Consider the following 57,671-nt stretch of genomic DNA (forward strand, 5'->3'; position numbering starts at 1 on the left):
ATCCTTTCTTAATTATATTTTCTTTCACTCTTTCCAAGGGGCTGTTTTATAATAACCCCTTTGTGAAATACTTTTTCATCAATCTTCGGCCCGGTTACGCCTGCCGGAAATGAAGTTTAAATTTATTTCATAAGTTAAGAATAAATTATTTCGTATAAGTTTTGTGTAAGTATTTTCTTATCCAAATAATTTTTGGATAAGAATACGTCTGGCGTGTCCAATGCAGAGCGTTTTTATCTCATAGAAGGATGTTTCCTATGGGATAAAAAAGGACCGTTACTAATTCTTATAGTATTAAACTTACGGAATAGTAACCTGTATTCCAGGTGTAAGTTATAATTATAAGAATTAGCAACGGTCCTATATCATATGATACATCTTTTCTTATTCGTCTACCAATCGATATCCAACCCCGATTTCTGTTATGATATATTCCGGCTGTGATGGGTCTTCGCCAAGTTTTCTCCTTAAATTGCCCATGCATACCCGCAGTGATTTCGTATCACTTGTTAACATACCCCCCAGATGTTTTCTGCAATGTATTTATGCGTAAGAACTTTCCCCCGATTCCGGGCTAATAAAACCAATACCTTATATTCATTTGGAGTTAATCGTATTTCCTTTTCATTAATCCAGACCCTGTGTTTATCCGTATCAATGGTTAAGTCTTTTATTTTATAACTTGGATTTATCTCTATGTCAGGAATATTCTCATAGTTTTTATGCCTTAAAATAACCCTGATACGTGCCAGCAATTCAGGTACGCTAAAAGGTTTGGTAAGATAATCATCCGCCCCGGCGTCAAGTGCTTCAATTTTCTCTCTGTCATGCCCTCTGGCAGAAATAATAATAATGGGCATCAGAGATACCGTCCGTAATTTTTTTATAACATCAACTCCGTCCATATCCGGTAGACCAAGGTCTAATATTAAGATATCCGGATTCTGAGATACCGCTAACATCAGAGCGCTGGAACCATCCGAAGCATCCATACACTTATATCCCTGCATTTCAATGGATACTCTAAGAAAACTTCTTATTGACTTTTCATCATCTACAATTAAAATAAGCGGTTCCATAGGTTTACTCCTTTTCCGTTAAGATATAAAAACTCACAATGGTACCATGCGGTTCATAATTTCTGATTGATATATTTCCATTATGAGCTTCGATTATTGATTTACAAAGCGGCAGCCCTAATCCCATCCCTTTTCGGTTTCCGGTATTTTTCGAATTATGATAATATCGGTCAAATACGTGGGATAATTCATCTTTCAAAAAGCCTGGCCCGTTATCTTTCACTTCAAATACAACCCGATCTGATTCACGATACAGGGAGACAATAATATCGCTTCCCTCAGGAGAATAGTTTATTGCATTATTTAAAAGATTTACTAAAACCTGCCTTATTAATATTCCGTCCACTTTTATCAATAGGATTTCATCCGGTATCTTTACGAAAATATTATAGTTAAGAGCATGTTTTTTCACATGTGTAACCGCATCCGTAATAATCTCTTCGGCCGCCTCCTCCTCAAAATTGAGCTTTACTCTGCCCTCATCAAACCGTGTAGTCTGTAATATATTTTCCACTAACTCATTTAACCAGTCCGCATCTTCATAAATGCTCTGTAAGAAGTTTTTCCTGATTTCATCACTGATCTTTTCATAATTATCCCGCGCCGTACTGGCTAACCCCATAATGCCTGCTAAGGGGGTACGAAAATCATGAGAAATGGAGCGTAACATATCAGCACGCAAACGCTCCTTTTGCATCTCAATTTGTACTTTATGCTGCTCCTCGGATATTTTCTGACGTTCCAATACAACAGCTATTTGTGGAATAATGACGTCTATAAATGTACTTTGATCATGATTCAGGACGGACTCATTTCCCAGTGAAATACCTATAACTCCCAAAATTCCGCTTTGACTTAATATGGGTTTATAAAATGCTTTAGCCTCAGAAAAAAGTGTGGTCCCAAAACCGCTAGGGATTCCTGACTGTAATGTCTCTAAACTGGCTGATTGGTCAATAAGTCCAAGAAAGCTTTCCTTACCACAGGTACTTTTATAAAGCAGCTCTCCGTTAGAATTGTTGAATTGTACAAGTATATCTGCATTCAGTAATTTTGACATCTCTTCGGCAGAGGTATCCGCTAATTCTTCTTTGCTTTTCACATCAAGTAATTTTTTTTCTATATAATACAGGGAGGCTATATACTTTTCCCGTACTTCAACAAGCTGCCTCTCCTTTTTTACCCGAATGGTCAGCATACTGGTAATAAATCCAACTATAAACATTACCATAAATGTAATGATATAATCCGGATCATGTACTTTTAAGTTAAAATACGGCTGTGTAAAGAAAAAGTTATAAAGCAGCACCGCACAGCTTGAAGAGATTAAGCTATAGATGTAACCCTCTGCTAAATAGGTAAAGATAAGTATACCTAACAGATAGATCATCACTATATTTGATTCAAACATTTTTATCTGAAAAAAAATCATTGCTATTCCGGTACATATCATCATGATAAATACCATAATTACAAGTTTTATTAATGTATTTTGCTTCTTCCCTTTATCATTTAGTGTTAAATCCAATATTTTTTCATTTGCCGTATCCATCGAAAAATTTCTCATTTATATCAACTCCGCCTATTATTAAAACAGACAATTCGTAAAATTAGTTCCAATAATAATTATCATTATTTATCACTATCAATTTTAATCATCCGGTAACCAATACCGATATGGGTCTGTATATATTTGGACTCAGTTTTGTCTTTCTCTATTTTTTTACGTAACGATGCCATATAAACTCTAAGGGAAGATAAGTCACTTTCTAATGCATTGGTCCATACTTTATCAAGAATATAATGATGCGTTAAAACCTTACCTACATTCTTAGCCAAAAGACACAGAAGATTATATTCCATAGGCATCAGATGAATTTCCCGCTCACCCAGTTTTACGGTGGCTGAGGTATAGTCAATTGTTAAGTCTCCGTTATGAAAGACGGATTCTTCTACGGTACCCCTTGCTTCCAGATATTGAATTCTCCTTAAGGTAGAACGCAGCCTTGCAAGAAGCTCCTCCACACTGAAAGGTTTTGTAAGATAGTCATCTGCTCCGGCATCCAAGGCCTGTATTTTATCTTTATCATCACTGCGTGCGCTTATTACAATAATGGGAATTACGGACCAGGAACGCAGTTTTTTAATTACCTCTACACCATCCATATCCGGAAGTCCCAAATCCAATAAAATAATATCCGGCTTTCCTGACGTAACCGCAAATAAAGCTTTCCCCCCAGAGGCTGCCGTGATATATTTATAATTCTGAGTCTCAAGGGTTGTTGTTATGAGATTTCTGATTGGCGGATCATCTTCCACTACTAAAATGTTTGGTTTTCCATTCATCATCGTAATATTACCTCCTCTGCTTTTAGAGTAAATCGAAACATGGTTCCTTTCGGTATATTATCATGTACGCTGATCTCACCCCCGTGTGCATTGATAATGGATTTACATAAGGCAAGCCCTAATCCCATACCGCGCCGGCCGTCAGCAACGGAGTTATTCACCGTATAAAACATATCAAACAGTTTTTCTTTCTGTTCATCCGCTATTCCGCTTCCATTATCCGCCACCTCAACAATGATTTCGCTTTTCCTTTTTTTAGTGGAAATGCAGATTTCAGAACCCTTTTCCGTATATTTAATTGCATTGTCTACTAAATTAATAATAACCTGCATAATTAATTTTGCATCCATTTTTGCAACCAGAAGATCATCTTCTTCCTCAACCCGTATCCGATGTTCAATACTGTTTCTGTTAATATGTTTTAATGCCTCTGATATAACGTCTTCTAACAATTCCGCCTGTAAGTTTAAATTCATGGTACCATTTTCAATCCGGGTAACCGACAATAAATTTTCCACTAAATTAATCAGCCACATGGAATCATCATAAATATCCACATACAGCTTCTGCCTTTGATCACTGCTTATTTTATCCGCATTGCCTATCAGGACCCCTGCATTTCCCGAAATGCTGGTAAGGGGTGTCCGTAAATCATGGGATATGGAACGTAAAAGATTGGCTCTTAACTGTTCCTGCTGCAATTTTATCGCTGCTTCTTTCTGCTCCCTTGCCAATTCTTCTTTTTCCAGAGCCAGGGAGCACTCGTTTAAGATAGCACTCATAATATCTTTTTCAAATGCAGGAATTTCTTTTCTTTTCATGTCAATGCCAACTACTGCAAATACCTTTTCACTGTTACGTACTGCCAGATACAGGCACTTGGCACCCGGTAATGTAGTTGTGGAGAATCCGGCATGTTTGTTGTTCTTAAAAGTCCACTGGGCAACGGCAAGTTCTTCCTTATTCAGGATATTTGTGACATCATCGTGAAATTTATAGATAAAAGGCTCTTTATTATTTTCCGGGTTACCGAGGAAAAAATAAATATTCTTCTCTAACAGCTTCCCTAACTGTTCTCCTGTATGGATAATAATATCTTCCGGTTTATCTGCCTTTTGCAGTCTGCGGCTGGTTTCCAGAAGAATTTCAGTCCGGTAAGACTTTTTTGCAGCCTGTTTTGCATGGTTTTTCACCTTTTGTGTCAAGGAAGAGCTTATAAAAGCAGTTACGAACATAATAACAAACGTTACAATATATTCCGTATTATTTACTGTAAAAGTGAACGTGGGCTCTATAAAACAGAAATTAAATACAAAAACGCTGGCGACACTGTAAATTACGCTGCATATCCTTAGTTTCGTTGCTAAAGCAGTAAATAATACACTTAACAGATAAACCATTATTATATTGGCATCACTGAAACCTAAATAACTGAATAAATATGCTATTACCGTTGCAATGGTCATAATACCCACTGATGCCAGAATATCAATTAGAACATTTTCACTTTTTAACCGATTTCGGGCTGCTTTTGATTTTATTATATATTTTTTATCAAAGGAATCCGGTACTAAAAATATTTCCAACTGCGGGGCAAGCTTTGAAAGCCGTTCTGAAAAACTCTCCTTTACGGAAAACAACATTCTTTTCGTATAGGTTCTTCCTAAAACTACTTTCGATACCCTTGCAACCTTAACATACTCCGCAATCTGTTCTACGATATCACTTCCATACGATGTTACGATTTTAGCCCCTAATTGTTCTGCCAGCCTGGTATTCTTTTTTAAACGGTCGGAATCCTCTTTCGACATTTCCGCAAACCCGGAGGTTTCAACGTAAAAGGCAGTGAACTTACCATGAAATGCATTTGCCATTCTGGCCGCCTGTCTTATTACTTTTTCATTGGAGGGAGAGGGAGACAGACAGATGAGGATATGCTCCATTACAATTCCTTCTGTCTCTTTTACACCGCCACAAGATTTTTCCTGTATCAGATTTACCCGGTCCGCCATTCTCCGAAGTGCAATTTCCCGAAGGGAAACCAGATTTTCAACGGTAAAAAAATGATTAAGTGCTTTTTTAGCCTGTTTATCTTTATATATTTTTCCCAGCTTCAGCCGTTCTAATAGTTCTTCCGGTTCTATATCCACCATTTCCACCTGGTTTGATTTATCAAATACAAAATCCGGTATTCTCTCCCGTACAATAATGCCGGTAATTCCGGCAATTACATCGTTTAAGCTCTCCAAATGCTGAACATTTACCGTTGTATAAACATCAATCCCTGCCTTAAGTAATTCCTGAATATCCTGATATCTCTTTTCATGCCTGCAGCCGGGCGCATTGGTGTGTGCAAGCTCATCCACCAGAATAAGCTGAGGTTTTCGTTTTAGGGCACTGTCCAGATCAAATTCATGCAGAATCATATTAGTATAATTTACGGACAGGTTGGGTAACGTCTCCAACCCTTTTGTTAATTCCATGGTCTCCGGCCTGGTATGAGGTTCCACATATCCTATAACAACATCAAGTCCGGCTTCTTTTGCTACATGAGCAGACTCTAACATGGCATAGGTTTTACCTACGCCAGCCGCGTATCCGAAAAAGATCTTTAACCTGCCTTTTCCCTGCTGCTCTTCACTTTCCTCTATTTGTTTTAATAATAAGTCGGGATTTCGAAAATTATCTTCCACCAGGCCGCCTTCTTTCTAACTGATTTTATCAAAAATTTATCACTTGCTTCGGTTTTGGGTGTCATAAAAATCAAACCTGCCGGTTCGATTTTAACCGGAGTCTATTGTAAAATTCCGTCCAAAGCCAGATTGACTTTTAAAACATTTACTACTCTTTCACCAAATATTCCTGCAAATCTGCCGGTTGTGTATTGATCGATAATCGCTCTGACCTTATCTTCCGTCATATTACGGGTTTGGGCAATCCGTTTAATCTGATATTCAGCCGCAGCCACACTAATATGGGGATCCATTCCACTACCGGAAATTGTAACTAAATCAACCGGTATTTTATCCATAGTCGTATCCGGATCTGACTGCCTGATTTTATCTACCCTTTCCTCAATCAGGGTTTGATACTTTTCACCGGCAGGGCTTATATTGGAAGGTCCTGCATACATTAAAGCATTTCCTTCTGTATCTGTAAATAGATCCGTATTAATATTCATAATTCTTCCCCATAAATAGTTATCCCCGCCGTATTGCTGTCCCAGCAGTTCACTTCCATATTTTACACCATTTACTTCAATCAAACTGCCGTTAGCCTTATCCTTAAAAAATAACTGTGAAATTCCTGTAATCAATAGCGGATAAATGATTCCGCATAATAAAGTCATGATAAAAAGCATGTTAACTGCTCTTAGTAATATTGGTCTTATTGTATTCATATTTCCTCTCTTTCTTACCCAATAAAAGGTAATTGCGAAACAAAATAACTTTATTTATACCATGCAATTCATACAAATTTTTGAGCTGAATCTTGCCCTAAAGGCAACTGAAGCTATGAAATTTGTATGAATAGCTGGTATATTCAGAAAACAACATAGTTTCGCATTACCTACTACCCAACCAGTCCCGTTGCCACAATGATCAGATCAATCAGTTTGACAAACAGGAATGGAGTAATTATTCCGCCCAGGCCATATACGAGTAAATTTTGGGACAAAAGTTTACCTGCCGGTAGTTCCCTATACCTTACTCCTTTTAATGCCAGAGGAATTAATGCAACAATAATAAGTGCATTGTAAATGATTGCTGAGAACACCGCACTTTCCGCACTGTGCAGCCTCATAATATTTAAAGCGGACAATTCCGGATATAATCCTACAAACAAAGCCGGGATAATAGCGAAATATTTGGCCAGGTCATTTGCGACACTAAAGGTGGTAAGGCTTCCTCTGGTCATAAGCAGCTGCTTACCAATCCTTACAATCTCAATTAACTTTGTCGGAGACGAATCCAAATCCACCATATTGCCGGCTTCCTTTGCCGCCTGTGTTCCCGTATTCATTGCAACTGCAACATCTGCCTGGGCCAGTGCCGGGGCATCATTGGTACCGTCCCCTGTCATTGCAACTAAATGGCCTTGTGACTGGAATTCTCGTATCATGGAGAGTTTTCCTTCCGGTGTGGCTTCCGCAAGAAAATCATCCACACCGGCCTCGGCAGCGATTGCCGCAGCCGTTAAAGGATTATCCCCGGTAATCATAATGGTTTTTATACCCATTTTCCTAAGATCTGCGAACTTTTCTTTTACGCCCGACTTAATAATATCTTTTAAATAAATTACTCCCAATACGGTGTGGTCTTTTGTTACCACTAACGGTGTTCCTCCCTGGTTCGCGATTCTTTTAACAACTGCATCACATTCCCCGCTGTACTGATTACCAAATTTCTGCACATATGCTTTCATGGAATCAGCCGCACCTTTACGTATCTCACAGCCTTTTATATCTACACCGCTCATTCTGGTTGCGGCGGTAAAAGGTACGAATACCATATGAAGTTCATTTAAATTACGTTCCCTGATACCAAACTTTTCTTTCGCAAGTACCACAACACTTCTGCCCTCCGGAGTTTCATCGGGTAAAGAGGACAGCTGGGCTGCATCTGCCAATTCTAAAACAGTAAACCCGTCTACCGGGATAAATTCGCTTGCCTGGCGGTTGCCAAGGGTTATAGTACCTGTTTTATCCAACATCAGAATATCCACATCTCCTGCCGCCTCAATTGCCCTGCCGCTCATGGCAAGTACATTAGCCTGATTTAGTCTGCTCATTCCTGCGATACCGATAGAAGATAATAAAGCACCGATCGTAGTAGGCGCAAGACATACTAAAAGTGCGATTAAGGAAGTAACAGAAGTCGGGTTAGGAATATCAGCCTGTTTTGATGAAAATAAGGAATACGAATATAAGGAAACCGTAACCAGGATAAAGATAACCGACAACGCAATTAAAAAAATCTGCAAGGCTATTTCATTGGGAGTCTTTTTTCTGGAGGAACCTTCTACCATAGCTATCATTTTGTCCAGGAAACTTTCACCTGCTTCATTGGTTACTTCAATGATAAGCCAATCGGAGATTACTGTTGTACCTCCCGTTACGGCACTTCTGTCACCGCCTGCTTCCCTGACAACCGGTGCGGATTCCCCTGTTATGGCACTTTCATCCACGGAAGCCGCTCCTAGTATGACTTCTCCGTCCGCAGGAATCTGTTCTCCTGCCCTTACAATAACAAGATCACCTTTCTTCAAAAGAGCCGACGATATAACTTCCTGTTTATCCTTACTATCAACGGACGGAATTTTATGGGCTTCCACATCCTTTTTCGCTGAACGAAGAGAATCCGCCTGGGCTTTTCCCCTGCCTTCCGCAATCGCTTCGGCAAAATTGGCGAAAAGAACAGTAAACCATAAAATAACGGAAATTCCTAAAATATAACCGGTAGGAGCATCTTCTATTCCAAACAAGGAAAGGATAAATAATCCGCTTGTTAATATGGCGGAAACGTAAACTAAAAACATAACCAGATTTTCTAACTGTATTTTAGGTGATAATTTTATAAATGATTCCTTTAAAGCCCGTATGAGTATTTTTTTATCAAACATTGTATTCTCTTTCATATAAATCCTCCATACTGCCGATACCCGTGAATTTGGGCGTCAGCACAAATTTGCTAGCCCAGCATTTTAAGGTGTTCTGCAATCGGTCCCAGGGCTAATGCCGGGAAAAAGCTCAACGCACCGATTAATAAAATAACAAAGATCAACAAAAAAACAAACATGGTATTACTAGTAGAAAGAGTACCGGTTGTTGCTGCTATCTTTTTCTTATGCGCAAGACTTCCCGCTGCTGCCAGCATCGCAATCATTGGTACAAATCTGGCAAACAACATACACAGTCCAAGTGACACATTAACAAATACCGTATTTGCAAAAAATCCTGCAAAAGCAGATCCGTTGTTTCCTCCTCCTGAGGTATAGGCATATAAAATTTCGGAAAACCCATGTGCACCGGTATTATTTAAGCTTGCTGTTATATCCGGTACCACTGCTGCAATACCGCTGCCGATTAAAATTGCAACCGGTGTGGCAAGGCATGCTAAAACTGCCATCTTCATTTCATATGGTTCTATCTTCTTTCCCAGATATTCCGGTGTACGCCCGACCATCAGCCCGGCTATAAATACGGTTAATATAGCAAAGCCAAGCATACCATACAGGCCGCTTCCGACACCGCCGAATATAACTTCACCAAGCTGTATTAAGAGCATTAATGCCATACCGCCAAGGGGTGTGTAGGAATCAAACATGGAATTGACAGAGCCGTTGGAGGCTGCCGTGGTGAAAACCGACCAGGTAACCGATGACGCTATTCCCAGTCTTGCTTCTTTTCCTTCCATGTTACCTCCGGCCTGATTCTTTGTACTTAAATCTACGGAGCCATTTGCCGCTAGCTGTGGTGTTCCGGTTTGTTCATTTACTGCTACACAGGCAAGAGCAATAACCAGCACAATCATCATAGCTGAAAATATGGCAATACCCTGTTTTTTATCCTTTATATTCCGCCCAAAAGTAAATACTAGTGCCGCAGGTATCAATAAAATGGAAAGCATCTGCACCAAATTGGATAAGACAGTGGGGTTTTCATAAGGGAATGCTGAATTGGTTCCAAAAAAACCGCCGCCGTTGGTTCCCAATTGTTTTATTGCTATCTGACTGGCAGCCGGGCCCATTGGAACTATTTCATTCGTTACCACGGTTCCGTCCTTAAGGGTTATAGGTTCCACTAATTTCACCGTATCATATGGTTTAAAATTCTGAACCACCCCTTGCGACACCAAAATAACGGAGACTAAAAGAGACAGGGGAATCAGCACATATAAAATAGTTCTGGTAAAATCCACCCAAAAGTTTCCTATCCTGTCTTTCTGCTTATTGATAAAACCTCTGATTACCGCAAATAATACAGCTATTCCGACGGCAGCCGATACAAAGTTCTGGACCGTAAGCCCTAACATCTGCGTAAAATAGGATAGCTGTGATTCGCCGCTGTAAGCCTGCCAGTTTGTATTGGTTATAAAACTGACTGCCGTATTAAAAGCCAGATGCCAGCCGGTACCTTTTACTCCCTCCGGATTTAGCGGCAGGTAGCCTTGAAATAAAATAATTAAAAATAATACCGCTAAGCTGATAACACTTAAGCTGATTACACTTGCCGCATATCTCTTCCATGTCATTTCTTCCGTATTGTCGATTTTTAAGATACGGTATATGAATTTTTCACATGGAAGAAATATCCTGGATAAAAACACTTTTTCACCATTCATTACCTTTCCGATATAACTTCCCAGCGGAATGGCCAATAAAACTAAAATAATTAAATATAAAAGATATTGAATTATAACATTTACCATTTCATCTAAGCTCCATTCTATTTTCAATATACAGGTTAAACCTTTTGCTATTTTCCTCCTGTTTGCTATAAAATATAACATTGATGATATAAAATAGGTGTTAGAATTCTTTTGGCTCATATTAAAATTACATTAAAACAGCCGATGCACTTTAGGTCATGCAACGGCTGTTTCAGATTCCTATGATATTATAATATTATATCCTTGGCTAACCGGCCAAATCTCTTTAATTGTAGTAGTTTTTCAATTGCTTCAAAGGATTTCCACCAGTTCTCGCTGATAGCAAATGCTTTAGGGTACTCATTACCGTTATACCATTCCCAGGGTATGTCCCAAACGCCTGAAGCAGGTCTGTTTAAAATAATCTGATCAAGTGCATTTTCTACTTCCGGTTTGTTTTCATCATAGAATCTGCTGTTTGGCGATAAAACGAATTCCAGGGGATTCGCCATAAAATTACCGGTTTCGTTCTGTATTTTATTACGGACCAAAGAAAATATCTGCTCACTAAAATCCGGGTGATCAAATTCTTTTGTTAGCCCAGCACTTTCTAAATCATCCAGCAATCTGCAATATCCGCCTATTCCCATATCACCGAAATTCTTTGTTGTAGGCAGTTTGCAGACTAATAATTTCGCATATTCCTTTGCCATTTGATAAAGGTTCGATTGCTTTTCACCATACCGAAGGATAAAACCGGACAGAATTGCCGTAATTCCGATGCTTTGAAAAACATTATCCTGCGGGTTATAATCCCACCACCTGGCATGGGGATAATTATCATTTGACGGAATTATGAAAAACCAGCCGTAGTCCGCTTTGTACTCCGTATTCTCAAGATAGCGGAACAATCCCTGATATACGGGATGTGCGGTATCATAAAAATCAATTTGGCGAAGAATTCTTATAACAAACTGTGCGTTGTATGGAGTAGATGCCGGATTCCAGTTATCAGGCTCTATGGCACCTCCAAAACCACCGTCGCTATTTTGATAGCAGGGCAAAATTGCAAGGACAGCCTCCTTGCTTCCATTCTCAAAGTGATACTGCCACAATGCTAAATCAAGCGGCCTTGCATTTTTGTAAATCCACCGGCGTATTTCCTCTAAGGTTTGTTTACTCAATATTTGCATATCCTTTCCTCCTGAATTAATTTTAAAAAAATGTAGCGTAAATGATGTTCCTATTGTACCTTACATTTTGAAACGGTCATTGTAAAAAACGGACATATTATGTATATATTCCTGCGGGGTCAGACCGCAGACCATTCTAAAATCATGGATGAAATGAGGTTGATCAAAAAACCCGGCTTGTACAGCAACATCCGTTAGATAAACGGAGTCTCTTTGCAGTAAATGCAATGCATAATTGGTTCGTACAATTCGGGAAAACATCTTGGGGCTGGTGCCAACAAAACGCATAAATAACCGCCGGATCTGTTTTTCACTATAATAGTATTCAGAAGATAATTTACCGGTGCTTTTATTTCCATGCTGCTTAACTATATCTTGCATCATTGCCAAAACACTTTTGTTTGTTTGGAAATTCATCAGTTTGGTAATAAAAATCCTGTTCAGGGTTTCAACCAGATCCGTAACCGATTCGGATTTTATAAGCTCATTTTCCAGTGTTGTCGTAAATGTTTTATCCAGCTCATCCAGCTTAAAGGAGGAATCAACTAACTCGAACTGGTCTATTTGGATAAAAGGATATAACCCGCCCGGTTGAAATTCGATCAGCAGCAGAAGCTTCATCTTATTTGCAAAAGCCCCGACATTACATGCTTTGGTGTTAACTCCACGTAATCCGCTGAATATAGTATCAGAACCGACAGATATGGTAAGCGTTGAACTCGCCGTAGGCAGAACCGTATATTCATCCGGCATCGTTTGCGGTGACGGGAAAGAAATTGTATAGTTAGCGATATAAGGTCGCAGCAAAATATGGGGAGATAGATAAAGAAAATTGCTTCCGCGATTCAGGGATATTCCCTGATAGGATTGAATACTTTCTTTCGTGATCATGGCTGCCTCCAAAGATTAATCATTCTCATTACCGTTAAAAATTAACTATAATAAATCTATTTAATTTCCAATCCTAAAAGACGCGCTAAGGCGGCAGCCTGGTAGGTATCCACGATTGCTCCTGCCAGTTCTTTATAGTTATCGGAAAGCAGGATTCCATCTATGGTGCTTTCTCTGAAATCGATTCCCTTTAAGGGAGTCTTAAAGAAATCACAATTATTTAAGATTACCTCCTTTAACTCCATCTCTTTTAATATACATTCGGCCAAACAGGCATTACTGAAATTTGAGGATGCCAGAATCACTTTCTGAAATTTAGAATGTTCAAAATTTGAGTAAGTAAAATTAGAATCTGAAAAATTTACATGTTTGATAACTGAGTTTTGGAATTTACAGCCCATGCCTTTACAGGAGATGAATTCCACCTGATTAAAATAACCGTTTTCAAAAGTACAATTGGAAATGTCACAGTGTTTAAAATACACATTTGTAAATCCCACTTTATTAAAGTTGCAATCTAACAGCTTGCAGTTGTCAAATTCAACAATATTATAATCGATCCCTGATAAATCTTCCCCGGAAAGGTAATCCGATGTAAACAATAACCTTTCTGCTGCCCGCTCTTCGGCCTGTAGTTCAATGATTTGATTCAGCATAGGTCCCGCATCTCTTAATTCAGTTACCAGTGGTACATTAATCTTCATATCTCCATCCCCGTATTTTATTATTTTTAGTATAGTATCATTGTAGCCGTTATCTTTTGGATAATCAATCCTGAAATACAATTGATTAACACCGGAGCCGGAATAAACATAAATGATATAATAAAAAACAGACCATAATTGAAATGCACCCCATTGTTAGACAAAAAATCTAACATTTGGAGGTGCACTTCAATTTATGATCTGTTTATATGGTATTATTTAAACAAATAGTCAAGAATGATGATAGTTATTTCTTTTCCTTAAACATTAAGGTCGTACCGTCCTGGTCCATTGACAATACATCATCCTCTAATTTAAGTGTCATATTTTCGCCTTCCGAACCAATGGTTACTACACCGTCTTTTTCAGACCAAGTACCATCTTGACTCTCGCCTGCAAAATTGACAGTTACAACACCATCTTTTTTGAATTCAAGTGTAAATTCAGTCATTCCGAGCTGTTCCATTTGCTCCGCTGTAACTTCAATACCGGATGGATCTTTTCCGCCAGATAACTCCCAAGTTGTACCCTCGAGCTTGGATGCCGGTTCTTTGCTGCCACAGCCAACTAAAGCAAAGCTAAGTACTAATAATACTGCTAATAATAATGATAATCTCCTTTTCATTTTTTACTCTCCTTTTTTGATTAAATTTTGCCAAATTCGACAAATTAATTATATATGACATTACCATTTATTTCTACCCGGACTATTGCCCTAAGTTTTTATACTAATATTTCCTTTTCTGGTATATTTTGTATAGTTTTTCCGGTCGATTTACCCTTTTTTATCAAAAATGCTCCCAACATAACAGACAGATACTGTTTAAACTGCCTGGCTTATTGGGAGCATAAAGCAAATGTTTTTTATGAAATTATTATATTTTTATTGGGAAAATAGCAGAGAACTTACTATAAACCTTTTGATTTCCGATTATTTTGTATGCTCTGACTTTATAATAATAGGTTCTTCCTTTTGTTAATCCGTAATTGATAAAATGTAAAGAAGTAGTGGATTTAACACGGCTATACGTTTTCGTTTTAGAAGAAGCCCTGTATATTTCATAACCGGAGGCACCGCTTACCTTATTCCAGGTAAAACTGATTCTTCCTGAGCTTACCTTTACCAGTTTCACATCACCAGGTGTGGAAGGTACCGGTTTGGCACCGGCTATTTCGGAAAAGCTGCTATAAACTTTTTTTGTTCCCTTATATCTGTATGCTCTGACTTTATAATAATAGGTTTTTCCGGTAGTAAGGCCAGTGTTGGTAAATGATTTTGCAGTTGTAGCTTTTATGATTTTATAAGCCCCTGTTTTTGAATCAGCCTTGTAAACCTCGTAACCGGAGGCACCGCTTACCGTTCCCCAGGAAATTTTAGTACTATTAAAACCTCCGGATACCGCTTTTAAAGCCGCAGGTACAGAAAGTTTAACAGTAACGGAACATGACGCCTTTTTATTGCCGCCGGCAATTGCTGTAAGTGTTGCCGTTCCTGTCCCTACTGTTTGTATTTTCCCTTTTGAATCGACTTTTACTACGGTCTCGTCACTGCTTGCCCATGTGACAGTTTTGTCATCCGCCGGGTTAGCCGGATTATAAGTTACTGTTAAAGTTTCACTTGTACCTAAATAAAGATTCAGATTTTGCTTGTTCAGGGAAATACTTTTTATATCCGTACCCACTGTAACCTGGATGGAAGCAGATAATGAGCCGCATACAGCAGTAATTGTAGCTTTTCCCCTCTTCTTTGCTGTTATTATCCCCTCGGAATAGGTTGCAACCGATTCATCCGTAGAGGTTATTACCAAATTATCCGTCGTATCCACCGGCTGTACATCAAGAGTTACTGTTTGCTTCTGTCCGGCAGTTAAGGCAACCGATGCTTGTGAAAATGTGATTGACTTTACAGGAGCCAGCACACTTACAGGTATACTATGGGTTAATGTCCCTACGGTCGCTATAATAGTGGTCTTTCCCGGTCTTATCGCTTTAATAATACCATCCTCCACCATAGCAATGGATTCATCTTCGCTTCTCCATACAACAGTTTTATCATCGGTTGTGTCCATAGGATAATACGACACTGCAATTCTTTTCGTTTCACCTTTATTCAATCTCATTTCGTTATAGTCTGAATAAATTTCTTTCAGTGGATTATATACCGTAATTCTGCAATTTGCCGAGGCTGTCCCGGAAATCGCAGTTATCGTAGCAGTTCCGGGTGCCTTCGCATAAATACGCCCATTATCCACGGTAACTACCGAATTATCTGAACTTTTCCACGTTACCATCCGGTTTGTAGAATCTGCCGGTGTAAAATCAAGATGAAGTTTTGTGGATTCCCCTTTATTCATTGCCAGATTTTTTTCATCAATTGTAATTGACGTAGGATTAAGAGCCGTACCTCCCACAATAATATGACAGGTTGCCTGATATTTTCCCATAGCAGCAGATATATCTGCCTCTCCGGAGCTTAAGCCCCTGACTGAACCGTTTGCATCCACCGATACAGTATGGGGATTTGAACTGGTCCATATAATATTACCTGTTATATCAGAAGAAAATGCCGGATAAAAATCAGGCTTTAATGTAACGGTATCTCCGACTCCAATATTTTTAACATCTTCAGAAAATACCATTTCTTCTAACGGCAGGTTGATTATCTGATAATACTCCGGAAAATTCTTTTCAAAGAAAGTTTCCGCGTAAGAATTTTTATATACCAATACACCGGTATAAGGGAATTTGCCGACGCCTATACTTGTAACCTGGCTTGGTATCTTTATAGGTCTTAAATTATCACAGCCTTGAAATGTAAAATTTCCTATACTGGTTACATTCTCCGGAATACTTATACTTATTAAACTGCTGCAGCCGTAAAACGCAAAATCTCCTATGCTTGTTATCCTGTCCTGTATTCTGATTGTGGTCAGACCGGTACATTTTATAAATGTTCTGTTCTCAATTTTAGTAACTTTATAGGGTATTTTTATACTCGTCAGACTGGAACAGTAAGAAAAGGCATATTCCCCAATACTTGTTATTTCATCTGATAAATGAATATTTTTTAAACTAATGCAATTATTAAATGCATACTTACCTATACTTTTAATACTATCCGGCAGCATAACCGATGTTAAATTGCTACAATCCTGAAATACCTCATCTTCCAGTCCGGTTACTCCTTCCGGTATGTTTACGGAGGTCAGACTGCTGCAGCCTGAAAAAGCACTCCTCCCAATCTTTTTTACTGCTTCCGGAAGATTAATCCCCGTAAGCTTACCGCAATCCTTAAATGCACTGTTACCGATATAGGATACCCTGTCAGGCAAATGCATGCTTTTCAGGCTGCTGCAGCCTGAAAATGTACCATCCTCTATACCGGTAACTCCATCCGGTATATTGATATTTGCTAAACCGGCGCAGTTTCTAAATGCATCTTCACCGATATATGTTATTTTATCCGGCAGTTTAATACCTGTTATATTAACTGCATCCATAAAAGCCTCGTCCTCAATACGAATTACGTTATATGTCATATTTCTGTTCGTAACCGTCTGGGGTATGTTCACTTCTCCCGATAGCTTTTCATTGCTTCCCTCCTCGTTGATTACTTCCGCAGTTCCATTCTCTGTCTCCGTCGGTTCACTAAGAACCTTGTAAGTAAGGGTTTGATTATCATAAGCATAGGTAAAGGTACTGCCTACATAGGCCTCTGCCGTTATGCCTTTCAATATGAGCAGAACCCCTGCTATTATTAATATTGCCAATATATTTTTGCCCTTTTTATTCATTCCGCTATTCTCCTTCAGCTCCTTAATTACCAGTTTACATAACATGTTAACATAATAGTATTGTAGCATTATCAGGGCCTATTGCAACCTGTAATAAATGTCAAAAATCGATGTACCTTTTTAACCATGTACCCTATTGACAAAAATTTCTAATAGTGGTATATTTATAACAATATGTTAGAAATATACCACTACTAGGGAGGTAATTAATGATGAAAATTAATAAATTAGGTTTTTTATCGTGTCTGGCACTGCTGGGTATTTTAGGACTATTTGAGGAACACCGCGGTATGATGGGATTCTTTGGATTCGCTTATTATATCCGATATTTCTTTGTAATACCGGATGAGATGTTCCTGCTGAATGTGCGGCAAGCGGCATGCATTGGTTTTTTTACCGGAAGCGCCGTTACCAGTCTTGCAATCATCATTCGAATTCTATTTCCAGCTATTTTAACAAGCAACATGGCTCTGGCGTCATGTTACATTGTATCCATGTTCATCTTTACTTTGGTGCTCACATCACTTGAGATAAAAGAGCAACGGGGGTGAATAACATGGCCTTGATTACAAAAATGCGCGAATATAGAGCAAGACATAACATAACACAGGATGAACTCGCCGCACTTGTTGGAGTGCGTCGGGAAACTATCATTAATCTGGAGAAAGGCCGCTATAATCCATCTCTAAAGCTCGCCATGGATATTGCCCATGTTTTCTCCTGCACAGTAGAAGATTTATTTTCATTCAGTGAGGAGGTAAAATAATGAGACGCTTTATAAGGCTTTGCGGAAAGGTAAAATATCTGGGGCTTTTGGGGCTGCCCGGCCTATTTCTCAAGTACAGATTGTTTGATGTTCTCTGGCTATTCTATAATAGTAAGGTTAATCCACCTCATGTCACATAGTTTCCTTACGAAAAGCACCTCATTTCCCAAAAAATTTATGGAAAATGAGGTGTTTTTCGAATTCTGTTTGTCTTATGAGGTAAATATGTAATTTATCCTTGTGATTTCTCGTCTTACATCATATAGTAGTTATTTTATCTTTATTAAAATTTATTCAGCTGAAGATTTTGATTTGTTATAAACATCAAAGGCAACTGCTCCCAAAAGTACCATACCTTTAATTGCCTGTTGCCAGTCAATACCAACACCCAATATAGACATACCATTGTTAAGAACACCCATAAACAAAGCACCAATGATAGCTCCTACGATTTTACCGATCCCGCCGGAAGCGGAAGCTCCACCGATGAAGCAGGCAGCTATGGCATCAAGTTCAAAGTTAGTTCCCGCCTTTGGTGTAGCTGCATTAAGACGTCCGGCAACAACCAATCCTGCAAGTGCAGCCAGAATCCCCATATTAATAAAAACAAAGAACTTAACATGTTTTATTTTAATACCGGATAATCTTGCAGCTTTTTCATTACCACCAAGAGCATATATGTGACGTCCTAAAATAGTTTTCTGTGTAACGAAAGAATATATGGCAATTAAGCTGGCAATTAATATAAGGACTAACGGAATACCTTTATATGCAGCCAAACTATAGGTGAGAAGATTAATAGAAATAATTACAACTGCTATCTTGGTAACTGTAAAACTAAACGGCAATACTTCGAAATTATACTTTTTCTTGTTTTTCACTCTCTTTAACTCCGTATAGATAAAAAGCAGGGAGAGTGCGATACCAATTCCTATTGCAATTAAGTTTAAATTCCCTAATTTAATGCTTTCCGGCAGGAAACCGTTCGCCATGACCTGAAAAGATTCCGCAAAAGGTGATAATGTCTGTCCCTTTAGGATAACCATTGTCAATCCTCTGAATACAAGCATACCTGCAAGGGTAACAATAAATGCAGGCATTCTTATATAAGCGATCCAGAAGCCCTGCCAAGCGCCAACAAGAGCTCCAATTATAAGGCAAAGAGGTACTGCAATGATAACCGGCATTTTAAAATTCACCATAAATACGGCCGCGATTGCACCTATAAATGCCGCAACGGAACCCACCGACAAATCCACATTACCGGTTAATATAACTAACAGCATACCAACCGCTAAGATTAATACATAACTGTTTTGTAGAATAATATTTGTTATATTTAATGGCATGAAAAGAATTCCGCCTGTCAGAATCTGAAACAGAATCATGATCACAATAAGAGCCAAAACCATGGCATATTCACGTATATTATTTTTAATAATTGTTTTAATATTTGTTAAATTCATTTCTTTACCTCCTTGTTATGACGCATGATACATCTCATAATACTTTCCTGTGAGGCTTCTCCTCTTGTTAATTCTCCTGCGATCTCACCTTCATTAACAACATAAATCCTATCACACATTCCCAGCAATTCAGGCATTTCAGAGGAAATAAAAATGATGGATTTTCCTTCATCAGCCAACTGATTAATGATGGTATAAATTTCGTATTTAGCGCCTACATCAATACCTCTGGTGGGTTCATCCAGGATCAGGATATCTGGATCTGTAAAAATCCATTTACTTAAAACAACTTTTTGCTGATTTCCTCCGCTTAAGTTTCCTGTTCTGTGTAATATACTGGAGGATTTAATGTGGAACTTTTTACGGTAATCCTCAGATACCAATATCTCTTCATGAGGATTTATAACACTTTGTTTACTTATTTTCTTCAAATTAGAAAGTGATACATTATTTTTGATACTATCAATTAATATCAGACCATAATTCTTTCTGTCTTCCGTTACATATGCAATACCACTGTCGATTGCTTTACTGACTGTATCTAAATTTGTATCTTTGCCATTTATTTTTAGGTTTCCGGAAATTTTCTGTCCATAAGATTTTCCAAAAATACTCATAGCCAGCTCGGTGCGTCCTGCACCCATAAGTCCCGCAAAACCAACGATTTCGCCTCGTTTTACATTAAAATTCACCTGATTAATTACAACCCTGTCTGCGTTTTGCGGATGGTATACCGTCCAATCTTTAACATCCAGAACAACTCCGCCTATTTTAGGTTCTCTGTGGGGGTAACGATTTTCCAAATCGCGGCCAACCATACCCTTGATAATAATATCTTCCGTTATTTCGTCCTTACCTTTTGTTAAAGTTTGTATTGACTTACCGTCACGGATCACAGTAATTTCGTCTGCAACTAAATTTACTTCATTTAATTTGTGGGAAATGATAATAGAAGTAACTCCGTGGTCTTTCAATTCCAAAAGTAATTTTAATAAATTTTCACTGTCATCATCATTCAGTGCTGCTGTAGGTTCATCAAGGATTAAAAGCTTAACATCCTTTGCAAGTGCTCTTGTTATTTCCACCAACTGCTGTTTTCCAACCCCGATATTTGCTACCAAGGTATTTGGATTTTCTGTTAACCTTACTTTTTCCAAAAGCCCTTTTGTATTGTGTATGGTTTTATCCCAATCAATAACACCGGCCTTAGCCTGCTCATTGCCCAGAAAAACATTTTCAGCAATAGAAAGGTAAGGTATCAGGGCAAGTTCCTGGTGTATGATTACAATCCCTTTCTTCTCACTATCCTTAATTGATTTAAAATTACAAACAGTACCCTCAAATAATATTTCACCGGAATAAGAGCCATGGGGATAAACCCCGCTTAATACGTTCATCAGGGTAGATTTACCGGCTCCATTTTCTCCTACCAGTGCATGGATTTGTCCTTTTTTAACCCTAAGGTTTACATTATCCAGTGCCTTTAAGCTGGAAAATGTTTTTGTAATTCCCTTCATTTCCAATAAAAAATCAGACATAATTTTGGCTCCTTATAAGAAAATTGTGCAGGTCCTTGCAGAAGTAAAGTATTAATTTCAGCTCTGCTGCAAGAGCCTGCACAGAATGAATAAACCTGTTTACCGAGGCTTTTTCTATGCTTCTTTATTACTGTAATTCTGTTTCTTTATAATAACCGGAGTCGATTAATGCCTCTTTGTAGTTCGTTTTATCAACTGCTACCGGGTCACAAAGATAGGACGGAACAATTTTCTTGCCGTTTTCATAAGTCTCTGTATCGTTTACTTCCGGCTCTGATCCGTTAAATATGGCATCAACCATTTTTACACATTTCTCAGCAAGCACTCTTGTATCTTTAAATATAGTAGAATATTGTTCTCCCGCGATGATGGATTTTACAGACGAATCTCGGCATCCTGTCCGGAAACAATCGGCATCGGCATATCGCCTGAACCATAACCGATACTCTTTAATGAGGATAAAACACCAATGGATATGCCGTCATATGGTGATAAAACTGCATCTACTCTTTCGGATGTATAAAAAGCACTTAAGATATTATCCATTCTGGCCTGTGCGGTTGCTCCATCCCAACGAAGTGTGGAAACTTTATCCATTCCGGTCTGTCCGCTCTTAACAACTAATTTGCCCTGATCGATATAAGGCTGAAGCACTGACATAGCACCGTCATAGAAGAAATATGCATTGTTATCATCAGGTGATCCACCGAATAATTCAATATTAAAAGGTCCTGCCTGATTTGCAAGATCAAGTCCCTTTACGATTGATTCAGCCTGTAAAACTCCAACCTTAAAGTTATCAAAGGTTGCGTAATAAGAAACATTTTCTGTATCCCTTATTAATCTATCATAAGCAATAACTTTAATTCCGGCATCCCCTGCTTTCTTTAATACATCTGTTAATGCCTTTCCGTCAATGGAAGCTACAACAAGGACTTTGGCTCCCTTTGATATCATGTTTTCTATTTGAGCTACCTGATTATCAATGTTGTCTTCCCCATATTGAAGATCAACCTTATAACCTTTTTCCTCCAGCTGTTTCTTCATGTTGTCCCCGTCTTGAATCCAGCGCTGTGATGATTTCGTCGGCATTGCAACACCAACTAATTTGTCATTGCTGCCCTGTGCGCATCCGGTAAGTGAAAAAAGCATTAAACTTGCCAAACCTAGTGCAATCCATTTTTTTAGTTTCATAAATTATCCTCTCCTTTTTATAATATAGTTTTGCTGGTTTCGAAAAATCATAAAAAACAAACAATATAAAAAGAATTATTTACGTTTATGTTCGTTTTATTACGTTTCCGTGATTGAATCATATCATATCTTCAGAACCTTGTCAATATAATTACTAATCAATTAAAAATTTAACACTTTTATTTATACATTCTGCCCAATTGATTTGTTTTTTTTATTTTATGGCGAAACATTTTGTTGTTTGTTTGTTTTCGTTTTATTATTCTTTTATTAATATTGCTTTTCTGATATGAATGGTTTATACTTGGAATAAGTACTAGTTTGTATAACCATAAATATTTTTAAAACAATATAATAGTAAATTAGCAGAAATTATCCCTCTATTATAAGGAAGTGTAATCTATGTTTGCGATTGAGCGAATTCGTATCATTAAAAATTACATTATAAATAATCAGCAGGCCGAAGTCAGTACATTAAGCTCAATGCTTAATGTCTCTGAAGTGACGATTCGCAGGGATCTTGAAAAATTAGAATCTGAAGGCTTTCTTACCAGAACTCACGGGGGTGCAGTTCTGAATAAGATAGAAGAAAATATTATTTCAACAACAGAAGAGTATAACTTAACAGATTATCAGGAAATCGCAGAAATAGCTGTTCAGCTGATTAAAGACGGTGATATCATTATGTTAACCAGCGGTATCATTAATCTGTATATAGCTAAAAAGCTGGGCACAAAGAATAATATTACCATTTTAACAAACGATATTACTATCGCAATGGAGCTTTCCACCAATAAATCCGTTAAAGTTGTCCTATTGGGCGGTGATATGGATTTTCGCTATAATGCCGTATTTGGGACCTTAACCAATAACAATTTAAAGCAGTTTTTCGTAACAAAGCTTTTTATTGAAATTGACGGTATTTCAAGTGATTTGGATTTAACTGTATCCAGTATTGACATGGCATCACTCATTCAGGAGGCAGCAATTAATGCCAGTCAGAAAATACTTTTACTTACGGCAGATGCATTCGAGAAAAATTCTTTTTACCGTGTGGGAAAAGCCAACCAGATAGCTGACCGGTTAATTACAAATTCCCGCATTAAAGATACTTATAAAAATATACTATTTAACAGTAATATACAGTTATTTACATCTATAGATGCGTTTGAAGGAAAAGTATAATCTATACCAAAATTATACATGTAATAGAATTCTGGCGGAGGTCACATTATGAGCACACCGGCATTGCTATTGAAAGATATAGACAAATATATGAGTGAAGATTTTTCACTAAGCAGTATTAATCTGGACTTATTTTACGGAGAAGTTCATGCTTTAATCGGAGAAAACGGTTCAGGAAAATCAATGATAATTAATGTGATAAACGGGATTTTTAAGATGGACAGCGGCCATATTTATCTGGATGGGCAGGAAATCAATGTTAACTCCGTCTATGAAGCAAAGAAAATCGGAATACATTCCGTTCTTCAGGAAATGGCTTTATATCCCAACCTCACCATAGCTGAAAATGTATATGCGGATAAGCTGCCGTACAAGAATAGTTTGTTACATTGGATTGATTTTGACCGGTTATTTTATAATTGCAAGGAATTATTTACTTCACTGAATATCAATTTAAATCCGGATGCTCTGCTTGGTACACTTGGCTTTGCCCAAAAGCATCTGATTGAAATGATTAAGGCATATATTTCTGATGCAAAAATTATAATTTTTGATGAACCGTCTTCAACTTTCTCACCGCTGGAAAAAGAAATTCTGTTTCGTATCATAACAGAGTTGAAATCTAAGAACAAGGCAATCATATACATCACACATTCACTGGATGAAATTAAAAAAATTGCAGACCGTGTTACGGTTACATATAAAGGTAAAGTAGTAGGCACAAGGAATGTGAAAGAAATTTCTACGGATGAAATTATTAAATTAATGGCTATGTCGAAACCCCATAAACGTTATCCGAAACTCGATCTTCCCATTGGCAGGACTGTTCTTTCCGTTAAAAACTTATCCTTCAGTACGGTTTTATCAGATATTAATTTTGAATTAAACAAGTCGGAAATACTGGGTGTCACCGGTCTCGTCGGTTCAGGCCGCTCCCTTCTCGCCAAATGTATCTTTGGTGTCAATCGGCCCACAGCCGGCAGTATTGAAGTAAATGGCAGACCGGTAACCATCAGGGAACCTTTTGATGCTATTAAAGAAGGAATTGCATTATTACCTGAGGACCGCATAAACAGTTCTGTTTTTGGAAGTCTGAATCTTCAGAATAATGTGTCCGTATCTTCTCTTAAAAGGTTTGTACAGCACATGATAATTGATCCCTATATCCTTAGAGATGTATCTGGTTCCTATGTGGAAAAACTAAGCATTAAACCAGGTAACGCAGACGATATGATTAATACCTACAGCGGAGGAAACCAGCAAAAGATGGCTGTAGCAAGATGGATGATGAGCCGCCTGAAGATATATATTATGGACGAACCTACACGGGGTGTAGACATTGCCTCTAAAACAGATATCTATAATTGCATGGTGGATCTGGTAAGAAAAGGCGCCTCAATCGTATTTATCTCCTCCGATATTGATGAAATTATGGGAATGTGCGATCGAATTTTAGTTTTGAATTCCGGCAGGCTTGTATGCGATATACCAAAAACCCAGGCAACAAAAGAGGAAATATTAATGTATGCAGCGAAAGAATAAAAACAGGGCTATTGGATTTTATGTTTCTTGCTATAGTAATACACCAGGATCTTTCATTGAATTCACCTCGAAAGCTTGGCAAAAGTTACACCTGAAACCGGAAGAAACACGCTTTGCGAGTTTCTCCGGTTCGCGTACACGTGGGAATTATTGCATGCAAGCTTGCTAATTCTCACTTTGCTTTCGCGTAAATAAAAGAAACCTCCAAACTAAGTCATTTCATTTTACATCAGTTTGGAGGTTAACCTAAAATTTTCTCATCTGCGTCTCGGTTTTATTTCTTTTTTAAAAAAATCCACCAATTCTTATCAAATCCATCCAAAAATATCTCTTCGCATCCATCCAATTCAAGCATCCATTGTCTTATCATCGGAACCATATTTTCAAATAAGTCAGCCGGATATCCCCAGTCCAGGTCAAGCTGAAACATATAATGGTTTATGGCAATCATTCCATCTTTTTTCAGAACCCTCAATAAGGTTTGCAAGAGACCTAAAAAGGGGCTTTGGCATGTTGCTCCAGTGTTTGTTCCTTAGTCTCTCTTTGCAATATTTCTATCATTTTAGGCAGTGTTTCCATCCAATCGGAATATATCGTATCGATACCCTCTCTATCACATAAAATCGCCTGTATTACATCGTTAGCAGCATGCTGGAAAGCAATAATATCAACATACTCTGTGCCCAGATGCTTTTCAATAAATGCTGCGTCATCTTCTATTACCCTCATATTCAGCTGTAAATCTTTGGTTTTATTGAATAAACTTTGGTTTAAATTTTTATTCATATTAGCAGTAATGTATTGGCTGCCCGGATATGTACGGCTCGTAACCTGGGGAATCATATCCGCGTCACCGGTTGCTACTTCCAGAAGCTTCAAATCATCTCCGTGATAAATAGTTCTTAATACTTCCGCCCATCTGGCTCTAAAATATAATTCGTTCATTACAGTAAAATTTGCTATAGGCTTTTCTAATAAATTCTTGAGCTGACTTGCTGCCTCTTCTTCTGTAATCTGATTGAATTCGTCAAGCTCTTTATTATTTAGATAGAAATGTGCATTTTTAGTAATTAGGGGCAACCATTTTTCATAATTATCTAAGGGTTTCATCTTAAGCCTCCTTGACTCTTTTTCGTTTTAGTTACGAATCATTTACAATTATACCAGAGATTTATTTTACTGTATATATTATTTTCCATATTATAGCAGAGCCTTTTTCTCTTAGGGCAGTTTACCAGTGAAAGAACGAAGCGGACAGGTCCGCATCACTCCCTAAATTTCTAACCTATATAGTATTGCTTTTCATTTAATGAAATGCTTTCCAGAAAGATCCCTCCGTATGAATGATACGGTTTATATCCTTAAATGGTATTTTAAATTCCGGAAAACCAGCGGCATAGGGTGCTATCGCTCCGCTGTCAAAATATATTACCAGACCGTCTTCACTAATATAAAAATATTGGTCTTTACTAATCGGGGCTTTACCGTCATAGAAATAAACCATACCGCCCTTGCTGTTTTCTTCCATTTGCTTAACTACAATTTTATTTAACTTTGAAACATAATCACTGTCACTCTTAAATAAATCCTTTAACTGATAGAACTCTCCTGTTTTTGTATTAATGAAATAAAAAAATCTAAACGGAGTTCCGTTTCAAAAATTATCTCACCCTTTTGGTTAATTACCTGGTTTTTGTTATTATTATAAACAACGGCTAATCCTTCTGAAAAATTTTCCCCACTTTCATAAATTGGCTGTATCACCATTTTACCTGTATTGTTAATATAACCGTACCTAACTTTTCCATCTGTTTGAACTGAGATTGGATATAAATCATTTGCTTTTACTGATTTTGTTGATTTATCTGTTTCTGCCAGCAAAACCCGCATATTAGCAGACTTCATCATATTTAAACTCCCTGCTGTATTTGGTGCATATGCTGCATCAACATTTTTGGCACAGCTGCTATACCCTGCCGCAATTATAATTCCTACCAGTGCAGCCTTTCTTATGTAATTCCTAAGTTGCTTCATTTCTTTTGCCTCCCATGATTTCGGAAAATAATTAGGTGAATTTATCCTGAAATCTTGATAGTAAATCTTCCATTTATTACAAAAAGTCGCTACACAACTTAAGTTTTATATGCTCCTCCTTGTGACAAACTTCCTTTTTGTAAACAGGCATTGCAAATTTACATCTTTTACGGAATTTACTACTGATGGGACAGTAAGCTAGCGCCAGAGTCTGGTAAGGGACTCTCTATTAAGTTTGCCGTATTTATTCCTCCCAGGTAATATTATTCAGTTACATGAATCGTACACCGCACTTTAGTCCCGTCCTCACTGGCATAGACATAAGCGGTTCCCTTTTTTAGCGCTGTGATTTTTCCATTTGAATTAACAGAGACAATATTGGAATTACTGGTGGACCATACCGGCGTATTCGATGAAGAAACCGTTGCGGTAATGGTTTTGCTTGTCCCCTTCTCTAAGGAAAGTTCGGTTGAACTTAAGGATATATCAGGCTTTTTGACGGTAACGTTACAAATTTTAGTAACTCCGTCCACAGTGGCCTTAATAACAGCGGTTCCATTTTTAATTGCAGTGATAGTTCCGGTCTCATCTACGATGGCCACACTTTTCTTATTGGTTTTCCAGACGGGATTTACTTTTGAAGATACGTCAGCAGAAATTTTAACGGTTTCACCGCGATATAATTTGACAGAAGTTTTACTTAATTTTATTGTTGGAGATTTTACTATAAGAATACAGGTTGCAATGCTGCCGTCCGCTTTGGCAGTTATGATTGACTCTCCGGGCTTTATACCGGTTATGGTTCCATTTTCATCGATTGTGGCGATACTTTTCTTACTGCTCTTCCAGGTAACCTCGGAATTATTAGAGGTAGCCGCAGTAAGTTTCAGTGACTCACCCCGTTCAATGGAGCCACTGGTCTTATTAAGGGTTATTTTAGTTTTATTTACGGTAATCATACAGGAAGCTTCCGCATTTTTAATCTTGGCAGTAATAGTGGTTGAACCGGCTTTTTTGGCAGTCACCTCCCCATAGGTATTTACGGAAGCTATTTTTGAATCACTGCTTTTCCAGGTCGGAAGTTTTCCGTTAGAAGTAACCGCAAACAGGTTGATCTTATCCCCAATATCAGCAACTGCTTTATATTGTGAAAGTATGAGAAATGTAATTGAGTCGGATGTCAGGGCTGATACCGTCTGATATGGTAAGGCCAGAGTTAATAATGTAATACATAATAAGATAGATAAGATGCATTTTTTAATATGCGACATGAGAATCCTCCATTCATTGAATGTGAGGAATAAATTACGGCGTAATGCCGCCGGCAAACTTTAATATAGTTTACCATAAATACCGCAAAATGTAAATAAGGTTGGGCTGATCCAACTGATTTTTGTTACTGTTAACAGGTGGTAAAAAATATGCCAACAATTACTTGACAGTAACATCCCCTTGCGTATTTCAATTCAAAAAAGCCGCCACACAACCTAAGGTCATGTAACGGCAATTTCAATTTCTTATTCAAAGTGTGTACAAGTCGTGTACTACCTTTCACACTCTCTGGGGCCCTACTAAAATAAGGCTTAATCCAATGTGTAAGGCATCAAAGCGATATGTCGAGACATATTGCTCAATTATTAATCTAATGTGTAAGGCATTAAAGCGATATGTCTTGCTCTCTTGATTGCTACGGTAAGAGCTCTCTGATGTTTAGCACAGTTTCCTGTAATTCTTCTAGGAAGAATCTTACCTCTTTCAGATACGTATCTCTTTAATTTGTTAACATCTTTATAATCAATACCTGCATGATTTTTGTCTGCGCAGAATACACAAACTTTTTTTCTTCTGCGAGTGGTTCTTCTCTTCATTGGAGAATCGCCTTTATCGTTTCTATCATTTCTGTCGTTTTTATTGAATGGCATAACTGACCTCCTTATCCGATGAATACATTTTTAATGTATACTAATATTATTCTTAATGCTTAATTAAATGGCAATTCCTCGTCCAAACCGTCCGGTATATTCATAAAACCGTCGCCAGCTGCCTGACTTGGTGCAGGTCTGGAGGTTTGTTGATAATTAGAATCACCGCTTGCTGCTTTACTTTCAGCAAATTCCTGTTCTTCCACTACAACATCGGTTGTATAAACTTTTTGTCCGTCCTTATTGGTATAACTACCTGTCTGGATACGGCCGGTTACAGCAATTTTAGTTCCCTGTTTTAAGTATTTTTCTGCAAATTCAGCAGCTTTTCCAAATGTTACACAATTGATAAAATCTGCATCCGGTTCTCCGGGTCTTTTAAATCTACGGTCAACTGCTAAGGAATATCTTGCTATTGCTAAGGAATTCTCTCCTTGAGAGTATCTTACTTCAGGGTCTCGTGTGAGACGGCCCATTAGAATGACTTTATTCATATAAAGGAATACCTCCTTGTATTATGCGTCCCGTCTAATGCATAAGAATCTGATTACGTTTTCCATAATGCGAATACGATCTTCTACTTCGCCTGGACACTTTGAATCAGCATCGAATTGGATGAAATAATAGAAGCCTTCTTTCATTTTCTGAACTTCGTAAGCTAATCTCTTCTTACCCCATTCATCAACGTTAGTAATAGTACCGCCGAATCTTGTAATAAGATCTTTAACGGCTTCTACAGTTGTTGTTCTGGCTTCATCTTCGATTTTTGCATTTACAACTAAGGCTAATTCATATTGATTCATAGTTGTGTGCACCTCCTTCTGGTCTCTGGCCCTTTATCCTGGCGGCCCACTGTGGGTTCGTTGACAGTTTGGAATAGAATATCTATCCATCTGTGTGTAAAGAGCAAGGAAAATTTTGTATAACATATCACGAATATATATTTTACCATAGTTAATAAAGCTTGGCAAGTATTATTTTATTTTATGCTGTAATGATATTTTTTCTCTATTTAGTAATTAAGTATAACCCCATTAACTATCGATTTATTTATTTAGACTAAGCGAAAAAATCGTCCAGCACATCCTGTACCGTCCTGATCCTGTCTTCTTTATAAGCATTGGCTCCGCAGAACAATAAGGCCTCATCAAGATTACCTCTTGCCGCATTAGCTAATGCATCTGTAATGCAGTATGGTGTCTCTGCCGGATTACAGGTTTTAATACAGTTATGGCAGTGCTTGATGGGGATCCGGCCTAATCCTGCCCTTTCCATAAAGGCATTTTTCATTGCTCGTCCGGGCATTCCAACCGGGCTTTTTACTATCATAATATCCTCTTCCTTACAGTTGATATAAGCCTGCTTATATTTGATATCCGCATCACATTCTTCCGTGGTTACAAATTTCGTTGCCACCTGGATACCGTCTGCTCCTATGGAAAAATAATGTTCCATATCCTGTTTATTTTCGATTCCTCCGGCAACGATAACGGGAATCTCCTTGCCGTATTTTGTTTCATAATCTTTGGTTAATGCAATAATAGACTTAATTTCTTCATCATAAGCAGCATCATCTATATGTTCCAGTTCTTCCGGGTGAAATCCAAGATGTCCGCCGGCTTTCGGTCCTTCGATGATAATGGCATCCGGAGCTACATTATTTTTTCTGTCCCACATTTTAAATATAACACTTGCTGCTTTTAAGGAAGAAACGATGGGAACCAGTTTTGTCCTGCTGCCTTTGGCTATCTCCGGTAATTCCGTGGGAAGCCCCGCTCCTGATATGATTAAGTCAATTCCGTTTTTGATCGCTTCTTTTACGTATCTGGCATAATTCTGTGTTGCCACCATGATGTTAACACCTAATATTCCGGATGGTGCTAATTTTCTTGCCCGTTTAATATGTTCTCCAATCATTCTGAGATTGGCTTCCAATGGATTACGGTCAAAGTCAGGTTCCGTAAATCCTATCTGAGCAGTGGATATTACCCCTATGCCTCCTTTTGCGGAAACAGCTCCTGCAAGTGAACTTAAGCTGATTCCAACACCCATTCCTCCCTGGATAATGGGAAGCTTTGCTGTAAGATTACCTATTCTAAGTGCTTTATACATGCTACCTCTTTTCCATGCTTATGCATATATTTACAATTCATCCTTTTAAAAAAATGAATAATTTGTTTCAATAAGTTTATACACAGATTTTCGGTAAATCTTGCAGAGCTTATACCACTTTTTTAATCTTATTCAGCAAATAGCGTAAGCGGACCTATAAATATCCGCTTCGACTTATTGTTTGCCCCAGATTCTTAAATCCTGCCCGGTTGGATTCTGAAAGATTCGCAGCCCAAATTCTGCTGCAATGGAAAGTATATGGTCAAAAAGGTCGGCCTGAAGGTTTTCATAATTCACCCAATCCGTATATCCGGTAAATGCATAGATTTCCAAGGGTAATCCAAACTCTCCGGGAGGCAGCTGTCTCACAATATGAGGCATCTCTTTACGTATTCCGGGATAATTTTCAATATAGTTTAAGATATAAATACGAAAGGTTCCGATATTGGTCAGATGCCTGCCGTTAACGGGTAAATCATCCTTTACTCTATTTTCTTCATTAAATTTCTTAAGTTCTTTTTCTTTTTATTTATATACTCTTTAAGATAATGAATTTGTCTGAACTTCTCAATCATCTCATCAGTGCAGAAACAAATGCTGGTGGTATCAATATAAACCGCCCTCTTAATACGCCTCCCGCCTGATTCCTGCATTCCTCTCCAGTTTTTAAAGGAATCGGAAACCAGGGCATAAGCCGGTATCGTTACGATGGTTTTATCAAAATTCTGCACTTTCACCGTATTCAGTGTAACTTCGAATACTTCGCCGTCAGCACCGTATTTATCCATCTCAATCCAATCACCGATTTGTAGCATATTATTGGAGGTTAACTGGATACCGGCAACAAATCCTAATATGGAATCCTTAAATACCAGGGAAAACACTGCCGTTAATGCACCGATCCCGCTTAGGAGGGCAATAGGGCTTTGTCCCATCAGATTTGCTATAATAATAATTCCTACAATAATATATACAACAATCTTAACCACCTGAATCAGGCCTTTTATCGGCCGAATTCTGGATATAGGATATAGGTTATAAATATCATTCGCAGAATCTAATATGGCATTTAACACAAATAGGGTAATAAGAAAGATATAGGTTAAGGTAAAACGCTTTATAAGTATTTCATATTGATAAAACAGCGGAGCCGCATTGTAAACAACGATAGCCGGAACAATGTAGGAAAGTCTCTTAAAGACCTGCCGTTCCAGCATAATATTATCCCATTTATGATTATTACTTTCAATCAGTTTGGTTATTAGTTTAAGTATGACTCTTTTTATAATAAAATTAATGATTACACATAATAAAATAAGTATTAATATCATAATACAAACGGATAAGTATTGTGCATAAATGGAATTTAAACCGCGGTCCGTAAATATTTCCGTAAAATATCCCATACCTTTCTTTCCTTTCTTATTTTAGCTTTTTCATTTAAACATAAATAACATTTACTCTATATGGAATATGCTTTTTATTACCCGTTCATTCCTATTTCGTTATGATATGTATGAAACTGTATTTTATACCCAGATAATATGCAATAATACAGGTATTGGAATGTTAATCTGTTTTATCCTGATAGTTATCTACCACTTCTTATCAATATCCGGACAATAGTTCTTATCTATCACAGCCCGCAGTTCTATAAAACAGCCGCAGATCCGGCACATACCGTTTAAAAGATTATCACACTCTTTACAGATATTTAATCTTCTTTCATATTCTGCCGCGTTTGCTTTAATATCTTCACTTAAAGTTTCAATATAATCATATAGGTTTTTAAAATATACGTTTTCCGGCATGTCTTTTAATAAACATTTCCTGCAATAATTCATTCCGCCGTATTCCTGTTGATTCATCTAATATCCTTTCCCTCCTTATTAAATTTAAATCTAAGCAATTGCAAAACTATGTCGTTTTCTAATATACCATACAATAATCTTATTTCGCAAATTAACTAGCCCTAAAATAATATAACCCGGTAAGTATCTCCAATTCTATATTAGAATACCTATCAGGTTATAGTTAATTTTTTAATATATAGGTTAATGCAGTACTTCACAAGACCATGAGGTTCTGCAATTATGGTATATCAATCCATCTCTTTTGCTTGTTGCTTAGCAGACACGCTTCTATCAGTTTCATAATATAATGTCCTTCCGCAAATGTGGCATAATTTTGTTTTTCTTCCTGGCAGGTACCGCTTAAAATGGATTCATAAAAAGATTGTATGGCACATTTTAGGGCATCTGCCCACCCCAAAGGATGACCGTTCGGCAGGAGTGCATACCGTTTTGCCGTACCGGTTAAAAACCCGGAGGCTGCATATATTTCTTCGTTGCCGGAATCCCGGTGTCCTACCCATAATTTATCGGGTCTTTCCTGATCCCACTCAAGAGATGCCGTGCTGCCGCTTATGGTTACCGACAAACCGTTCTTTTTTCCGGCTCCTACCTGGGATAGATTAAATAACCCCTGTATCCCGTTTTCAAACTTTACCATAATAAAAGCAGCATCTTCCGAATGGATTGGAATTTCTTCTAATACCTTTCCATATTGGCCTGAATAGGTTCCTCCTGTTTTTTCGGTCCGTTTACGAACCGGATATACTGTTATTAAATTGGCATAAACAGAAATAATCTTCTTATTTAATATGTACTGCATGGTATCAAAACAATGTGATCCGATATCGGAAACAGCCCTGGACTCGCCGCCCATCTTAGGATCCAATCTCCAGTCATAATCCGTTTCATATAAAAGCCAGTCCTGGAGGTACTGCCCATGTACAACAAGCACTTCACCGATACTGTTATTTTTCACACGTTCATGCATTTCCTGAACCATGGCATTATGCCTGTAGTTAAAATTAGCGCCGGCTGCAACACCTTTTTCTTTCGCAAGCCGGACCAGTTCTTCTGATTCATTTGTATTTAAAGTCAAAGGTTTTTCACAATAAACATGTTTACCACTCTTCATAATAGCTTTATTTATTTCAAAATGCAATGCACTTGGTGTACAATTATGAACAATATCTATGGTTTCATTCTTTAACAGTTCTTTATAATCGGAATAATAAGACGGGATATGAAGCTGTTCACTAACCGATTTAACCATTTCTTCGTTACTGTCGGAAACCGCAACAACTTCTGTACCAGGAATTCTACGAATCGCTTCAATATGTTGTTTTCCGATAAATCCTATACCTATTACTCCAATCCGCAAAACCTTTGATCCCATATAGCCATCTCCTTTATAATTTTTAATTAAGATAAAAGCATGTCTAATTGTTTCCGTAATTTAAATTTTTGTTCTATTTTAAAATATTATAATATTTTCTGTAATATTTTCTTTTTTCCGTAAACTTTACATTTTCATTTTACAAAAACTTTCCACCATTGTCAATAGTTTTTCCACGGAGCATTTAATTTAATTATGCAATTTTCACAATTATCAATAGATAATATAAAACTTTTTTTATAAAGTCTCCCTCTTTGCTAAATAAGAGCTATGATAAAATGAAAACTTTCTTACATATAATGAAAACTTACCAAACATTATATTCTTACAAGATCAGATATATCCTTATATCAAATAACATTCCGGAAATATCTCTTTACATTATTTACATTTATAGATATACTATATAAAATGCTATCTATTATTATTTTTTACAGGAGATTGTTATGAAGAGAAGTACAATTACCATAGAAGAAATTGCAGCAAAGGCGAATGTATCCATTGCTACCGTATCCAGAATAATAAACCACAAAGACTCGGTAAAACAGGAAACCAGACAGCGGGTTTTAGCGGTAATGGAAGAACTTAATTTTTTGCCGAAATCTGCATCTCCTTTATGTGATGCTAATAGTAATGTTATACTCATGTGCGTACCGGAGTTTGACAATCCGTTTAACAGTTTGGTTATCAACGGAGTACAAAAATCAGCCCACGACCATGGATTTGATGTTTTACTTTTACAGGCTAAGGCTTTTTATACCGATAGCAGCGATTATATGAATATTTTAAAAAACAACTCCATTGCAGGAATTATCATACTCTCCTCCGTACCCCACCCTACGCTGATTGAAGAATTATCTTTCCGTTGTCCGGTGGTAATGTGCTCAGAATACTGTGAGGAATATAATGTACCTTTTGTCAGTATAGACGATGTGGCTGCGGCAAAAACAGCCGTTAATTACCTCATATCTTCCGGCTGTAAAAAGATAGGTATGATAAACTGTTCCCCGAAACATAAATATGCCAGACATCGGGAACAGGGTTATCGCGAAGCATTAGAAGAAGCCGGCATAACCGTAAATGAATCCTGGATTGCACACATTTCATCCATTAACTACAGTCTGGCATTATCCAATGCCATGCATATTTTAAGTCTTCCCGATCATCCGGATGCTTTTTTTACCGCATCGGATGTATTTGCCGTAAGTGTAATGAATGGTGCCAGAAAACTCGGGCTTTCCGTCCCGGAGGATGTATCCGTGGTTGGTTTTGATAATATTGAATTATCCACTATGACAGAACCTCAGATTACAACCATTGAACAGCCTTCTTACCAGTTGGGATTCCAGGCCTGTGAACTTCTCGTAGAAAAGATTGACAAGCCATTTTTAGAAGATAAACAAATTATATTAGGTACCGAATTAATTGTAAGAGGCTCTACATTACTTAAAAAATAAATTGGAATTCAAAAAACCTGCCGTATTAGAATAATATGCGGCAGGTTAAATTTTATATGCTTTACATCCTTGCTACTGATCCTCATATAAGTCACCACTGTTTTCTTTATTCAGGGTACCTTCTAATTCAATCATCAAGAATTTAGTCAATGCTTTTACTACCGGTCTATGTCTCGTCCCTTTCGGTACAATAATGAACTCACCTTCCTCCACTTTAATAAGTCCTTCCTCGACTTCCAGATGAAAACTACCTTCAATCACGTAAAACAACTCATCTGACTCTTCATGTACATGAAAATCCAAAGTGCGATTCTCTACATTTACAACGCTGAGTACATGGCCGTTCAATCGTCCTACTTTATCATATATATATAGCTTTTCAATAGAATCTACTCTTGATTTCAGATTTACTTTCTCGATCATATTACGAACCCTCCTGGCAGATTATGGATAATTATTTACTATTGCTCATGTACCATCATGATAAGCTTCTCGTTGTCAGTTATTTTAAAACCACAGTGTTCGAAAAGCAGTTGCCCCTTTTGTGTAGCATGTAAGGTAATCCTGTTATGTTGCTGTTTTATCGCTTCATTAACACACATAGATGTAAGCGTTTTCCCAATCCCATTTCTCCGATACAGAGGAGTTACAAACATATTTTGTATGTATGCGTTTTTTCCATTCGGAAGCTTTCTGCCGGGTAACACAGAGTACAGGCAAACTGAGCACGATCCAACAAAAACGTCACCGTCAAATGCTAAAAATGCAAAGAAAGATCCGTTTGCTATACCATCTTCCATATAATCTTTATTACTTTGGTATAATAATTGTCTCACATCGTCCGTCATCGCACCAGAATCTTCTTCCAGTAGATTTATTCGGGTATTGACCAACAGCTCCACATCTGATGCAATTGCTTTTCTATAAGTAATATTCATTGACTTTCACCCCCTTACTTTAACATTCCAGTTGTCACAGTTCATCTTTTTGGGGCTGAACCGCTGCAAATGAAACACGAAAAATATGCATACCACATAATTTCCCACACATATATCTCGTGTTTTCTATGACTTTCGCTTCGCTTCGTTCACAAAAACACCTCACTGGTACCATAGATTGAACTGTAACTCTGGAATCATTATAATATATTTAAACTATTGACGAAATAGATTGAATTTGATAGAATCTATCAATAATGTTGATACCAGGAGGCCGCCATGGAATTGATATATTTTAAAAGCCTTTTATGTTTGTGCGAATTAGGTAATTATTCCCAAACCGCAGATGTATTAGGATATTCCCAATCCAGTATTTCCACACATATTCAAAAGTTAGAACAAATATACGGGGGAAAAATTATCTGCCGCAAAGGTAATTGCTTAGTATTAACCTCTAAAGGAAAAATTATCTATCAATATGCTAAAAAAATATTAGATTTAATGGAAAAGATGGATAACGAATTGCGAATCCATGAAGTAAATGAAATTAACATCGGTACAATAGAATCCATAGCCTTATATTATTTACAAGACATTATTGAAGCATACAAAATCAAATACCCTCAGATCACCTTTCACCTATCGATTGAAGATGAGAACATCTTGTTAACGAAACTGATTCAACAAAAATTGGACTTTATTCTAGTCTTCAATAAAGAATTAGCAATTGATGGAATAAAAGTGTATAAAGTTAAAGAAGAAAACCTGTGCTTTGTATATCATTCAATAGCCAATACCGATTCGAACGTTCTAAATAAACTGGAAGAACAACCACTCCTGCTGACCGGTGAAGAATGTCCTTATCGAAAGGCTTTACTTGCCGACTTTGCAGAACATGGGCAGAAATATCATATCTCTATGTCATTAAGCAATGTAGATACAATAAAGCGTCTAATTTTAAATGATTGGGGCGTAGGTTTTCTTCCGCAATTCACCATCAAAGGAGATAAGAATTTAGGAATTATTAAGTATAAAATGACAAGTCCTTTTTATATACAGCTCATGTGCTACTCAGAATTAGAAGATTACATGGAATTCCAGGATTTTGTCGAAATAACAATGGCATCAATAAATGATATACATAAACACGAAACATAAAAGCAGCAAAAATCTATTAAAAAAGGAGAAACAAAAATGGATAACATATTTCCTGAGCCTATAACAAAACTGCCAGTTGCAGACATGCCTTTTACGAACTACGAAGCTTATATTTCTCAGTCTGAAAACCACCAAATTATTTTTATGAAGTTTAACGAAGATATTGAATTGCCGGAACATTCCCATGAAAGCCAGTGGGGTATCGTTCTTGAAGGCAAAATCGAATTAACCATTAATGGTATAACGAATATTTATACCAAAGGGGACAGATATTTTATTGGAAAGGGTATAAAGCATTCCGGCAAAATTTACTCTGGTTACGCCGATATGACTTTCTTTAACGAAAAGAATAGATATAGCACCAAATGAATATAAGTCCCACCTGCAATTATAGTTTAAATTCACTCCCCTTTATTACTTTTGCGAACATCCCGTTTAAAGAAGCCATAAAAGATTCGTGAACAACCTTTGCAGGGATTGTTCTTCCGTTATAACTCAGATCTTTTGTGGTACAGGCATCATCTATTAATGTAACATTGATTGCATAGTCCTTACATGCCCTCACGGTTGTATCAATGCACATATGACTCATCATACCACAAATGACAACATCCTTTGTTCCAATTTGCTTTAAAATATCGGAAAGATTGGTTTCAAAAAAACTATTCGGTGTATGTTTAACCACAAGGTATTCATTTTCTAAAGGTGTTAGCTTGGGGTGGATTAATACCCCGTTTGTGTTTGGCAAAAAAAATGTCGCACCAGCCCGGTTGTTTATGTGTTGAACATGAATAACCGGATATTTTTGTGTTCGAAATATTTCCAAAATATATTCTACTTTAGCCAGAGTATCTGAGGAATTCCAGAGTACGGATTTTCCACCTTCAAAATAATCATTTTGCACATCAATAATAATTAACGCTTGTTTCATAATTCTCACTTCTTTCTGAATTTTTTAATTTTTTTAACGAATAACACGAAAGATTGCAAATAAGACTATGGAAAACCATAGCCTTAAATCGTTACCACAACGGGCTGCTGCTAAACTCATAAATTAATTTCGAAATGCAATACACTGCAAGGCGGAATTACAAAGTCCAGGCCGTTGTCCGTAATTTCAAATTCTGTAAATTCTTCCGTATGTACATGATCCGGATTCTCAAAAGTATTATAAGCATCCATCTTATTGGTTAATATTTCTGCTTTAACACCGGTTACTTTTCTGTCAACCAGTATACTGTTAATACTATAGGACTGGCTTACGGATAAATTATTAAGAGTAATATGTAATCTTCCGTCCTCATCTACGGAAGCGGATTCATAAAGATTAGGAACCTTTGCTTCTTCCTGGCCTACTTCTTCCGTATCAATATAACTGTCTACCAAAGTTGCATCCTGATGGCATTTATACATGTTAAAAACATGGTAGGTGGGGGTTAACAGCATCTTATCCCCTTCCGTCAGAATTACGGATTGCAGTACATTAATGAGCTGTGCAATATTGGCAATTCTAACACGGTCACTGTGTTTGTTAAAGATATTCAGAGTGATACCTGCCACTAACGCATCCCGCATAGTATTCTGCTGATATAAAAATCCCGGATTAGTTCCCGGTTCCACATTAAACCAGCAGCCCCACTCATCCACCGCTAAAGCGATACGTTTATCCGGATCATATTTATCCATGATTTTACTGTGTCTGGTTACCAGTTCTTCCATATATAAAGCTTTCTTTAACGTGATATACCAGCCTTTTTCATCAAATACGGTTGCCGAACCTTTATCTTCCCAGTTCTTTTCAATGGTATAATAATGCAGGGAAAGAGCATCCATATAAGGAGAAGCCATCCTCATAACCGTATCACACCATTCATAATTATGGTCATTAGGACCACAGGCAATCTTAAAAAGGCGGTTATCACCGTAATTCCTGCAATAAGTCTGATATCTCCGATATTCGTTGGCATAATATTCAGGAGTCATATTACCGCCGCAGCCCCAGTTTTCATTACCTACGCCGAAGAATTTAATTTTCCAGGGTTCTTTTCTTCCGTTTTTTTCCCTCAAGTCCGCCATGGGAGAAACCCCGTCAAAAGTCATATATTCAATCCACTCAGACATTTCCTGAACCGTACCGCTTCCAAGATTGCCGTTTATGTAAGGCTGGCATCCGATCTGATCACATAACTCCAGAAACTCATGGGTACCAAAGCTGTTATCCTCCAATACTCCGCCCCAATGGGTATTAATCATTTTCTTACGGTTTTCTTTAGGCCCAATACCATCCATCCAATGATATTCATCTGCAAAACACCCCCCGGCCATCGAAGCAGCGGCAGCTTCATCTCCTTAAGGGCATTCACTACATCTGTTCGCATTCCATTTTTATTTGGAATCTTAGAGTTTTCTCCAACATACAATCCTTCATAAATACATCTTCCTAAATGTTCGGAAAAATGCCCGTAGATTTCTTTATTAATCCTGGATTTTTTGTTACCTGCATAAATAACTAACTTACTCATACCGTACCTCCAATATTAGTTTTAGACATTTCTAAAATAATTTACACGTTATTGAACTTACCAATATTCTACTATACCGTATGAATTTTGTCAATGGAGTATTGTGTTACGATTAATCATAGATAAAACGAACCGCCTTATCAATCCAGTCGGATGACATATGACTCTCTCCGTATTTTTTATCACCGTATACCAGGTAATTTCCCAATGAAAGACCATGGCTGCCGCTTTTATAGATATGAAGTTCCGTGGGTATCTGATTCTCAATTAATGCAGATGCAAACAGCATGGTGTTTTGCACCGGAACCACCGTATCATCATAGGTATGCCAGATAAAGGTCTCCGGAGTATCTTTTGTAACCTGTTTTTCCAAACTGTTAAATTCCAGCCATTTTTCATTCTCTTTCTCCTCCCCCAGTAAATTTTCAAAAGAACCCCGATGGGCATATTCTCCGCTCGTAATGACAGGATAAGATAGTATTAATTTGTTTGGTTTTAATTTCTCCGGTTCTATATCCAACAGCTTAAGAATATATTCATTATTCCAGAATACACCGGTGGAAGCGGCCAGATGCCCTCCGGCAGAAAAACCGCATACACTGATATTATCAGGGTCAATATGATATTCTTTTGCATGGTCTCTTACATATAAGACCGATAACAAGGCTTCACATAAGGCAACCGGAAAACGGACCGGTGCGACATGGTATTCTAAAACAAATGCACAGATTCCCTCAGAGATATATTTAAGGGCAACCGCTTCATTCTCACGGTATGAGGTAAATTGATAACCCCTCCCGGCAGAACCACCACCGCAGGATGCAGCCTGTCTATGTCTATCTCCTGTGAATTATCGGGTATGTAACAGCTAAGGGTTACCGGCTGTTCCGGTGCATTTTCTAAATTAGTTTTGATTTCCGTGGTAAAATATTTCATTGTAATTCTCCTTTCTCATTATGCCTAAACAGGTAATTGCGAAACTATTTAGTTTTCTGAATATACCATGCAATTAATACGAATTTCATAGCTTCAGTTGCCCTCTGGGACAGATTTGGCTCTAAAATTGTATTAATTGCATGGTATATAAACACAATATTTGAGTTTCGCAATTGCATATAAACCTAAATAGGTAATTACGAAACCAGATCAATTATGGATTAATAAATCATCCCTGGTCTTTCATTGGAAATATTATAGAAAAAGTATAGCACTGTATTATATATTCTTCAATAAATGTCGATGATTTTTAAATAAAATGGTTTAGAATTTATTTTTTGCTAAAATAGTACTATATTTTTTATGAAACATGGGTTAAAATAGAAGCAAGTTTAACTGCCCCGGATTGTTTGGCGGTAACATAATCACTAGTACGGCCTTACATAAGTTTCGAATCAGTGCGGGATATTTGCACTGGGACAAGGCTAATAAAATATTACTTGGAGGTTTTTAACATGTTATTTGGTGCTTTAGAAGCCGGCGGTACTAAAATGGTACTGGCTATCGGCAATGAAAATGGTGAAATTCTTGAGCAGGTATCCATTCCTACAGAAACTCCTTCTATAACAATTCCTAAAATAATTGAATATTATAAAGGCAAAGAAATTGCAGCTCTGGGGATTGGATCCTTTGGTCCCATTGATTTAGATAAAAAATCAAAAACATATGGATATATCACTTCTACCCCCAAATTGGCATGGGCTAATTATGATCTGGTAGGCAATATTAAAAAAGAACTGCCTCTTCCCATAGGATTTGATACGGATGTAAACGGATCCGCACTGGGGGAAGCCACCTGGGGAATAACGAAAGACGTAGAGTCCAGTATTTATATAACCATCGGTACCGGAGTAGGTATCGGCGTATATCTAAACGGCGGATTGTTACACGGAATGCTTCACCCGGAGGCAGGACATGTGCTTTTAAGCAAACATCCTGATGATAAATTCGAAGGTGTATGTCCTTATCATCCCAATTGCCTCGAAGGTTTAGCGTCCGGTCCTTCCATTGAAAAACGCTGGGGTAAAAAAGCAATTGATTTAAAGGACAATCAAAAAGTCTGGGAAATAGAAGCTTATTATATAGCTCAGGCATTAGTTGGTTATATATTAACGCTATCTCCTCACAGAATCGTATTAGGGGGCGGCGTTATGCATCAGGAACAGTTATTTCCTCTTATTCGCAGCAAGGTAACCGAATTATTAAACGGTTATGTAAGGACTTCCCAGATTAATGATATGGAGCACTATATCGTTCCTGCCGCTTTAAATGATAACCAGGGGATTATGGGATGTATCCAGTTAGCTAAAATGGAATTACAAAATAAATAAATTTAAGGGCTGCTGCAAAACCTATTTCTTTGAAGATATTCAAAGAAGCAGATTTTGCGCAGTCCTTTTAAATCAGGCTTTTGTTGGATGAACCATAGATGTAATAAAATAATCAAATATACTTTCTGACCGTATCCCAATTGGGCTCCCATTCCTTTAAGATAATACTTTTGCATCCGATTGCCAAATGCAGTTCATTATCATCCCACCTGTCACCAATACCTGCAATGAAATCATTTTTATCTTTTAATTCTAATACAATTTTCATTCTTTCTTCCTGATTTTCCCCTAAGTAAACTTCACCCTCCGGAAATCCAACTTTCTTAAGCCATTTTCTTGTTATATCAACATAAGAATCAGGTCGTGCTCCAATATAAATAAGCTTGTATTTTGAAGATAATTCTGTCATACATTTAAGACTTCCCCCCGTAGGCAAATCGCTTAAAATATTATCCTCCGAATTAAAATACGGCGTATCAACAAATTGAATGCGGTTCCTCTGGTCACAAATAGTTCCATCAATAAAAACAAGAACAGAATACATTATATCATCTCCTTTAATAAGATTTATATTAAACATATTATACCATATGGTGCGCTAAAATCAAACATTTGTTCTTGCCGTCAGTGAGTTTCGATATTCTCTATTAAGGTGTTTTAAAAGGATTTTTAAAATAAAAACCAATAATTCAAAATATGCGTTTATAATTACGGTGATAAACATATAATACTCTCATTACCTAATGATACCCATTATCATTTTATTATAATGATAAATTTTAAAGTAACTAGGTAGTTGTGAAACTATTTCATCTTTTTTGTTACAATAACCTTGTTTCGTAATTATCTATTTAAGGTATTTACATGGAGGTATACATGTATAGAAGACATAAACATAAAACAACCGCTATCTATCTTATTTTGTTATTCTGTGTTGTTGCCACAGCCATAGGAATATTCATTTACCTTTCCTTCCTACCAAAAGTAAAAAAATCCGTAACCCTGGAAGCAGGAAGCACAATGTATGATGTAACGGAATTTTTAAAAGGTAAAAATAATAGCGCCTCTTATGAAACCGATATTTCTTCCCTGGATCTTGACACACCGGGAGCCTATGATATCAGAATAAGGGTCAACGGTAAACTATATACTTCTAAATTAATTATTGTTGATACCAGGCCGCCTGCTGCTACCGTAACCGATCAGGCAGTTCCTAAAGGCTCTGAAATAAAACCGGATACTTTCCTTACGGGTATTCGTGACGTTACCAGTGTAACGGCCGCTTATAAGACACAACCGGATTTTATTAAGACCGGAGTACAGCCTATAATCCTGGTTCTCACCGATACCAGCCGGAACCGGACTGAACTGCCTGCTACCCTTACCGTACTGGATATGAAAAATAAAGTACAAATGGAAGCCGGCTCACCTGCTCCTGATATAAAGGAATTTTTAAATACGACCGACTATAAGCTTTCCTATGAAACCGATGTGAATAAATTAAATTTAAATAAGCCGGTTATGTATGATATCAAGATTAAGGCAGATAATAATATCGTAACCTGTAACCTTGAAGTAACTGACACAACTCCGCCATCAGCCGTACCCGTAAACCAGGTAATCTGGGCCGGAGAAAGCATTGACGCAAAATCTTTTGTTAAAGATATAAACGATGTTACTGATGTTGCCGTATCTTACAAAGTACCTCCTGACACCACAAAAGAAGGTGTTTTAAGTATTATTATCTTATTAAAAGATACCAGCGGGAACCAAAAAGAACTGACAGCTAAACTAACCGTAAAAAAAGATACAAAGGCTCCCGTTATTGTTGGTGCCATGGATAAGACCGTTTATATCGGTGATAAAGTTTCCTATAAAAATAATGTAACCGTAACGGATAATAAAGATAAGGATATCTCATTAAAAATTGACAGCAGTAAAGTAAACTTACGGAAAGAAGGTTCTTATCCGGTGATTTATACCGCTGCGGATTCAAGCGGTAATAAAACCAAAAAAACCATTACCGTAACAGTAAAAAAATATTTAGTAGATAAAAATATTCTGGATAGTCTGGCACTAAACATTCTTAATAACATTATCGATTCTTCCATGACCAAACGCGAAAAGGCTTATGCTATCTACAAATGGACAAAAGGGCATATTGCTTATACCGGTCATTCCGATAAAAGCGATTGGATAAAAGAAGCTTACAATGGTATTAAAAATGGTGTGGGAGATTGTTTTACCTATTTTGCACTATCCAAAGAATTATTAACCCTCACCGGAATCGACAATCTGGATGTAATCAGGGTCGGAGGCACAACAAGGCATTATTGGAGTATGATTAATACCGGTGACGGCTGGTATCATTATGATTCCTGCCCTAATAAAGACCATAAGGATTCTTTTATGATGACAGATGCTAAGTTGGAACAACTCTCCCGTGAAAGGGGTAATAACTATTACAACTATAATAAAGATCTGTATCCGGCTACACCCGAGGAATAATGTGCATTACAAAAAAAATTGATAAAACAACCGAAAGGAGAATCTTTACGAAAAAATTAGGAGTTATCGGTGGACTCGGTCCCTTTGCTACAGCTTACTTTTTTGACCTAATTTTAAAAATGACAGATGCAAAAGCTGATCAGGAGCACCTGGAAATGGTAATTTATAACTGCCCATCTATTCCGGACAGGACTTCCCATATCCTCGGTAAAAGTAAAAATAACCCGGTAATTCCAATGATTGAGATTGGGAATAAACTAGCAGCCCTGAAAGTGGATTATATAGCCATTCCCTGCATCACCGGTCATTTTTATCATTCTTTACTGTCTCAAAAGATTGGTGTTCCTATCATTAATATGATTCAGGAAACTGCAAAATATTTACACAATAACGGTATAGAAATTGTGGGGTTAGTGGCGACGGAAGGAACCGTTTTCAGCAGAATATTTCAGGAGGAATTGCAGTTTTATGGAATTCGTGTCATTGTACCTAACCGGCAGGGGCAGGAATATGTAAACAGCATAATCTATAAAAATATCAAAGTAGGCATCCCGCCGGAACTGGATAAATTTATAAGCGTATCACAGAATTTAAGAAAGTTTGGCGCCGAGGTTATTATAATCGGTTGTACCGAACTATCCCTTATCAAACGGGACTACCCCATCGGAGCCGGTTATATCGATGCCATGGAAGTTTTGGCGGCTCAATCAATTCTGTTATGTGATACTAAATTAAAAAAGGAATTTAATTGTTTAATCTCGAAATAACACAGCCAGATGCAGTTAAGGAGTTAAAAATGCAGCGTAACGTTTTAGAATATTTAGAGGCCACCGTGAGGCAAAAACCGGAAAAAACTGCATACGCCAATGAAGAGATGGGAATAACCTTTCGTGAAGTATATGATTATGCAAGGGCAATCGGAACCTTTCTTGGTAAAGAAAAAGTCTGTAAGGAACCTGTCCTAGTATTTATGAGAAAACATCCCTCCGTTATCGTTGCTTTTTACGGAATTGTTTATGGCGGTAACTATTATGTGCCTATCGATGAGGAAATGCCGAAAGACCGTATCCGGCTTATCTTTGAAAAATTAAACCCAAAGGCTGTAATTTGCGATGAAACAACCAAAGATATGATTCCTGCCTTGAATTATAAAGGAAAGATCTTCCTTTATGAAACGATTATAAAAACTGTTATTCAGGAAGATATTATAGCTAGGATCAGAGACGCAGCAATTGACACGGATCCAATCTATATCGTATTTACCTCTGGTTCCACCGGTATTCCGAAAGGTGTCGTTGCCTGTCACCGATCAGTGATAGATTATATTGAAAATTTATCGGAAGTACTCCAATTTAACGAAAATACCGTATTCGGAAACCAGACTCCATTATATGTAGATGCCTGTTTAAAAGAGCTGTACCCTACCTTAAAATTTGGGGCAACCACCTATCTGATACCGAAGAGTTTATTCCGGTTTCCGGTTAAACTGGTAGAATTCTTAAATCAATACAAGATAAATACGGTTTGCTGGGTCGTATCCGCTCTTACTATGATATCGGCTTTTGGTGCGCTGGATAAGGTGATTCCAAAATATCTTCATACCATAGCCTTTGGCAGTGAAGTATTTCCCATAAAACAATTTAATCTGTGGAAGCAGGCTCTTCCGGGAGCACGGTTTTTTAATTTATACGGTCCCACGGAAGCTACCGGAATGTCCTGTTATTATTACGTGGACCGGAATTTTGATTTAGAAGAAGTTATGCCTGTTGGACGGCCTTTCCACAATACAGAGATTATATTACTGGATGAACAAAACAAAGTCCCGTCTCCCGGAGGCACCGGCGAAATCTGTATCCGTGGAACCGCACTTACTTTAGGCTATTATGGGGATTTTGACAAAACCAGGGAAGCTTTTATCCAAAATCCGCTCAATACGGTATACCCTGAATTAATCTACCGTACCGGTGATCTGGGGCGATATAACGAACGGGGAGAATTAATTTTTATTTCCCGCAAGGACAATCAGATAAAGCACATGGGACACCGCATAGAACTTGGTGAAATCGAAATGATCGTAAATAACTTGGATGAAGTGAAAGCTGCCTGCTGTTTATTTGATGAGAATAAGAAAAAAATTATCTTATATTACGTTGGGAGCCTTAAGGACAGTGAAATTATTAATAAAATGAAAGAAAAATTACCCAGATATATGCTGCCGAATGTTATCAAATCCCTGGAAGAAATGCCCCTCACACCTAACGGTAAAATAAACCGGCTTCTTTTAAAGGAGTCTTATACAAAAGGAAGATAACCAGCAATGATATGGTATTCATGGAATGAAAATATTGGCTAAAAAAAGAATCCTTTAAAAATTTGGGTTTTACTTACAAGCTTATAATGAATAAATCAGCCTGTGTATAAAACATAAGGCAGAAAAGAGGAATATATGGAACAATTAATTGAAATATTAAAAAGCATTCATCCGGAAATCGATTATGAAACCTGTAACACTTTAATTGACGATAATATCATTGATTCATTTGATATTGTAACCCTGATATCTGAAATTAATGATGAATTTGATGTAGCCATTCCGGCAGATGAGATTATTCCGGAAAATTTTAATTCAGCAAAAGCACTCTATCAATTAATAGAACGTTTATCAGATGAATAGCATTTGGAAAGTTATTCTATTTTCCGAATATACCATATAACTAATACCTGTTTCTAGCTTCAGTTGCCTTAGTGCCTGTAACGAGGGGGTCTCATGCTTTTTACATCCCACAACTTTGTTATATTTTTAATTCTGTTATTTATTATTTATTATCTGATACCGAAAAAATTCCAGTGGATATTACTTCTGACTGCCAGTTATATCTTTTATTTCTTTGCAGGAAATTGGTATCTGACCTATATCTTGTTTACAACTGTTTCCACCTATTTCGTCAGCCTTAAATTAAATCAGCTGTCAGTCAGGCAATCCGGTTATTTAAAAGAAAGGAAAGATTCTCTTACCAGGGAAGAGAAAAAAGAATATAAAGCAGCCGTTAAAACAAAACGTTTTCGTTGGCTCTTATTATGCTTATTTCTTAATTTCGGTATTCTGGGAATATTAAAATATACGGATTTTGCAATATATAATATCAATATGATTTTTAATCAGGAACTGTCTTTTTTTCAGTTCATCCTCCCACTCGGTATCTCCTTTTATACTTTTCAGTCAATGGGCTATATCATAGATGTCTACAGGGAAAAGTATCCGGCTGAAAAAAATATAGGTAAACTTGCTTTATTTATCTCATTTTTCCCCCAATTGATACAAGGACCAATCAGCCGTTTTGATGACCTGAAAGAAACCATGTTTAAAAAACATGAATATAACCAGACAAATATTACTTTTGGTCTTACCAGGATTTTATGGGGATATTTTAAGAAAATGGTAGTAGCTGACCGTATTCTGATTGCAGTAAATACCATCATCGGCGATCCGGACAAATATCAGGGTGCATATGTGTTAATGGGAATGTTTTTTTACGCCATTGAATTATATTCCGATTTTACCGGGGGCATTGATATTACCATTGGAATTGCCGAAGTTCTTGGTATCCGTATCAGAGAGAACTTTATACGGCCATATTTCTCTAAATCCATCGTTGAATACTGGAGGAGATGGCATATTACTTTAGGAACCTGGTTTAAGGAATATATGTTTTATCCTATTTCGGTTTGCAAGCCCATGTTAAACCTGTCGAAAACCTGCCGAAGGGCTTTTGGTGAGAATATAGGCAAACGGATTCCCGTTTATATAGCAACTTTAGTTGTTTGGTTTACCACCGGTTTCTGGCACGGCGGAAGCTGGAATTTTATCGTATGGGGGTTATTAAACGGAATCATTATTCTTATCTCACAGGAATGTGCACCATTATATGATAGATTCCATAGTAAATGCCATATCGGGCATACTTTTTGCTACCGGTTATTTCAGATAACCCGTACTTTCTGGCTGATGAGTTTCTTAAGAACCTTTGACTGCTACCGGGATGTAAGTACCACGGTTAAAATGTACGGCACCATTTTTACCAATTTAAATATTCAGGAAATCCTAAACGGCGGTTTCATGGGACTGGGATTAACAACAGCAGATTATATCGTACTTATCCTTGGGGTAACTACCATACTGGCTGTCAGCTTAATCGGGCGCAGAGGAAGCGTACGTAAAAAACTGTCGGCAAAACCGGTTCTTCTCAGATACGCCGTATATTTTATCCTGTTTCTCTCCATATTGATATTAGGGGCATATGGCATTGGTTACGATGCAAGTCAATTTATATACAGTCAGTTTTAAGATCCGCCATCTTTTAAGTTACCGCCGTCCATGGCAGAATGGGAGGAAAATATGAAGAAAAATTTACGTTTCAATCTCATCGTGATAAGCTTTTTTATAATTTTCCTTATACTATTGCAACGATTATTTATGCCAAAATATGTATCTGAAATACATGAGGGTAATTTAATAGAAGAGTATTATGCCGAAGAAAAAAATCATGATGTTATATTTGTTGGTGATTGCGAAGTTTTCTCCAATATATCCCCTATTACCTTATGGGAGGATTACGGAATCACCAGTTATATCAGAGGCAGCGCCCAGCAGCTTATCTGGCAGTCTTATTACTTATTGGAAGAGACTCTTAAATATGAAAAGCCGAAAGTTGTAGTTTTTAATGTATTAGCCATGAAATATAACGAACCTCAGAATGAAGCTTATAACCGGATGACTTTAGATGGTATGAAATTCTCAATAACAAAATTAAAGGATATTCAGGCTTCCAAAACCAAAGAGGAGAGCTTTTTATCCTATCTGTTTCCCATTTTAAGATACCATACCAGATGGTCGGATCTTACCATGGATGATTTTAGATATCTGTTTCACAGAAAAAAAGTTTCCAGCAATGGTTACCTGATGCGGGTTGATGTTAAACCGGTTACTTTTATTCCTCCCGGAAAGAAACTTTCCAATTATCAATTTGGAGTAAACAGTTATGACTACCTGAACCGGATGACCGATCTTTGCAAAAAGAATGGAATTCAGCTGGTATTAATTAAATCTCCCAGTGTTTACCCGTATTGGTATGAAGAATGGGACCGGCAGATGAAAGATTATGCAACGAAAAATGATTTATTATATATTAATTTCCTCAATTTTATCGATGAAATGGGTATTGATTTTACTACGGATACCTGTGATGGAGGCCTCCATTTAAATCTTTCCGGTGCAGAAAAATTTACTAAATATTTTGGAAGTATCTTAAGCAATACCTATCAGATTGAAGATAAAAGGAAAGATCCTAAACTTAGTGCTGCATGGAAAGAAAAAGCAGACTTCTATTATGCCACTAAAAAAGCACAGCAGGAGGAATTAAAAAAATACGGTTATTTAAAAAGCCTGGGAGCGCAGGCCGTCACAAGGGAAAGTGAATAGTATAAGAAGACAGGAGTAAACTTATGAAAAAAATATTATTTACACTCATCCTAATAACACTTTTGGTTGGATGCAGTAAAAACAACAACAATGGTAATACGATCGAAAATAATACGCAAACTGCAGAAAATACGGCCGGCTACCAATTTGATTACCAAGGCGTAACCATGTCTATGAATGACAACGCCGCTGCTATTGTTGATGCTTTAGGTGAACCTATGGATTATTTTGAAGCCCCAAGCTGTGCATTCCAGGGCTTGGATAAAATATATTACTACAGCGGTTTTGATTTATCTACCTATCCGGGAACAGATGGAGATTACATCTCTGCAATTGAATTTACAGATGACAGCGTATCAACCAAAGAAGGCATCTTTATAGGAAATACCAGGGATGAAGTGATCAAAACCTATGGTAATGATTATACCGAAGAATCCGGTTCCTTAACTTATACGAAAGGAAAAACCAAACTTACTTTTCTAATTGAAAATAACGCAGTTACCTCTATTAATTATGAATTTATTACAGATTAAGATATAAGCATAAGTTAATTTAGTTTTTATTCCTGCTGCTTTTTTGTGATTTGGCGAATGCTTTTTTCCACTTGCTTTCTTGGGAGCATAATTTGATGTCCGCATCCTAAGCATTTTAATCGAAAGTCCATACCTACCCTCAAAACCTCCCATTGGCTGCTTCCGCAGGGATGCTGTTTTTTCAGTTTTAATATATCGCCTATTTGTATATCCATTTTAATCCTCCTTATAAAAATGTCTAATTATTTCAAACTGCCCATTCCATATTCCAAAAATTCTGTATTTTTCCGGCTTATAGTATTCGCAGGTCTCAAAACTTCAATTATTAATATGGGTATAATTTCCTGCTAATTTAATTTATTTACCCCTTGCATTTTGTTTCCACATGATGTAGTATAACGTTATAGATAACGTAGTTTTAATTACTACTTCATGTAACTTTCAACTCTAACTGGCATCTATAAAGTTAAAAGTTTACAAATACTAGTACAAGAAATAACTTATATAGTAGCAAGAAAGGAATGATTTTATGGCTAAAAAAATTATGAAACCCAAAGACCCAGGCAGTGCAATCACACATTTTATCGGCATGCTTATGGCAGCATTTGCAGCACTCCCCTTATTGTTAAAAGCTTCGAAAGCGCCGGATCCGGTACATTTCATCTCTTTAGGTATTTTTGCATTAAGTATGATATTATTATATACTGCAAGCACAGTATACCATACCTTTGATTTATCTGACAAGATTAATAGGCGTTTAAAAAAGTTTGATCATATGATGATTTTTATCTTAATCGCTGGAACCTATACACCTGTATGCTTAATTGTTTTAAATGGACCGGTAGGTTTTGCCTTGTTATCTTTAATATGGGGTATGGCATTATTAGGAATCTGCCTAAAAGCTTTTTGGGTATATTGTCCAAAATGGGTTTCCTCTATTATATATATTGCCATGGGTTGGACCTGCGTTCTGGCTTTCTCCCCTTTATTAAATGCTCTTTCAGACGATGCTTTTAACTGGCTTCTCGCAGGCGGTATTATTTATACCGCAGGGGGTGTTATCTATGCGTTAAAACTTCCGATCTTTAACAACAGACATAAGTATTTCGGCTCTCATGAAATCTTTCATTTATTCTGCCTCGGAGGAAGTGCCTGCCATTTTATATTAATGTACAAATTTGTAGTAAATATGCCAATATGATACACCTTGACTAGTTATACCTCATATGATAGAATCAATAATGGTTACTATTATCGGAGGTGAGAAATGATAACTACTAAATTCAGCCGTCAACGTGAATCCATTAAAGAATACCTGTCCCAAACCAAAGAGCATCCTACTGCAGATACCGTATATATGCATATACGTGAGAAATATCCAAATATCAGTTTAGGAACCGTATATCGTAATCTTAATTTGTTAGTAGATCTGGGTGAAATTATAAAATTATCTCCCGGGAACGGAAGCGACCGATTTGATGGCAATCCTCTGCCCCACTACCATTTTGTATGTACCGAATGCTCCTGTGTTCAAGATCTTGATATTGTACCGGGTGCACTTGATCATATTAACCGGATCGCAGAAGCAGGTTTTAACGGAGAGATACAAGGCCATTCCGTATTCTTTTATGGTAAATGCAGCAACTGCAAATTAAATAATTGATTAACGTTGCAAACTGTTCCTAAATTAAGATTCCTAACCGATTTTATTGGAATCTTAATTTAGGAATTATTTTGCAACTAAAAATATCTAATTCGTGCAATTGAATTAACTTTTTCATTTTTTACCATCATTCATTTAACCTTAAATTCTATTATTCTTAGTATTAATTCTTATTTTTGCTTCTTTCATTATAATTGAACCTTTTTCCCCTGTTCTGTAAAAACTAAGTAGCCAGATAAAATCTATGGACAATAAATTCAATGTTTAACCGGATATTTACAGAAAAATAATTTTAAATATTTTTTTAAAATTAGTATTGACAAAAATACAATCCTATTATATTATAATATCAGTAATCATTATTATTATTATTTTAAATATTGAATAGGAGATTAAAAGTATGAAAAAATTTGTATGTCAAGTTTGTGGTTATGTTTATGAAGGAGATTCTGCACCGGAGGCTTGTCCTATCTGTAAAGCACCGTCATCAAAATTTGAGGAACAATCCGGGGAATTAACCTGGGCTGCTGAACATGTTGTGGGAATAGCACAAGGTGTAAGCGAAGATATATTAAAAGATTTAAGAGATAATTTCAACGGCGAATGCTGTGAAGTTGGTATGTATCTTGCTATGTCAAGAGTTGCTTTTAGAGAAGGTTATCCGGAAATCGGTTTATATTATGAGAAAGCCGCTTATGAAGAAGCAGAACATGCTTCTAAATTTGCAGAATTACTCGGTGAAGTTGTAACAAACAGCACAAAGAAAAACCTCGAATTAAGAGTAGCTGCTGAAAACGGTGCAACCGCAGGCAAATTTGATCTTGCAAAACGTGCGAAAGCAGCAGATCTGGATGCTATCCATGATACCGTTCATGAAATGGCAAAAGACGAAGCTAGACACGGAAAAGCTTTTAAAGGATTATTAGAAAGATATTTCGGTTAAGATAGAATAAATCATAATGACATTCACACAGGTTATTTCTATGGTGCCTGGCTTTATTTCGCTCTAGTTGTTTTATGACACTGCATATGTAAATAAAGTAAATTGATGGTATAAGGAGGATTTTTATATGTTAAAACGCTATACAAATTTATCATTTACTTATGCAGTGATTGGCCTAATATCAGGAGTTTTCTTTCGTGAGTTTACAAAATTAAATCACTTTACAGGAAAAACAAGTTTATCCAGCATGCATACTCATTATTTGACTCTTGGAATGTTTTTCTTTCTAATTTTGTTATTACTTGAGAAAAACTTTGCTTTTTCTTCTCAAAAGCATGTTAATAAAGCACTTATTATATATAATATCGGACTAAATATATCCGGTATCGGCTTTTTGATGAGAGGTCTTACTGAGGTATGGGGAACAGAATTAAATAAAGCACTAGATGCATCTATCTCAGGAATTTCTGGTGTTGGTCATATTCTACTTGGTTTTAGTATGCTTTATTTATTACTGAAAGTTAGAAAGAAAGTTGTATAAAAGCTAGATTGCTGTTTTACTTCAAGCATGAAGGCTTGCATAAATAATTAATTGCAGTACTTATTATAAATGACGGAGGAAACGATACGCTTCTTTTCCCGATTCGCGAGCTGTCTGAATTATACCAGTAAACCCTGTAAATTCTTACTAGCTTTCGAAAAAATATGCAGGTGTTCCCATAAATTATGATAACTTCAATATTAGCACTTGGAACACCTGTTTACATAGATTGTATTTCTTACTTAACGTGCCAATTTCTATTATATATAATCCTCCCCATTATATATAACTTGATCCCTACATACTTTGTAAAGAACCGGCTGCGATCCCCCAAATCGCAGCCGGTTCTTTGACAATACTATGGAAAGTTATCCTATCAGGTTGTGAAAGATATTTACCATAACTATTGAGCTTGCAATGGCTCAATTTTTATTTCTCAAGTATCTCTAAATTCTTTTTGATAAAATCACATCTTTGCTGTACACATTCTACGGAACGTAACGGATCTTTTGGTGTATTAAAGGTATAATCCAATAATTTATCAATGGTTGTAGCCGCTACATGCAGTCTGGTATCAGAAGATGCATAATAAATGTAAACTTCTCCGTTATCTTTTGCAATGGCTCCATTGGTAAAGGCAACGTTCGATACATCACCGACTCTCTCTTCCCCTAACGGTGCAATAAAGAGTCCTGACGGTTCAGCTATTACTTTGGAAGGATCTTTTAAATCCGCAGCAAATACATAAATAACATATCTTAATCCTGCTGCCGTATTTCTTACGCCATGAGCAATATGAATCCAGCCTTTTTCCGTTTTAATCGGTACCGCACCTGCTCCGTTTTTCGCTTCCGTAATGGTATGGTATTTTCTTTCGCTTGTTATGATTTCTTCATCAATCACTGCATTCGTGATATCATCACATAAACCAAAACCAATTCCGCCGCCGGAACCGGTATTGATAAAATCATCCATAGGTCTGGTGTAAAAAGCATATTTGCCGTTAACAAATTCCGGATGGAGAACCACATTTCTTTGTTGCGGAGAATTTAATGTCTTCAGGTTATTTAATCTTTCCCAGTTTTTAAGGTCTTTTGTTCTTACAATACCGGCTTCCGCTTTCGCTGCGGATAAATCATTCACGGAATGATCCTTACTTTCGGAACAGAATACACCATATATAAATCCATCTTCATGTTTGGTAAGACGCATATCATATACATTCGTCTCTTCCGGGCACGTATCCGGTAAAAGAATCGGATAATCCCAGAATTCAAAACCGTCTACCGGACATTCACTTTCTGCTACTGCGAAAAATGACTTTCTGTCATTTCCTTCTACACGTGCCACTAAATAATATTTACCGTTTAATTCAATGGCACCGGAGTTAAATACCGCATTTACTCCCAGTCGTTCCATAAAATACGGATTGGTTTTTTCGTTTAAATCATATTTCCAGAATAACGGAATATGTTCATTGGTTAATACCGGATTTACATATCGGTCGTAAATACCGTTATAAATTGGGCTTATTTCATTTTTCTTATGAATTAATTTGTTATATTTTTCTAATTGAACATAATAATTCGGATGCATCTTTTACCTTACCTTTCAGGGCAATCAGCCAAATATTTTTACCAGTCAACGTTTCTTTTAATTACTTCAAAACACATTCTTCCATTGTGGTAAGGGCATTTCCAAGGTCCCACAATTTCTTTTCTGCTCTCCGGTTCACCATTTTTATTAAGATCATAAAACCACTCTGAACCGCTTCTTTTATCTATCATATAATTCTTTATAAAATCCCAGATCTTAGCGGCTGCATCAATATACTCATTTTTACTGTTATCAATTTGATAACCGTTAATAAAACCAAGAACCGCTTCTGCTTCCACCCACCAGATTTTCGTTGTATCCACTTCTCCTTTAAAGCATTCATTATTAAGGGAAGTTCCGTCAAACCCTTCTTCTAAGATATGTTCTCTTAATGCATTGGTCACTTTTCGCATTTTAGCAGTATATGCTTCGTCCCCCAGGACTTCGCATCCGCGGTCAATCAGCCAGGAAGCTTCAATATCATGTCCGTAGGAATTCAGGTCTGATAAGGTCTTCATATTCTCATCAAAGAAAACTTCTAAAATCTTTCGTTCCGGATTATATAAAACATCTGCAAACTGATCCATCATCCATCTTAAACAGTTGCCCACTTTATCCTGTTTGTCCACACGGTACAGCTCCGTATAAGCTTCAAATACATGGAGCAGGGTATTCATGGTTTTACTTGCCATAAGGCCGTTCTCCGAAAGCTTTTCATTATCAACCGGTTCAAAGGTACGGTCAAAAGCTTCCAGATATCCAATGGAATCCTTACATTTTGTTTCTATCAGCTCAAATAAATCATATGCAAGCTTTAAACTTTCCGGATCTTTTGCTGCACCATAATAGGAAGATAATGCATATATTGCAAATGCCTGATTATACGTGTGTTTCGTAGTATCCTCCGGTTTTCCGTCATAGGTCATTGACCAGTATACACCGCCATATTCCCTATCCAAACAAGAATTCTTTAAAAATTCATATGCATGTTTTGCATGGTTTAAGCATTCTTCACTACCCAATGTTGTGTAAGCATTGGTAAAAAACCAGAGAATTCTGCTGTTTAAAATAACACCTTTTGTTGCTTCTTTGTGCAATTTTAAATCAAAATCGTAAAATCCATAATAACCGCCATATTGATTATCTCTTAAGTTTTCCCAGAACGGAATAATATTACTTACCAAATTATCCTTTACTTCCTTGATAAACACGATAATTTCCCACCTTCCATAAGATTTTTTGCTACTTTATTATAACATATTTGAAAGTGAATACAAGAGACCAATTCACTTTTTATGCACATTTTATATGTATAAAATTGTGCATTTATAGTGCATTATATCAAAACAAAAATTTCTAATTTACCTGACTAATTGTTCCTATCATTCTTTTCATAGTATATCTCTTGTGGTACCGTATCATTCGCCGAAGGTTAGAGTTCGGCCATTCAGGATAAAATCAACAGCTAATAACTTCGGTTCCAAACGTTTAGTTAATTTACTTCAGCTAATAACATGTTCCAAACGTAATATTTCTATGTTTTAAAAAAATATGGGAGGGCGGTTACATGAATACTTGGTATGGGATACTCCAGCTTGGGAGAAGATGTTTATATAGATAA

58 protein-coding genes and 1 pseudogene are annotated in these 57,671 nt (G+C 37.1%); 19 read left to right on the top strand and 40 right to left on the bottom strand.

Going from position 1 to position 57,671, the window contains the following annotated elements; genetic code table 11:
• Positions 1 to 384: 384 nt before the first annotated feature.
• From Ana3638_RS26015 to Ana3638_RS04370, 13 genes are all read right to left on the bottom strand, one after another.
• On the bottom strand, positions 385 to 516 hold the full coding sequence (locus tag Ana3638_RS26015; RefSeq protein ID WP_330587850.1) for a winged helix-turn-helix domain-containing protein: 132 nt from the start codon (positions 514 to 516) through the stop codon (positions 385 to 387).
• Complete coding sequence (locus Ana3638_RS04315) at positions 510 to 1,079, bottom strand: response regulator transcription factor (RefSeq protein WP_330587851.1); 570 nt, start codon at positions 1,077 to 1,079, stop codon at positions 510 to 512. The genes Ana3638_RS26015 and Ana3638_RS04315 overlap by 7 nt, the downstream gene beginning before the upstream one ends.
• A gap of 4 nt (positions 1,080 to 1,083) precedes the next feature.
• Positions 1,084 to 2,646: a DUF4118 domain-containing protein gene (locus Ana3638_RS04320; RefSeq protein WP_161836941.1), complete on the bottom strand. Its 1,563-nt coding sequence runs from the start codon at positions 2,644 to 2,646 to the stop codon at positions 1,084 to 1,086.
• A 65-nt stretch (positions 2,647 to 2,711) separates the two neighbouring features.
• Complete coding sequence (locus tag Ana3638_RS04325; RefSeq protein WP_161836942.1) at positions 2,712 to 3,428, bottom strand: response regulator; 717 nt, start codon at positions 3,426 to 3,428, stop codon at positions 2,712 to 2,714.
• A complete protein-coding gene (locus Ana3638_RS04330) occupies positions 3,425 to 6,121 on the bottom strand; it encodes a sensor histidine kinase (protein WP_202621564.1) in 2,697 nt (898 codons plus the stop codon). Before Ana3638_RS04330 ends, Ana3638_RS04325 begins: the two co-directional genes overlap by 4 nt.
• A 101-nt stretch (positions 6,122 to 6,222) precedes the next feature.
• A complete protein-coding gene (kdpC, locus tag Ana3638_RS04335; protein WP_161836943.1) occupies positions 6,223 to 6,828 on the bottom strand; it encodes a potassium-transporting ATPase subunit KdpC in 606 nt (201 codons plus the stop codon).
• Positions 6,829 to 7,001: 173 nt separating this feature from the next.
• Positions 7,002 to 9,065, bottom strand: a complete 2,064-nt coding sequence (kdpB, locus tag Ana3638_RS04340; RefSeq protein ID WP_161836944.1) for a potassium-transporting ATPase subunit KdpB — start codon at positions 9,063 to 9,065, stop codon at positions 7,002 to 7,004.
• 53 nt (positions 9,066 to 9,118) lie between these two features.
• Positions 9,119 to 10,858, bottom strand: coding sequence for a potassium-transporting ATPase subunit KdpA (gene kdpA, locus Ana3638_RS04345; protein ID WP_161836945.1), 1,740 nt, complete (start codon positions 10,856 to 10,858; stop codon positions 9,119 to 9,121).
• Between the two features lie 188 nt (positions 10,859 to 11,046).
• Complete coding sequence (locus Ana3638_RS04350; protein WP_161836946.1) at positions 11,047 to 11,991, bottom strand: hypothetical protein; 945 nt, start codon at positions 11,989 to 11,991, stop codon at positions 11,047 to 11,049.
• A gap of 60 nt (positions 11,992 to 12,051) precedes the next feature.
• On the bottom strand, positions 12,052 to 12,882 hold the full coding sequence (locus Ana3638_RS04355) for an AraC family transcriptional regulator (RefSeq protein ID WP_161836947.1): 831 nt from the start codon (positions 12,880 to 12,882) through the stop codon (positions 12,052 to 12,054).
• Between the two features lie 56 nt (positions 12,883 to 12,938).
• Complete coding sequence (locus Ana3638_RS04360) at positions 12,939 to 13,586, bottom strand: pentapeptide repeat-containing protein (RefSeq protein ID WP_161836948.1); 648 nt, start codon at positions 13,584 to 13,586, stop codon at positions 12,939 to 12,941.
• Positions 13,587 to 13,833: 247 nt separating this feature from the next.
• Positions 13,834 to 14,211: a hypothetical protein gene (locus Ana3638_RS04365; RefSeq protein ID WP_161836949.1), complete on the bottom strand. Its 378-nt coding sequence runs from the start codon at positions 14,209 to 14,211 to the stop codon at positions 13,834 to 13,836.
• A 250-nt stretch (positions 14,212 to 14,461) separates the two neighbouring features.
• Positions 14,462 to 17,380 (bottom strand): leucine-rich repeat protein, encoded by a 2,919-nt coding sequence (locus Ana3638_RS04370; protein ID WP_161836950.1) that lies wholly within the window; start codon positions 17,378 to 17,380, stop codon positions 14,462 to 14,464.
• Between the two features lie 209 nt (positions 17,381 to 17,589).
• Here Ana3638_RS04370 and Ana3638_RS04375 point away from each other — a divergent pair, with 209 nt between their 5' ends.
• Positions 17,590 to 17,931, top strand: a complete 342-nt coding sequence (locus Ana3638_RS04375; protein ID WP_161836951.1) for a DUF3796 domain-containing protein — start codon at positions 17,590 to 17,592, stop codon at positions 17,929 to 17,931.
• 5 nt (positions 17,932 to 17,936) lie between these two features.
• The gene (locus Ana3638_RS04380) at positions 17,937 to 18,146 is read left to right on the top strand and encodes a helix-turn-helix transcriptional regulator (RefSeq protein WP_161836952.1); all 210 of its coding nucleotides are present in this window, start codon (positions 17,937 to 17,939) and stop codon (positions 18,144 to 18,146) included.
• A gap of 290 nt (positions 18,147 to 18,436) precedes the next feature.
• On the opposite strand, the gene mmsB is transcribed toward Ana3638_RS04380, so the two are convergent.
• The 4 genes from mmsB to Ana3638_RS04395 form a co-directional block, all read right to left on the bottom strand.
• Complete coding sequence (gene mmsB / locus Ana3638_RS04385; RefSeq protein WP_161836953.1) at positions 18,437 to 19,612, bottom strand: multiple monosaccharide ABC transporter permease; 1,176 nt, start codon at positions 19,610 to 19,612, stop codon at positions 18,437 to 18,439.
• Positions 19,609 to 21,150, bottom strand: coding sequence for a multiple monosaccharide ABC transporter ATP-binding protein (gene mmsA / locus Ana3638_RS04390; RefSeq protein WP_161836954.1), 1,542 nt, complete (start codon positions 21,148 to 21,150; stop codon positions 19,609 to 19,611). The genes mmsB and mmsA overlap by 4 nt, the downstream gene beginning before the upstream one ends.
• Before the next feature lie 127 nt (positions 21,151 to 21,277).
• Positions 21,278 to 21,475 carry a hypothetical protein gene (locus Ana3638_RS26020; protein ID WP_330587852.1) on the bottom strand — a complete coding sequence of 66 codons (198 nt, stop codon included), beginning with the start codon at positions 21,473 to 21,475 and terminating at the stop codon, positions 21,278 to 21,280.
• A 50-nt stretch (positions 21,476 to 21,525) separates the two neighbouring features.
• Complete coding sequence (locus Ana3638_RS04395; RefSeq protein WP_330587853.1) at positions 21,526 to 22,344, bottom strand: sugar-binding protein; 819 nt, start codon at positions 22,342 to 22,344, stop codon at positions 21,526 to 21,528.
• Between the two features lie 402 nt (positions 22,345 to 22,746).
• Here Ana3638_RS04395 and Ana3638_RS04400 point away from each other — a divergent pair, with 402 nt between their 5' ends.
• Positions 22,747 to 23,529 carry a DeoR/GlpR family DNA-binding transcription regulator gene (locus Ana3638_RS04400; protein ID WP_161836955.1) on the top strand — a complete coding sequence of 261 codons (783 nt, stop codon included), beginning with the start codon at positions 22,747 to 22,749 and terminating at the stop codon, positions 23,527 to 23,529.
• Between the two features lie 48 nt (positions 23,530 to 23,577).
• The gene (locus Ana3638_RS04405; RefSeq protein WP_161836956.1) at positions 23,578 to 25,071 is read left to right on the top strand and encodes a sugar ABC transporter ATP-binding protein; all 1,494 of its coding nucleotides are present in this window, start codon (positions 23,578 to 23,580) and stop codon (positions 25,069 to 25,071) included.
• A 274-nt stretch (positions 25,072 to 25,345) separates the two neighbouring features.
• Here Ana3638_RS04405 and Ana3638_RS04410 read toward each other — a convergent pair whose 3' ends face one another.
• From Ana3638_RS04410 to Ana3638_RS04465, 13 genes are all read right to left on the bottom strand, one after another.
• Complete coding sequence (locus Ana3638_RS04410; RefSeq protein ID WP_161836957.1) at positions 25,346 to 25,546, bottom strand: hypothetical protein; 201 nt, start codon at positions 25,544 to 25,546, stop codon at positions 25,346 to 25,348.
• 17 nt (positions 25,547 to 25,563) lie between these two features.
• A complete protein-coding gene (locus tag Ana3638_RS04415; protein ID WP_161836958.1) occupies positions 25,564 to 26,181 on the bottom strand; it encodes a hypothetical protein in 618 nt (205 codons plus the stop codon).
• A gap of 196 nt (positions 26,182 to 26,377) precedes the next feature.
• Entirely contained in the window at positions 26,378 to 26,695 is a 318-nt protein-coding gene (locus tag Ana3638_RS04420) for an RsiV family protein (protein ID WP_161840437.1), read from the bottom strand.
• Entirely contained in the window at positions 26,662 to 27,105 is a 444-nt protein-coding gene (locus Ana3638_RS04425; RefSeq protein WP_161836959.1) for a WG repeat-containing protein, read from the bottom strand. The genes Ana3638_RS04420 and Ana3638_RS04425 overlap by 34 nt, the downstream gene beginning before the upstream one ends.
• A gap of 263 nt (positions 27,106 to 27,368) precedes the next feature.
• The gene (locus Ana3638_RS04430; protein WP_161836960.1) at positions 27,369 to 28,376 is read right to left on the bottom strand and encodes an Ig-like domain-containing protein; all 1,008 of its coding nucleotides are present in this window, start codon (positions 28,374 to 28,376) and stop codon (positions 27,369 to 27,371) included.
• Positions 28,377 to 28,742: 366 nt separating this feature from the next.
• A complete protein-coding gene (gene rpsR, locus Ana3638_RS04435) occupies positions 28,743 to 29,027 on the bottom strand; it encodes a 30S ribosomal protein S18 (protein WP_408609494.1) in 285 nt (94 codons plus the stop codon).
• A 59-nt stretch (positions 29,028 to 29,086) separates the two neighbouring features.
• Entirely contained in the window at positions 29,087 to 29,521 is a 435-nt protein-coding gene (locus Ana3638_RS04440) for a single-stranded DNA-binding protein (RefSeq protein ID WP_161836961.1), read from the bottom strand.
• 21 nt (positions 29,522 to 29,542) lie between these two features.
• Positions 29,543 to 29,830, bottom strand: coding sequence for a 30S ribosomal protein S6 (rpsF, locus tag Ana3638_RS04445; protein ID WP_161836962.1), 288 nt, complete (start codon positions 29,828 to 29,830; stop codon positions 29,543 to 29,545).
• A 256-nt stretch (positions 29,831 to 30,086) separates the two neighbouring features.
• Positions 30,087 to 31,139, bottom strand: a complete 1,053-nt coding sequence (locus tag Ana3638_RS04450; protein WP_161836963.1) for an NAD(P)H-dependent flavin oxidoreductase — start codon at positions 31,137 to 31,139, stop codon at positions 30,087 to 30,089.
• A 174-nt stretch (positions 31,140 to 31,313) separates the two neighbouring features.
• A complete protein-coding gene (locus tag Ana3638_RS24905) occupies positions 31,314 to 31,520 on the bottom strand; it encodes a hypothetical protein (protein ID WP_246240778.1) in 207 nt (68 codons plus the stop codon).
• Between the two features lie 101 nt (positions 31,521 to 31,621).
• Positions 31,622 to 32,545: a mechanosensitive ion channel family protein gene (locus Ana3638_RS04455; protein WP_246240781.1), complete on the bottom strand. Its 924-nt coding sequence runs from the start codon at positions 32,543 to 32,545 to the stop codon at positions 31,622 to 31,624.
• A gap of 189 nt (positions 32,546 to 32,734) precedes the next feature.
• Positions 32,735 to 33,007, bottom strand: a complete 273-nt coding sequence (locus tag Ana3638_RS04460) for a DUF6171 family protein (RefSeq protein WP_246240783.1) — start codon at positions 33,005 to 33,007, stop codon at positions 32,735 to 32,737.
• A 223-nt stretch (positions 33,008 to 33,230) separates the two neighbouring features.
• The gene (locus tag Ana3638_RS04465) at positions 33,231 to 34,385 is read right to left on the bottom strand and encodes a Gfo/Idh/MocA family protein (protein WP_161836964.1); all 1,155 of its coding nucleotides are present in this window, start codon (positions 34,383 to 34,385) and stop codon (positions 33,231 to 33,233) included.
• 446 nt (positions 34,386 to 34,831) lie between these two features.
• Here Ana3638_RS04465 and Ana3638_RS04470 point away from each other — a divergent pair, with 446 nt between their 5' ends.
• Complete coding sequence (locus Ana3638_RS04470; RefSeq protein ID WP_161836965.1) at positions 34,832 to 35,842, top strand: LacI family DNA-binding transcriptional regulator; 1,011 nt, start codon at positions 34,832 to 34,834, stop codon at positions 35,840 to 35,842.
• Positions 35,843 to 35,914: 72 nt separating this feature from the next.
• On the opposite strand, the gene Ana3638_RS04475 is transcribed toward Ana3638_RS04470, so the two are convergent.
• Together Ana3638_RS04475 and Ana3638_RS04480 are read right to left on the bottom strand one after the other, a co-directional pair.
• Positions 35,915 to 36,265 (bottom strand): cupin domain-containing protein, encoded by a 351-nt coding sequence (locus Ana3638_RS04475; RefSeq protein WP_202621565.1) that lies wholly within the window; start codon positions 36,263 to 36,265, stop codon positions 35,915 to 35,917.
• Positions 36,266 to 36,303: 38 nt separating this feature from the next.
• The gene (locus Ana3638_RS04480; RefSeq protein ID WP_161836966.1) at positions 36,304 to 36,780 is read right to left on the bottom strand and encodes a GNAT family N-acetyltransferase; all 477 of its coding nucleotides are present in this window, start codon (positions 36,778 to 36,780) and stop codon (positions 36,304 to 36,306) included.
• A 279-nt stretch (positions 36,781 to 37,059) separates the two neighbouring features.
• Here Ana3638_RS04480 and Ana3638_RS04485 point away from each other — a divergent pair, with 279 nt between their 5' ends.
• Together Ana3638_RS04485 and Ana3638_RS04490 are read left to right on the top strand one after the other, a co-directional pair.
• A complete protein-coding gene (locus Ana3638_RS04485) occupies positions 37,060 to 37,938 on the top strand; it encodes a LysR family transcriptional regulator (protein ID WP_161836967.1) in 879 nt (292 codons plus the stop codon).
• A gap of 36 nt (positions 37,939 to 37,974) precedes the next feature.
• Complete coding sequence (locus Ana3638_RS04490; RefSeq protein WP_161836968.1) at positions 37,975 to 38,307, top strand: cupin domain-containing protein; 333 nt, start codon at positions 37,975 to 37,977, stop codon at positions 38,305 to 38,307.
• 19 nt (positions 38,308 to 38,326) lie between these two features.
• Here Ana3638_RS04490 and Ana3638_RS04495 read toward each other — a convergent pair whose 3' ends face one another.
• From Ana3638_RS04495 to Ana3638_RS04510, 4 genes and pseudogenes are all read right to left on the bottom strand, one after another.
• The gene (locus tag Ana3638_RS04495; protein WP_161836969.1) at positions 38,327 to 38,869 is read right to left on the bottom strand and encodes a cysteine hydrolase family protein; all 543 of its coding nucleotides are present in this window, start codon (positions 38,867 to 38,869) and stop codon (positions 38,327 to 38,329) included.
• Positions 38,870 to 38,985: 116 nt separating this feature from the next.
• A pseudogene (locus Ana3638_RS04500) lies at positions 38,986 to 40,460 on the bottom strand (alpha-N-arabinofuranosidase).
• A 112-nt stretch (positions 40,461 to 40,572) separates the two neighbouring features.
• The gene (locus Ana3638_RS04505) at positions 40,573 to 41,202 is read right to left on the bottom strand and encodes an alpha/beta hydrolase (RefSeq protein WP_330588016.1); all 630 of its coding nucleotides are present in this window, start codon (positions 41,200 to 41,202) and stop codon (positions 40,573 to 40,575) included.
• The gene (locus tag Ana3638_RS04510; RefSeq protein WP_161836971.1) at positions 41,172 to 41,396 is read right to left on the bottom strand and encodes a hypothetical protein; all 225 of its coding nucleotides are present in this window, start codon (positions 41,394 to 41,396) and stop codon (positions 41,172 to 41,174) included. Before Ana3638_RS04510 ends, Ana3638_RS04505 begins: the two co-directional genes overlap by 31 nt.
• A 515-nt stretch (positions 41,397 to 41,911) precedes the next feature.
• Here Ana3638_RS04510 and Ana3638_RS04515 point away from each other — a divergent pair.
• The gene (locus tag Ana3638_RS04515; protein ID WP_161836972.1) at positions 41,912 to 42,787 is read left to right on the top strand and encodes an ROK family protein; all 876 of its coding nucleotides are present in this window, start codon (positions 41,912 to 41,914) and stop codon (positions 42,785 to 42,787) included.
• 112 nt (positions 42,788 to 42,899) lie between these two features.
• On the opposite strand, the gene Ana3638_RS04520 is transcribed toward Ana3638_RS04515, so the two are convergent.
• Positions 42,900 to 43,331: an HAD family hydrolase gene (locus Ana3638_RS04520; protein WP_161836973.1), complete on the bottom strand. Its 432-nt coding sequence runs from the start codon at positions 43,329 to 43,331 to the stop codon at positions 42,900 to 42,902.
• Positions 43,332 to 43,663: 332 nt separating this feature from the next.
• Here Ana3638_RS04520 and Ana3638_RS04525 point away from each other — a divergent pair, with 332 nt between their 5' ends.
• The 7 genes from Ana3638_RS04525 (at position 43,664) to Ana3638_RS04555 (ending at position 51,307) form a co-directional block, all read left to right on the top strand.
• Entirely contained in the window at positions 43,664 to 45,295 is a 1,632-nt protein-coding gene (locus Ana3638_RS04525) for a transglutaminase domain-containing protein (RefSeq protein WP_161836974.1), read from the top strand.
• On the top strand, positions 45,295 to 46,062 hold the full coding sequence (locus Ana3638_RS04530) for an aspartate/glutamate racemase family protein (RefSeq protein WP_246240785.1): 768 nt from the start codon (positions 45,295 to 45,297) through the stop codon (positions 46,060 to 46,062). Before Ana3638_RS04525 ends, Ana3638_RS04530 begins: the two co-directional genes overlap by 1 nt.
• 29 nt (positions 46,063 to 46,091) lie before the next feature.
• Positions 46,092 to 47,606: an amino acid adenylation domain-containing protein gene (locus Ana3638_RS04535; RefSeq protein WP_161836975.1), complete on the top strand. Its 1,515-nt coding sequence runs from the start codon at positions 46,092 to 46,094 to the stop codon at positions 47,604 to 47,606.
• A 135-nt stretch (positions 47,607 to 47,741) separates the two neighbouring features.
• Positions 47,742 to 47,969, top strand: coding sequence for an acyl carrier protein (locus tag Ana3638_RS04540; protein WP_161836976.1), 228 nt, complete (start codon positions 47,742 to 47,744; stop codon positions 47,967 to 47,969).
• Between the two features lie 93 nt (positions 47,970 to 48,062).
• Complete coding sequence (locus Ana3638_RS04545) at positions 48,063 to 49,640, top strand: MBOAT family O-acyltransferase (RefSeq protein WP_161836977.1); 1,578 nt, start codon at positions 48,063 to 48,065, stop codon at positions 49,638 to 49,640.
• A gap of 51 nt (positions 49,641 to 49,691) precedes the next feature.
• The gene (locus Ana3638_RS04550) at positions 49,692 to 50,774 is read left to right on the top strand and encodes an SGNH/GDSL hydrolase family protein (protein ID WP_161836978.1); all 1,083 of its coding nucleotides are present in this window, start codon (positions 49,692 to 49,694) and stop codon (positions 50,772 to 50,774) included.
• Positions 50,775 to 50,797: 23 nt separating this feature from the next.
• The gene (locus tag Ana3638_RS04555; RefSeq protein ID WP_161836979.1) at positions 50,798 to 51,307 is read left to right on the top strand and encodes a hypothetical protein; all 510 of its coding nucleotides are present in this window, start codon (positions 50,798 to 50,800) and stop codon (positions 51,305 to 51,307) included.
• Between the two features lie 26 nt (positions 51,308 to 51,333).
• On the opposite strand, the gene Ana3638_RS04560 is transcribed toward Ana3638_RS04555, so the two are convergent.
• A complete protein-coding gene (locus tag Ana3638_RS04560; protein WP_161836980.1) occupies positions 51,334 to 51,522 on the bottom strand; it encodes a DUF951 domain-containing protein in 189 nt (62 codons plus the stop codon).
• A gap of 314 nt (positions 51,523 to 51,836) precedes the next feature.
• Between Ana3638_RS04560 and trhA the strand changes: the two genes are divergently transcribed.
• The 4 genes from trhA (at position 51,837) to Ana3638_RS04580 (ending at position 54,454) form a co-directional block, all read left to right on the top strand.
• Positions 51,837 to 52,508: a PAQR family membrane homeostasis protein TrhA gene (gene trhA / locus Ana3638_RS04565; protein WP_161836981.1), complete on the top strand. Its 672-nt coding sequence runs from the start codon at positions 51,837 to 51,839 to the stop codon at positions 52,506 to 52,508.
• A 66-nt stretch (positions 52,509 to 52,574) separates the two neighbouring features.
• Positions 52,575 to 52,970 (top strand): Fur family transcriptional regulator, encoded by a 396-nt coding sequence (locus tag Ana3638_RS04570; protein ID WP_161836982.1) that lies wholly within the window; start codon positions 52,575 to 52,577, stop codon positions 52,968 to 52,970.
• Between the two features lie 400 nt (positions 52,971 to 53,370).
• Entirely contained in the window at positions 53,371 to 53,913 is a 543-nt protein-coding gene (locus Ana3638_RS04575) for an NADH peroxidase (RefSeq protein ID WP_161836983.1), read from the top strand.
• Positions 53,914 to 54,040: 127 nt separating this feature from the next.
• Entirely contained in the window at positions 54,041 to 54,454 is a 414-nt protein-coding gene (locus tag Ana3638_RS04580) for a DUF2871 domain-containing protein (RefSeq protein ID WP_161836984.1), read from the top strand.
• Between the two features lie 429 nt (positions 54,455 to 54,883).
• On the opposite strand, the gene Ana3638_RS04585 is transcribed toward Ana3638_RS04580, so the two are convergent.
• Together Ana3638_RS04585 and Ana3638_RS04590 are read right to left on the bottom strand one after the other, a co-directional pair.
• Entirely contained in the window at positions 54,884 to 56,050 is a 1,167-nt protein-coding gene (locus Ana3638_RS04585) for a glycoside hydrolase family 130 protein (protein ID WP_161836985.1), read from the bottom strand.
• Between the two features lie 38 nt (positions 56,051 to 56,088).
• The gene (locus Ana3638_RS04590; protein WP_202621566.1) at positions 56,089 to 57,261 is read right to left on the bottom strand and encodes an AGE family epimerase/isomerase; all 1,173 of its coding nucleotides are present in this window, start codon (positions 57,259 to 57,261) and stop codon (positions 56,089 to 56,091) included.
• Positions 57,262 to 57,671 lie beyond the last annotated feature (410 nt).

The sequence above is a fragment of the Anaerocolumna sedimenticola genome, from assembly GCF_009931695.1.
Classification (GTDB): Bacteria; Bacillota; Clostridia; order Lachnospirales; family Lachnospiraceae; genus Anaerocolumna; species Anaerocolumna sedimenticola.

Bases quoted from the DNA above. Each gene is read 5' to 3' on its own strand.
- Ana3638_RS26015 (WP_330587850.1), bottom strand. From the start codon at position 516: ATGTTAACAAGTGATACGAAATCACTGCGGGTATGCATGGGCAATTTA.
- Ana3638_RS04315 (WP_330587851.1), bottom strand. From the start codon at position 1,079: ATGGAACCGCTTATTTTAATTGTAGATGATGAAAAGTCAATAAGAAGT.
- Ana3638_RS04320 (WP_161836941.1), bottom strand. From the start codon at position 2,646: ATGAGAAATTTTTCGATGGATACGGCAAATGAAAAAATATTGGATTTA.
- Ana3638_RS04325 (WP_161836942.1), bottom strand. From the start codon at position 3,428: ATGATGAATGGAAAACCAAACATTTTAGTAGTGGAAGATGATCCGCCA.
- kdpC (WP_161836943.1), bottom strand. From the start codon at position 6,828: ATGAATACAATAAGACCAATATTACTAAGAGCAGTTAACATGCTTTTT.
- kdpB (WP_161836944.1), bottom strand. From the start codon at position 9,065: ATGAAAGAGAATACAATGTTTGATAAAAAAATACTCATACGGGCTTTA.
- kdpA (WP_161836945.1), bottom strand. From the start codon at position 10,858: ATGGTAAATGTTATAATTCAATATCTTTTATATTTAATTATTTTAGTT.
- Ana3638_RS04350 (WP_161836946.1), bottom strand. From the start codon at position 11,991: ATGCAAATATTGAGTAAACAAACCTTAGAGGAAATACGCCGGTGGATT.
- Ana3638_RS04355 (WP_161836947.1), bottom strand. From the start codon at position 12,882: ATGATCACGAAAGAAAGTATTCAATCCTATCAGGGAATATCCCTGAAT.
- Ana3638_RS04360 (WP_161836948.1), bottom strand. From the start codon at position 13,586: ATGAAGATTAATGTACCACTGGTAACTGAATTAAGAGATGCGGGACCT.
- Ana3638_RS04365 (WP_161836949.1), bottom strand. From the start codon at position 14,211: ATGAAAAGGAGATTATCATTATTATTAGCAGTATTATTAGTACTTAGC.
- Ana3638_RS04370 (WP_161836950.1), bottom strand. From the start codon at position 17,380: ATGAATAAAAAGGGCAAAAATATATTGGCAATATTAATAATAGCAGGG.
- Ana3638_RS04375 (WP_161836951.1), top strand. From the start codon at position 17,590: ATGATGAAAATTAATAAATTAGGTTTTTTATCGTGTCTGGCACTGCTG.
- Ana3638_RS04380 (WP_161836952.1), top strand. From the start codon at position 17,937: ATGGCCTTGATTACAAAAATGCGCGAATATAGAGCAAGACATAACATA.
- mmsB (WP_161836953.1), bottom strand. From the start codon at position 19,612: ATGAATTTAACAAATATTAAAACAATTATTAAAAATAATATACGTGAA.
- mmsA (WP_161836954.1), bottom strand. From the start codon at position 21,150: ATGTCTGATTTTTTATTGGAAATGAAGGGAATTACAAAAACATTTTCC.
- Ana3638_RS04395 (WP_330587853.1), bottom strand. From the start codon at position 22,344: ATGAAACTAAAAAAATGGATTGCACTAGGTTTGGCAAGTTTAATGCTT.
- Ana3638_RS04400 (WP_161836955.1), top strand. From the start codon at position 22,747: ATGTTTGCGATTGAGCGAATTCGTATCATTAAAAATTACATTATAAAT.
- Ana3638_RS04405 (WP_161836956.1), top strand. From the start codon at position 23,578: ATGAGCACACCGGCATTGCTATTGAAAGATATAGACAAATATATGAGT.
- Ana3638_RS04415 (WP_161836958.1), bottom strand. From the start codon at position 26,181: ATGAAACCCTTAGATAATTATGAAAAATGGTTGCCCCTAATTACTAAA.
- Ana3638_RS04425 (WP_161836959.1), bottom strand. From the start codon at position 27,105: ATGAAGCAACTTAGGAATTACATAAGAAAGGCTGCACTGGTAGGAATT.
- Ana3638_RS04430 (WP_161836960.1), bottom strand. From the start codon at position 28,376: ATGTCGCATATTAAAAAATGCATCTTATCTATCTTATTATGTATTACA.
- rpsR (WP_408609494.1), bottom strand. From the start codon at position 29,027: ATGCCATTCAATAAAAACGACAGAAATGATAGAAACGATAAAGGCGAT.
- Ana3638_RS04440 (WP_161836961.1), bottom strand. From the start codon at position 29,521: ATGAATAAAGTCATTCTAATGGGCCGTCTCACACGAGACCCTGAAGTA.
- rpsF (WP_161836962.1), bottom strand. From the start codon at position 29,830: ATGAATCAATATGAATTAGCCTTAGTTGTAAATGCAAAAATCGAAGAT.
- Ana3638_RS04450 (WP_161836963.1), bottom strand. From the start codon at position 31,139: ATGTATAAAGCACTTAGAATAGGTAATCTTACAGCAAAGCTTCCCATT.
- Ana3638_RS24905 (WP_246240778.1), bottom strand. From the start codon at position 31,520: ATGCCTCATATTGTGAGACAGCTGCCTCCCGGAGAGTTTGGATTACCC.
- Ana3638_RS04455 (WP_246240781.1), bottom strand. From the start codon at position 32,545: ATGGGATATTTTACGGAAATATTTACGGACCGCGGTTTAAATTCCATT.
- Ana3638_RS04460 (WP_246240783.1), bottom strand. From the start codon at position 33,007: ATGAATCAACAGGAATACGGCGGAATGAATTATTGCAGGAAATGTTTA.
- Ana3638_RS04465 (WP_161836964.1), bottom strand. From the start codon at position 34,385: ATGGGATCAAAGGTTTTGCGGATTGGAGTAATAGGTATAGGATTTATC.
- Ana3638_RS04470 (WP_161836965.1), top strand. From the start codon at position 34,832: ATGAAGAGAAGTACAATTACCATAGAAGAAATTGCAGCAAAGGCGAAT.
- Ana3638_RS04475 (WP_202621565.1), bottom strand. From the start codon at position 36,265: ATGATCGAGAAAGTAAATCTGAAATCAAGAGTAGATTCTATTGAAAAG.
- Ana3638_RS04480 (WP_161836966.1), bottom strand. From the start codon at position 36,780: ATGAATATTACTTATAGAAAAGCAATTGCATCAGATGTGGAGCTGTTG.
- Ana3638_RS04485 (WP_161836967.1), top strand. From the start codon at position 37,060: ATGGAATTGATATATTTTAAAAGCCTTTTATGTTTGTGCGAATTAGGT.
- Ana3638_RS04490 (WP_161836968.1), top strand. From the start codon at position 37,975: ATGGATAACATATTTCCTGAGCCTATAACAAAACTGCCAGTTGCAGAC.
- Ana3638_RS04495 (WP_161836969.1), bottom strand. From the start codon at position 38,869: ATGAAACAAGCGTTAATTATTATTGATGTGCAAAATGATTATTTTGAA.
- Ana3638_RS04510 (WP_161836971.1), bottom strand. From the start codon at position 41,396: ATGAAATATTTTACCACGGAAATCAAAACTAATTTAGAAAATGCACCG.
- Ana3638_RS04515 (WP_161836972.1), top strand. From the start codon at position 41,912: ATGTTATTTGGTGCTTTAGAAGCCGGCGGTACTAAAATGGTACTGGCT.
- Ana3638_RS04520 (WP_161836973.1), bottom strand. From the start codon at position 43,331: ATGTATTCTGTTCTTGTTTTTATTGATGGAACTATTTGTGACCAGAGG.
- Ana3638_RS04525 (WP_161836974.1), top strand. From the start codon at position 43,664: ATGTATAGAAGACATAAACATAAAACAACCGCTATCTATCTTATTTTG.
- Ana3638_RS04530 (WP_246240785.1), top strand. From the start codon at position 45,295: ATGTGCATTACAAAAAAAATTGATAAAACAACCGAAAGGAGAATCTTT.
- Ana3638_RS04535 (WP_161836975.1), top strand. From the start codon at position 46,092: ATGCAGCGTAACGTTTTAGAATATTTAGAGGCCACCGTGAGGCAAAAA.
- Ana3638_RS04540 (WP_161836976.1), top strand. From the start codon at position 47,742: ATGGAACAATTAATTGAAATATTAAAAAGCATTCATCCGGAAATCGAT.
- Ana3638_RS04545 (WP_161836977.1), top strand. From the start codon at position 48,063: ATGCTTTTTACATCCCACAACTTTGTTATATTTTTAATTCTGTTATTT.
- Ana3638_RS04550 (WP_161836978.1), top strand. From the start codon at position 49,692: ATGAAGAAAAATTTACGTTTCAATCTCATCGTGATAAGCTTTTTTATA.
- Ana3638_RS04555 (WP_161836979.1), top strand. From the start codon at position 50,798: ATGAAAAAAATATTATTTACACTCATCCTAATAACACTTTTGGTTGGA.
- Ana3638_RS04560 (WP_161836980.1), bottom strand. From the start codon at position 51,522: ATGGATATACAAATAGGCGATATATTAAAACTGAAAAAACAGCATCCC.
- trhA (WP_161836981.1), top strand. From the start codon at position 51,837: ATGGCTAAAAAAATTATGAAACCCAAAGACCCAGGCAGTGCAATCACA.
- Ana3638_RS04570 (WP_161836982.1), top strand. From the start codon at position 52,575: ATGATAACTACTAAATTCAGCCGTCAACGTGAATCCATTAAAGAATAC.
- Ana3638_RS04575 (WP_161836983.1), top strand. From the start codon at position 53,371: ATGAAAAAATTTGTATGTCAAGTTTGTGGTTATGTTTATGAAGGAGAT.
- Ana3638_RS04580 (WP_161836984.1), top strand. From the start codon at position 54,041: ATGTTAAAACGCTATACAAATTTATCATTTACTTATGCAGTGATTGGC.
- Ana3638_RS04585 (WP_161836985.1), bottom strand. From the start codon at position 56,050: ATGCATCCGAATTATTATGTTCAATTAGAAAAATATAACAAATTAATT.